This is a genomic window from Microcystis wesenbergii NRERC-220, assembly GCF_032027425.1.
GTDB classification, from domain to species: domain Bacteria; phylum Cyanobacteriota; class Cyanobacteriia; order Cyanobacteriales; family Microcystaceae; genus Microcystis; species Microcystis wesenbergii_A.
In genome coordinates this window covers 3,533,015-3,590,685 of record NZ_JAVSJA010000001.1, presented here as the reverse complement: position 1 = coordinate 3,590,685, position 57,671 = coordinate 3,533,015, and the positions used below count along the sequence as shown (strand labels likewise).

Below are 57,671 nucleotides of genomic sequence, written 5' to 3'. Positions count from 1 at the left end.
TTTCCTCGCGACTTTTCTGGGGGAAATCGCTTTAAGAGTTCCTGCTTAGAACAATGGAGAAGTAAAGGAGTAAATTCTTCCGGAGACAGTTGTAAAATCCGGCTGATAATAGCTTGCAGTGGTGGGTCTAACTCACCAAAACGGACTCGGAGCAGGTTTTCCACCACCAGACGTTCCCCCTCTTGCAGACCCCGTTCTAGACCCCGTTCTAGACCCCGTTCTAGACCCCGTTCTAGACCCCGTTCTTCTCCTTCGGCCAGTGCTTCTTGATAGACTCTCGTCTGTTTTAAATCACTTAGTCCAAACATAGCTTCAATTTCCTCGCGACTTTTCTGGGGGAAGTAGTAGGGTTAATTCATCAATCAACTCTCATAGTAGGGCTAATTCATCAATCAACTCTCATAGTAGGGTTAATTCATGAATTAACCCTACCCTTGATAAGGGGGGTGCCGATCCCCCCTTCCCCCCTTGATAAGGGGGGTGATAGCTTCAATTTCCTCGCGACTTTTCTGGGGGAAATCGCTTTAAGAGTTCCTGCTTAGAACAATGGAGAAGTAAAGGAGTAAATTCTTCCGGAGACAGTTGTAAAATCCGGCTGATAATAGCTTGCAGTGGTGGGTCTAACTCACCAAAACGGACTCGGAGCAGGTTTTCCACCACCAGACGTTCCCCCTCTTGCAGACCCCGTTCTTCTCCTTCGGCCAGCGCCTCTTGATAGACTCTCGTCTGTTTTAAATCACTTAGTCCAAACATAGCTTCAATTTCCTCGCGACTTTTCTGGGGGAATTTGTAAATGATGATACTTTCGATTAGGTCAATTAACTGCCGTTGACTGGACTGGTCGGTGATTTCTTCTCTGGTGCGCTCGATTAGGGTTTGAGCAGTCCTCACCGCTGCCGTTTCCGACTCTACTACTAATTTAATCACACCGATTCCTAAGGAGGGATGGGACACCTGGGGCAATTCATCGAGATAAATGCGTCTAACACTCGATAAATTGAGGATTTCGCCAAAATGTAGCGATTGTTCCCGTTCCACCCCACGATGGGGATAAATGACAACAATTTGCCAGGGGTGAGGTGGTTGATATTGTTTTAGAAATAGGAACAATTCCGCAAAAAGTCGATAGTAGAGGGTGTCGTCCGCTTGGAACTGCACTTCCACTAGGTAGAGGGGTTGCTGAATATCTTCTCTGAGTGGTATAAATAAGCCATCGAGACGGAAAGAGAGTTGTTTCACCTCTTGGGAGGTGAATTGATAGTTTGCTGCTCCCGGTTGCGGTTGTCCGATTAAGTCAAAGAAACTGTCCGGAAAACGCAGGAAGATTTGGTAAAAGAGACTGTCAGTTTTCACGAGAAATCTCGCTTCTAGGGTTTATTGGCAATTGCCGAATCATTTGGCTAAACGGTTAATACTCTAGTATTAATAGGCGTCGTAAGCAGCTAGACACAATTGATTATACATATCTAACTACCTCTTGCCTCTTGCCTCTTGCCTCTTGCCTTTTGCCTCACCTCAACAAGCAATTTAAAGGCGCGGGCAGCTTATCTGGCTCTTTTCCTGTATAATCAAGTCTTAATTTTATGACTTGTCATTATATTTGAGGAAAATCTATGAGTTGGACAGAAGGATATGTATTGGAAGTTAACTACACTAGCGGCTTTTACGGCGAGTTAAGTCCCCTAAAATTAGGTTTAGCGACTCTGATTAAATCGATTCAACCCCCCGATTCTAGCCAAGAATTTACCTATTGTGAATTGGCCTGTGGTCAGGGTTTTACCACGAATATTTTAGCGGCTACCTATCCCCACGCCCAATTTTATGCCAATGATTTTAATCCTAGCCATATCGCCACAGCTAGAGATTTAGCGGCCAAGGCGGGAATGAAGAATATTCTTTTCTTTGATGATAGTTTTGAGGAATTTTTAGAGAGAGATTTACCTCAATTTGACTTCATCAGCTTGCACGGAATTTATAGCTGGATTAGTGCCAAAAATCGCCAAGCAATAGTTAATTTTATGCGCCGCAATCTCAAGGTGGGGGGATTAGTTTATATCTCCTATAATGCCCTTCCGGGGTGGTCGGCGGCGATGCCGATGCAAGCTTTGATGTTGCGTCATGGTCAACACAGTTCCGAGTCAATTTTAACCCGCATTGAACAGGCACTTAATTTTACAGGAGAATTATTAGAAGCTAATGCTAGTTATTTTGTCCAAAACCCAATTTTAAAAAATCGTTACGAGCGCCTGAAGGAACAAAATCGTTATTATTTAGCTCACGAGTATTTCAATCAGGAATGGAATTCTTTTTACTTCGATGAAGTAGCGAAAGAATTAGAGGATGCGAAACTTAAATATGTGGGTTCTGCCCATATTAATGACCATATTGATGCGGTCAATCTCTCCCCAGCAGCTCAAGAGAAATTAGCCAAAATCAGCGACCCAATCTATCGGGAAGTGGTGCGAGATTTCTTTGTTAATAGCCAATTCCGTCGTGATATTTTTATTCGAGGCTCTTTAGGTTTAACTCCCCAAGAACAGCTTAAACAACTACAAGAAACCCGGTTTGCCCTGATTGTTAATCCCGCAAATATCAAGTTCGAGCAGCAGTTTCCCCTGGGAGAAGTCAAGTTACAGGAGGCAGTTTATCAGCCAATTTGTCAGGTTTTGGCGGAATCTCCCCAAACTTTACTTCAACTACAAAATCACCCCAAAACCTCAAATATTAACTTAAATGGTCTTTACCAAGCTCTCATGATTTTAACTGGTATTGGCTATATTCATCCTGCTGTGGATGAGCAAACTTGCCAAGAACGGAAACCATCTACTAATGCTTTTAATAATGCAGTGAAAACCAAAGCAATCTATAATGAGGAATTAAGCTTTTTAGCTTCTCCTTTGATTGGGACTGGAGTAGTGGTCAATCGTTTAGAACAATTATTCCTCTTGGCTAAATCCTCTAACCAAAATGCAGTACAATTTGTTTGGCAAATTTTGGCAAGTCAAGGCAAAAAAGTGGTTAAAGATGGGAAAACTTTGGAAACAGAGGAGGAGAATATCACTCATCTGAAAACAGTGTACGAGGAGTTTAGTCAAGAACGTTTACTAACATTGCAAAAACTAGGTATTGAGTAAATACTAAGTAAGTAATCTCATTGCAACCAGCTACTTAGTTGATGATAGGTGGTGCGTTACGACGGATTTTTACTTTCAAGTCAAAGCAGTAATTTTGGCTGTTACGTTTTACTACTTAGTGGTGCGTTACGACGGATTGTTACTTTCAAGTCAAAGCAGTAATTTTTGCCGTCTAACGCACCCTACGTTTTACTAGAAACTGGATATTTTTAGCCATGACAGTCATTAACTTACAATTTTTCGAGAAAAAAGTTTTCTCCCAAAATGGAGAAGATGGTGTGATTGAGCAGATTTTCGCTCTCATTGGTTTTACGAATTGCTTTTATGTAGAAATTGGGGTAGAAGATGGCAGAGAATGTAATACGCGTTATCTGCGAGAAATTTATGACTGTCATGGTATCCAGTTAGATAGGGATTATAGTAACCCAGAACTTCATCTCTATCAAGAGTTAATTACTGCCGAAAATATCAATCAAATTTTTATCAAGTATCAGGTTCCCCACGAGTTCGATTTGCTTTCTATTGATGTGGACGGTAATGATTTTTATCTCTGGTTTAGTTTAGAAAAAATCTATCAACCGCGAGTGGTAGTAGTGGAATACAATTCTTCCCACTCACCCAAAGAAGATAAGGTTGTCCCCTACTCTACTCAGCGTTGTTGGGATGGAACAAATTATTTTGGAGCTAGTATTTTAGCTTGGAAAAATTTAGCAGATAAGAAAGGTTATTCCCTTATTTATGCCGATAGTCAAGGGCAGAAACGTTGAATCCTGTAATAAAACTTTACATTGACAAGCATAATACCCCTATAACATCAAATTTTAAATTGAATAGACAATCCTCCGGAACCAGTGTACATAGCTAATATGTTGACACATGAAACTCTGTAAATAGCGCAGTTTGTCTAATAAGCTTTTCCCAAATCCTTCTTCAATATCTATTAGCTGTAGAATCAGATAAGCGATAATGCAACTATAGATCTGTAGGCGGATTCCGTTCTCGTTTTTAGTGATTAGATTATCCAACTTTAGATGCATTTTTAAAAATTTCCACAGCAGTTCTATTTGCCATCTTTGGATGTAAATTTCGGCAACTTCTTCATTACTAACTGCTCCTTCTCCTTCTAGAGGTAAATCTGTCGCCAGCCGAAATTCTGTTTGACTTTCTAGGTCGCAAAAAGCGACTACTCTTACTTCTATTTGTCTTTTATCTTTTCCGAGTTTACACTTGCCATTTTCGAGCATCTCTAGGCTAATATTATTTTTCACTCTCAAGACAAAATGCTTGTCACTACTCTCTAATAATTCGGTGATTCTTTGATTAGACGCAAATCCTCTATCCATTGCTCCAACTCCATTTACAGGAATTGCTTCTATCGTTTTTCCTCCTTCTTTTGAGTCATGACCTTGACCAAAATGGATGAGTATTCCGACCACCTCTGTTGTGATACTATTAAGACCAGAGAATAGTTTTACTTGATGCCATCCCTGGGACCATAGTAATTTACTGGTTAAGCTAATTATTGTTGAGTCAATAGGAAATAAAGCTCGCGCATTCTCTATTCCTTTTTTGGCAACTAAACGCTTATTTAATTCGACAATGACTTTCTCAAATGGACTTGTTTCTCTAATTTTGCTTGCCTTAGAAAATGTGGATAAATTTACATTAATTCCTTGAAGTACCATTCTACTGCATAAGTCCCTCATACTGACGATGCTTTTATCTAAAGCAAAACCAATCCAACAGGACAAAAATGTAAAAGTATCTAAAGCGGGGTAGTCATTTTTAGGCAGTGGTTTGAGAAGCTCTTTTATGAGTTTTGAAAAATTCGTCATCAGGGCAAACTCCCTATTGTGAGGGGAATAAGTTGTCTAGATTCTATCTATAATAGCATTTTTTTTCTGACTTTTCTCAACGTTCAACACTTCTGAGTCAAGGGATTAATTTATTTATGGTTAGAAATGATGTTTTAAGCGAAAAAAATCTCAATTTCTTAAACACAAATATCCCAGAGTTAATTTATGTGCCTCCTAATTATTATGGCTGCTTACCCTATAGAAATTTGGGAAAAGGTCATCCTCCCGATCCTTTGCAAAGAGAATATTTAAGTTCGCAAGAAATTTTACTAACAGGCAAATTTGCCGATATAATAGAGGGAAGTTATCAAATAGTTGCCCAGTTGAATGAGCGGGTAAGTTTTGCCGGTTATTTAGCTAATTTCCTTCATCCTCAATTATTCCGACAAGGGTTTTACTTACCCGAAGAAAATTTTACTTGGTTAAAAGGTGATTATGCTTTTTTTACTATCCAGCTTGACTGTCCTGTTCCCCTACTTATAGAATGGCAAATAGTGACAGTTTTTCTCTCGTCAGAAAACCCTACACTTAAGGTGGAGGTATGGGTAAATGAAAAATTAGTGGATATTTGGAACTTTGAATATAATCGTTTCCAAAATAATCTTCGTAAGTTTATTTACTGCTCTAAAAATATACTCAATGAAAACTCATCTCTAATAACTATTGAACTAAAAATAGAGGGTTCCACATCACCTAAAAATTTAGGACTAAGCGATGATGATAGAAACTTAAGCTTGGCTATTTCTCAGATAAATTTTCTTTCTAGTGATTATTAACTTAATCACCAAAAGTCTTTCACTCATAAAAATTGATGACTAATTATGTTTATTCAACCAGAAACTTTTATCGAATTTTGTTATGAAACTTTTTTGCAGAGAGCTGCGGATATAGAAGGGAAAAGATATTATCTGGAACAGATCAAATTAGGACGGTCTTTTCAGGAAGTTATCCAGTCTTTTTTACAGTCTTCTGAATTTCAGCAGAATCAACAAAATAGCCAAAATAATAATGAGCAGCAACGAAAATTTATTACTAACTTATACAAGTATTTACTAAAAAGAAATCCCGATAACTCAGAATTAGAATATTGGCTGAATACCTCCCATACTTTACCAGAAATATTACATATTTTCGGAGAATCAGCAGAGTATAAACAGGTCAATAATTTTAGTCTCAAAAAGCCGCCCAAATCCCTGTATGGAATTATGATCAAAAGTGATGAAATTGACGGTTATTTACTCTATCCCACTTTTGATAAAGTCCAACTTCAGGAAGCTTTAGAGGGAAAACCATTTCAGCTAAATGATTTTTTAGCCTGTATGACATTTCTGGAAAATCATAGTCTATTCCACCCCGATAAGTCTTGTTTTCTTGATTTGGGTGCTAATATTGGCTCCACATCCATTTATGCTTTAAAAGGTAATTACTTCCAATCCGCTATCTCTATCGAAGCTTCGGGTTTAAATTATCAATTTCTAACTTTTAATACTCAGATTAACCAGTTAACTGAGCGATTACAAGCACTGAACTACGGATTAGCTAATTTTACCGGTACAGGAGAATTAGTTTGTAACCCTGATAATTGTGGCGACTTCCGTATTCAACCAGTCAATGTCACAGATAATTTATTTAATGAAGACAACTATAGGCGAGAATTAGCCGAGTTTATTACTCTAGATGAGTTAAAGAATCGAGGAATCTTAAATCCTCGAAAAATTGGTTTTGTTTGGATAGATTGTCAGGGTAGTGAAGGACTAATATTTCAAGGAGGACAAGAATTTTTTCGAGAAATATCTGTTCCTTTATATGTGGAATTTTGGCCCTACGGAATTAATCGACTAGCTGGAAAGAAAAGTTATTTAAGCTTTATCGAAACTTTTGCCTCTAGAGTAGGGAGATTGCGAGGGGGAAAATTTGTTGAAACAAGTTTAGATTTTCTCGATACATTTTATCAAGATAATTTAAACACTGGGGAATATATTGATATTTTAGTTATTCCCAATTAAGCTTACTATAGCGTTTCCTAAGCTAGTGAGGTACACCTATTTTTCTTCCCTTTTGCCTTCTGCCTCTTGCCTTTTGCCTAAAACCCATCACTTTTGTACCTCAGCAGACTGAAAAACGCTATAAACTAATAGTTATTTTTTATAAAGTAAGCAAGTTTAGATTTTTTGATGACAATCTTAAGCAGTCTTTTAATAGCTGACTTAGCTGTAGATAAACTTTTAATTTTCTCTTGCTGGCTTTCAATATTTTCTAATAATTGCGTATTCTGATTCTTGAACTTTTCCAGAGAATATTCCATTTCTTTAAGACTCCTAGATGTAATTAGCTGCTGGAGAGATTGATTTTGTTTTTCTTCTTGTAATTTTCTTAATTCTACCCAAACCTGACCCGAAGGATTTTCTTTAACTTCGGTAATAGTTCTGAGGATAATTTGAGAAATTTTTTCGGAATTTTGCCGCCAGGAAAATTGTTGATATCTCTCTAATCCTTTGTCTATTAGTTGCTGACGAATTTCAGGAATTTGTATTTTTTTGATAGCTTGTATCATCTCATCAATACTGGTGCTGTCAATGTATAAAACTGCATCACCTCCTACCTCTGGAATCGCCGAGTTAAAGCAAGTAATCACGGGACAACCACAGGCCATTGCTTCAATAATTGGCAGTCCAAATCCTTCATAAAGAGAAGGATAAACTAAGGCAATTGCACCCGAATAAGCGGTTTTTAAATCCTGATCATCTAATTTTAAGACATAGGTGGTAATATTTGTGGCTAATTTCGATAATTCTGGCTCTAACTCTAAATCACCACCGACACAAACCACAGCTAAATTATTATTTTTAGGCAAATTATTCCAAGCTTCAAAGAATAATTTGACATTTTTATAACCCTTGAGACTAATCCGGGAACCAACGATGAGAAAATAGGGTTTTAAAATCTGGTATTTTTGCTTAAAACCATCAATTTCTTGAGCTATACTTCGAGAAAATTCTTGGCTGACTCCATTATAAACAACATCAATTTTATCCTGGGTAATGTGGGGATAAAACTCAACTAAATCTCGAGCAGTATTAGCTGATATAGTAATATACCTAGAAGCGTACAAAATTGCATAGCGCTTTTCCTGCCATTCTGGTTGATTTAAATCCGCTTCTAGGACTTCAGGTATCATATCATGAACCATTAGAGCCGAAGGAGTGCTTAGGGGAGTGGTATAGTAAGTAGAAATAAAGAGAGCTGCCTGAAGCCGATCGCAGATTGCTTGAATTTTTCTAGTATCCTCTCCGCTATGATTATAATCGTAGGCTTCTAATAACCAATATTTTAAGTTTTTTAGTCTCGGTGCGGTTTTATTTCTATCTAAAATAATAATATGTTGACCAAATTCTGAGTTACTCCATTCTTGTAGAATTGAATACCAAACTCTCGCTATTCCTCCTTGGTTAATTTGAAAAATAACGCCATCAATCACAACAATAGGTTTTCTCTGCTCGGACATAGATTGAATTACTTGTAAGTTTTCTCGCTCATCTTCAGTTAAGGGTACACCTAGATCATGATTAACTTCTAAATCACTAATTTCCCCACGCTGTACTTGATAGTTTTTACACACTTGATTTTGTTCTCGTAAAGATTGATTATTCTTTTGCTGTTCTAATTTATCAGTTCTTTTATCAATAATATAGAGATATTTTTGTTGAAACTCTTGAACAATTTCTTGCTCTTTTTCTGAAGAAGCACTATCGATCACAGTAATTTATAATTCTCCCTTTTGATAGAAAATTTGTATTAATAAATCCTCTAGTATCCCCGAATAAGCTCGGCTGAATTATCAGCAAAAACAGGGGCGAGAACTTTGATTTTATTAACGAATACGCTAGGTTTTACAATAGAATTTACCTGGCTATTTTTAGGAAGTTAAAAACCTTTTTCTGCAAATTTAGACTTTCAGGCAGCCCCATGGGGTGGGAATAAACTAATTTTTGATCGTGACTGCTAACTCTGGCATAACCGATAGTGGATGATTTACCTTCCTCTGGACTGAAAAGGTCATTAACACAGTAACATTTACTAGCTGCCTTTCCTTCACTAGCGGGGAATATTTGCCCCGATAATTGCCACTTTCTGGGGTATCGGGGGAAGTACCCAGAATCTGAGCTGCTTCCCCTATCTTGACTAATCTTTTGGCCTTGACAAAACCCAGTTAAAAACCCCCACCCTAGCTAGGTTGGACGAGATTATTTAAGCCATAAACCACTTTAACGGTGATAATCTTATCCTTATCGGTAAGTTCTTCTAACACCTCTTTTCCCTGGACTAAATAGCCAAAAACCGAATAACGACCATCCATGAGATTAAACCCCGGAGGAGTTAATTCATTATCGAATTTAAAGAAAAAGAATTGCGAGGAACCCCCATTAGGATTAGTATCCGGACGCGCCAGGGCCACTGCACCAAAAGCGTTAAAAGGCAAGGCGAGACTGGGTAAGTAAATCCCTAATTCTTCGAGAGTATTGCCATAAACTGGTTCTTCTTCCCCTTTAATCAAAATTTCTAAGGGAATAGAGCGATATTGCTTAGTTTTCGGGTCAAGAAAGCCCTCTTCTGCACCGACGGGATCCCCAGTTTGCACAACGAAATTATCTTCGCTGCGAATGAAGGGTAAACCGTCATAAAAACCCCGTTGGACTAAATCCACAAAGTTACCCCCATTAATCGGGGCGCTGTAACCATCGACAACGATAGTTAAATCTCCTTTGGTGGTCTGCATCTCTACGGTGGCGCGTCCTCGCAATTGCGGCAAGTTAGCGTATTCTGGGGGAACGTTAAAGGGAAAACCCACCACCATTAATTCTTCTAAAGCGGTGATATTATTGAGCAATTCCCGTCTGGTTGACCAAACTGCCTCTTTATCCTTCGCTTCTACGGCCGTATCCAGGGCTGTCACTCCCGTTTTGAGTTTTTCGATTAATTCCTCCCCTTGGCTTTTACTTGCTTCGGGAACACTATCTAAGATGGCGTTGCTTTTGGTAGAAAGGGCATAATTGGCATCCTTGACATCTTTTTTAATCGGACTCCAACGTTTGGCCCGCAGATGTTTGGCAATATCTTCGATCGATTGTTGCACTTGACGAATTGGTTTATTATCTATGGGTAAGGCATTGCGTAGAATAGCAGTGGGATCCGTTACCGCATCACCCTGAGCAAGCACAGCTAAAGCAGGGGCAGTCCCCTTAACCGTGAACAGACTTAAGATTAAAAATAGTGCTAGGGCGATACTAGCACCGCTTTTTAAGAAAAATTTGCCCCATTCCCGTAATCTTGTCGTTATTTTCATATTTTGGTCGGTTCCTCAATGGCCATACCTATCCAAAATACTTGTAGGCTTTTAGGGGAACCCTTGTCAATAGCTGAGAAAACCGAGTCGGGGGAAGATAAATGTGGTAACTGATGCTAGAGATACTGACCTGAAGATTTTCTCTCAGCCAAATAAGGCTATTTTCTGGGCATTACTGCCAATTACCCGCAAAAAGTGGCTAAAGGGTTGGCAACAGAATTAGTTTTTGGTTGTCCATAAAATTCCCTCTTCCCCCCAAAGATATAAGCTCGATTAATTCCGTATTTTACCCCATTTTCATCAAGTCACTGTTGGGTTTTTGCCAGCAGGGTTTGTCTTTCTGGTTCTCGTTGAATATCTCTTTCTTTGAGGATTTTATCGAGTTTCGGGGTAGGAAAAGCGCTGATGGGCTATTTTACCATTTAGTTTATACAGGAACATTCTAACGGCAATTAGCGGCAATTTGATAAACTTTCACGGTTTCTTATAAAAGCTGATGGGCAAAGTACGGCAGTTTTTTATGTTATGGATGACTATTGGTGAAATATTTTTTTATTCCTTGCCATCTCCCTATTGCATTTGAAGTATCAAAAATCATCAGAATAGTAATTTTAAACAATACTACATAAAACATATAAATCAAAAAGCTTAATTTACTACCATACAACTCCAGAAAAACAAGACGACTAAAAGTAAAGTTTTTAAACATATTTTTTTTATCTTTGCCAATAATAGCCGATACAACATGAGTGACTAGAATATGGTTTGTAACAGCTATCTGATAATTTTCTTTGTAGTATTTTTCACAAAAATCTACATCCTCATGGTATAAAAAATATCTGGTGTTAAAACTAGGGCAATGATCAAACTTGGCCAAGTTAATAATCATACTACATCCTGATACCCAACGGCTTGAAGTGATGCCATTTTGTGAATTAATAGTATTTGATAGTTTTGCTTCATGTTTAATTGTTCCCCAAAAAGGATCAAATAAACCTTGACCAAACCAGAGATTTCCTTTTATGTCTCTAATTTTTGTCCCTAAGATAGCAAGATTTGGTTCTGTGTCGAAACATTTTTTTAGATAAATGTCTGCTTCTTTGTCTATAGTTGTATCGGGATTAATTAACCAAATTAATGCTTTATTATTGACAGAATAAATATATTTAATTCCCAAATTACAACCAGCACCAAATCCCAAATTTTGAGGAGATTGAATGATGTAAATCATCTCTGATGGGAAGAAATCATCGTTAGATAATTCTTCTTGAGGAGAGTTGTTTACGATTGTTATTTGATATGCCGATTTTAGGCTATTATTAATGGATAGCACTAATTTTTTAATAAGTTCTTTAGAATAATAATTGACTGTTAAAAAGTGGATCATAGAGATTTCTAGGAAATGATTCGTAGTTTTGAAGCTATTTTTAATAGAAATTGCCAAACTTGAGGAAATTTGTATTTTATTTTGTAAATAATGGCAAATCTAGAAAGAAAAAATTTACGAAGATTAGCTGATTGATCCTGTGGTAAATATTCTGGAATTAACTGATGTTTTAATTTTTCTATTTTCAGGGATGTTTCTTGCCATATTCTCGCTTTATGGCTGTAGTTAATTCCTAGTAGTTGGTTCACATAATAGTTGGAATTACTAGCATCGGTAAAAAATCGATATTCACAGCTAACAATCGGGATATATTGAGGATGATATTGGGAAGCAATTTTTAATAAAAAGGCGTAATCTTCCATTACCGAGAAAGATTCATCGAATTCCAATAATTTTTGGTCAATTTTTTTGCGATCTAATAAATAGCTATGAATTGGTATGAAATTATCTTTAAAGAGAGATTGTAAAGAAAAGTGTTCTTTTTTAAAGGGCATACCCCTCGAAATCACTTCAATTTTTTCTGAATTAATGAGTTGACAAATGAGCAAGGCTGTATCACTATAAGACCAAGAATTATCGTGGTTATGTAAAGCATTAGTAAGCAAAGATAAATGATTAGGATAAATAATATCATCATCATCTAAAAATCCTAAGTATCTTCCAGTAGATTTCTTGATACCTAAGTTTAAGTTTTTAGTTCTTTCATCCTGAGAAGTTGGATTAACAACCACATAAATATCTACTTGATTTTCTCTAAAATTCTCACAGATTGAATTGATTTTCTCTATAAAAATGTTTTGCTCTGACTGAGCAACTACTATAATTTCTAGAGGACGATAATCATTAGCTATAACACTTGCTATAGCATTTTTCAATAAGGGAATTCGTTTTTCTTGAGTTGTTCTAATTATAATGGAAGCAGTCCGATTATTAAATGTCATTATTTACAGTCCTATAAGTATTTAATAATTGGTTTGTGAAATCACTATCTTTCTTTTTATTTCTGATAATTTGTATCTAAATTTAAGAGGAAATAGTCTTAACAAAGTGATTAAACTAACTGGAATTAGGAAGCGAATGGTGTAGTATACTAAAAAACTTAGCGATCCTAAAAATCTACCGTATTCTTCTAAATTGAGAGCCAGCCAAACTCGCCAACTTAACAACGATTGCCGACAAAATAAAAGCCTGATTATGTCTTCTGTTTTCCCCTCTTGGATTAACCAACGGTGCGGGGCTGTTTTTGATTCTCCTAATATATTATAAATTTGATTTCTATTATCAACAAAAATTCTAAATCCCGATTTTCTCGCTTTGATAAGATATAGTGAATCACCCCCATAATGAGGTACAAGCGAAGTGTTAGGATAGCCTATGATAGAAACCAATTCTTGAGAAAAACAAACCAAATTACCACTTAATAATTCACATTCTCTTACTTGTCCTTGAGGACAGCTAATTAATTCGTAATCACTTAACCATTTTTTACTTTTACCACCAAAGCTAATTTTATTTAAATCATACTTCTCTCTTCCTTGACAACCAATAATCGCCTGAGAATTAATTTGACAAAAAGAAGTTAAATTTTGAATAGTGTTACGACTTACCAGACAATCATCATTTAACCAAATAAAATATTCTGCACCTTGCTGATAAGCGTACTCCATACCCATTTTAATTGCCCCAGTCCACCATAAATTCCCGTCACCTTGTAGGATGATGACATCGGGGTACTGGGATTGAATTGCGGAGGATGTGCCATCGGAGGAACCGTCATCCACGACAATTACATGGTATTGATCCAAATCACCGTTATTCTCTAGGGTTTCTAGACATTTTAGGGTGATGGCTTTGCGGTTGTGAACGGGTATGATGATATAGACTGGTTCTTTCGTCATAAGCTTGCGGTTGCCGATAGTATCTAGATTAAATATACCCAGAGAGCCAGGGAAATATCACCTTTGAGGGAAAATCTTTTTAATTAACTATCATCAAGAGTTTCTATCATTTCTTGAACCGCCGTTTTAAGGGGAGGTAAATCATGCTCGATTACCCCCCAAACTCGCCAGCAAAAGGCGAGTTTGCCGCTAACGGTTTCGTGGGGGCCGGTAGGTTCCAAATCGATTATTTCTCCCTCAGCAAGTTCGTAGCGGGGATTATTCCAGTAAGTACCTAAGCAAAATTAATTACACATCCAAACCGTCAGCAGTTACTCCGTCAGCTTTTTGCTGTGATCAGTAAACAGTGAACTAAAAACTCAAATCTGATCCCGTCTCCCGTCTCCCGTCTCCTGTCTCCTGTCTCCTGTCTCCTGTCTCCTGTCTCGACTGGGAAATTAATTTTGCACGACTACTTATTGACCGAGAAAATCTTCTAGGGTTAGAGTCTGGAAAAGGCTAGGAGAAAGCATAGTTTTAGGGAATATTTTTATCTTTGTTCATTTAACCAACTTAGCAATTCCTCACTGCTGGCCAAGTCTAAAATTCTATCTCCTAAGGTTTCTAATTGCGGGATAGATAGAGATTTAATTTTTTCAGTCATAGCTAAATCTAAACTGCCAAAACGTCGGGTTAAAAGTCGGATAATCAGTTCTGCTTCTCCCTCTTGTCGTCCCTCTTGTCGTCCCTCTTGTCGTCCCTCTTGTCGTCCCTCTTGTCGTCCCTCTTGTCGTCCTAATTGAATACCTCTCTGTTCTCCTAGCTGCAATCCTTCTCTGAGGATTTCTTGATACCAGGGCGATTCTCTTAATACGGTCATATCCCACCTCATAATTTCTTGAACTATTGGTATTTCTAAGACAAATGATGCAAAAAAGGAAAGTAAGGGTTCTAAGTCCTGTAGGCTTTCATTTGCCCTTAATTCTCGCAGGGCTGTGCGAACTACGGTTTCTTCTCCCCCTCCTTTTAGTATAGGAACGAAAGGCAAAAGTGTCGATATTTTTTCTCGAAATACTATTTCTGCCGATACTTCCCAAAGGTTAATTACTCGATATTCTTGATAGGCACGGATTCCCATAAATTCTGAGCTATAACGGCTGGGAATCCTTGAGTTAGTTTGACGGGGTAAAATGTTAACTAAGACGGGATAAACGGGCAAATTGTAGCGTTCTGTGGCTAATCCTGCGTAAGCTCGGATTCTTTGGGGCATTTGCTTTGTGTAACGCAACTGGATTTCGTTAAGGAGCAGAAATTCTCCCTCTTGGGGGCTATAAATTTTCAGGAGAACATCGTTGGCACGACTCACCCATTGAAATTCTGAGCTAAGAAATTCCTGCACTTGTACGTCGGGCTGTTGGGTTAACCATCTTGCCCAATTATCAGGGGCTAAACTGATTAGTCTTTTACTACCTATATCGGCTTTTTTGGTCATAGATTACGGTTATTTTTGGGTATTTGTCATAAAAAGTCAATGACAATAAACTAGATTTCAAAGAAGGATATTAAAACCCTCTTGACTAAAGGGTTTATCGTGGGTAAGAACTTCGCTTATATCTCGATTTTTCATGGCCATCATTGAGATACAATCGACCATGCTATAACCTTTATCTAGTCTTTGTTCGTCTAGGTTTAATCCCGATAAAAACAGCGATGAATTTATTTGCAGCACCTCTAGATCGGGATCATCAAGAATATCATGGGTAATTCCTGCTACAGTTTGACGCATGAAAGAACCAAAGGAAGAAAAATAGTTGAGAAATTCAATTAAAACTGCTTCTGTGGTGATTAAGCGGCGATTGGATACAGTTTTTTGTAACTCAATTGCTCTTTCGTGCCATTGATCCCTTGAGTTAGCTAAGGCTACCCAGTACAAAGTATCGACAAAAATTAATTTCACTTTTTGGGCGCTCCGTATAGATAATGATCGAGGTTTTCTGAGGAATCAGTGGGGAGTTGCTCGATAACTTCGGGGGGTAGTTGAGCGACTCGTTCGGCAATTTTGTCCCAAATAGTCTTTTTAGGTTGTTTTTTGTACTGGAGAAATTCGACAAAGTTGAGGACTTCCTGCTGCTGGGAGGGGGAAAGTTGGCCGATTTTTTCGATGAGAATATCGCCGAGAGGATTTTCTGCTTGGGTTTGGGGGGAGGTGGTAGCAACCATAGTTTTAAGCAAGGGAATATGTGTTATTATATTCTACTCGATCGCTTTCTAGAATGGCCTAGATATTCTGGTTAATTTATGATTTATTGCTCTGATTATTATTAGTCAATTGACTGAAAGTATATTTTCTTTTGGAAACGAAATTTAATAATTCTTTTCCAAGACCAACCCTTTAGGTAGTCAATACAAGGAATAGATAAATTATTGGATTTTAAAACATTCAGGTTCTCGTTGAGATATTGAGTATAAATTTTGTATAACTCTAATCCTTGCTGTCCGATCAAGTAGTTAACACATAATAATAATTTCTTGGGCTTCAAAATTCTTAAGCTATGAAAATGGTAAAAAACAGGCTTAATATCTTTACCTAAAATATTTTCAAAAAACCTGATATTCCAAGGTGCTAAAGTTCTTTCTTTTTGTTGAACTATCCAAAGATCTTCAGGGAAAAGTATCGGCCAAACATCTAAATACTTTTGATCACCAAATTTACCATTTTCTAAGCGATTAAAACACCAATCTAAACACTTATGTTGCCACCATTGTATCACATTTAATCCCCGACAATTATTTTTAGCTGTGAGAAACTGTACACAAAACCTACCGCTGCTTAAAGTTTGATCATATTGCGGATCATAGGCGTGTTCGGTAATCAAAATAGATCGTTTATTTTCGTCTAATTCTTGCAGCAGGCATCGAGGATTATCAAAGAAGAATAAATCGGCATCCAGATAAGTAACTTGTTCTATGCCTGGTTGACGAGTAAAAACGGCTGTAAAAGTAAATGGGGTAATTGTCCAGCAGTATTCCCCTTTACTTCTTGAATCTTTAATTGCCAATAATTCGGGTGTTTCTACCTCTTGCAGTGGGATGAGAGTTACGGAGGATAAATTAATAAGTTTTAGCTGGTCTTCTACCTTTTTATCCATACAAATAATCCAGAGGTGGAAAGGTTGAGCCTGCAGCATCAGGGAGGAGTGCAAAGTCATTCCTATAGGCAGAAAACTACTATCAAACAAAGTACAAAAATGTTCTATTTTGGTATTATTTATAGTCATTAATCACCTCGATAATATAATTAATATCTCGATCATTCATTTGGTGATGGCAAGGAATAGATAGACAGTGTTCGGCATAATATTCAGTATTTTTTAAGCCCTGCGGATCGGTTTTCAACTCTCGACAAGGTGGTTGATAATGGACAGGAATAGGATAATGAATAAGAGTATTAATGTCATATTCTTGAAGATATCGCATTAAAGTTTCTCGCTCCTGGGTGAGGATAACAAATAAGTGATAAACATGGGATTCTAGGGCTTTTGGTGGGGCTAATAGTTTAATCTTGGCATTATCAATACCTTGAAAATAAGCTTGAGCTATTTGCTGTCGTCTTTGAGTAAAAGATTCCAACCATTGTAAGCGCACGGAAAGTAAGGCTGCTTGTAGTTCATCGAGGCGACTATTTAAACCTAATTCAGGATGATGATAACGCTGACTTTGACCATAGTTTCGTAATATTTTAGCTCGATTAGCAATTGTTTCTGAATTGGTTACTAAAGCACCTGCATCACCGATCGCTCCTAAATTTTTGGTAGGATAAAAACTATAGGCCCCCCAGATGCCAAAACTGCCTGCTGTCTTTCCCTGCCAACGGGCAAGATGAGCTTGGGCGCAGTCTTCTAATAAAATAATATTACGATTATCGCTTAATTCTAGCCAGCGATCAATTTGAGCAATTTGTCCATATAAATGAACTAATAAAATTGCTTTAGTCCGATTAGATAAACAGCGTTCTACACTATCAGTATCCAATAATCCAGTCTGGGGGTCGATATCAGCTAAAACTGGTACTAAACCTGCTCTTATAATTGCTAATACTGTAGCAAAAGCGGTCAGAGGAGTAGTGATAACTTCATCCCCTGATTGTAAGTTTAAACAACGCAAACCGATTTCTATGGCATCCATACCGTTGGCAACTCCAACAGCGTGGGAAACCTGACATCGTTGAGCCCAAATCTTCTCAAAGTTACTAACTTCTTTTCCTAAAATATACCATCCTGACCTAATAACTTTTTCCACAGCGTTTATCTGTGCTTGTATCAGTTCTTCGGGTTCTGCTGCAAAATCATTCATTAAAATCATAGCTTTATGGTTGCCAATAATGGCGAGAGTTTTGACGATAATAGTTCAAGGTTTTGCTTAATCCTTCTTTTAGAGAAACTTGTGGACTCCAGTGGATAACCTGATTAATTTTGGTGTAATCACTATAGTAATCACCAATATCAATTATCTTTCTTTCTGGGGGAAAAGGAATTAGTTCATAGGTTCCATCTTGATAAAGTTCTACCAAGAGAGCGGCTAAATCTTTTAGGTTTATATATTCGGAACTACCCAAATTAAATACCTCTCCATTAGCTTTGTCATTACCGGCGACCATTAACAAAGCATCTACCACATCATCCACATAATTAAAGTCTCTTAATTGAGTTCCTTCTCCGAAAACTTGTATCGGTTTTCCCTCAATTAATTTCCGAATCCAAATTCCTAAAAAAGTTTGCCGCGCATCCTTAACTCTCATTCCAGGCCCGTAGGTATTAGTTAACCGCAAAGCACAAGCACGAATCTTATGAACATTATTATAAAGAAGATGATACCATTCTCCTGCTAGTTTATTAATGCCATTAACGTCAACGGGTCGAATTGGATGATTTTCGTCCACGGGAAGATATTCCGGTTTGCCGTATAATTGACGGGTACTAGCAAAAATTATGGTAATATTTTGGTTATGTTTACGACAAGCTTCTAGAATAGATAATTGAGCAGATGCGTTAATATCTAGGTCAGTTTGTGGGTCATTCATCGAGTCAAGATGACTGGTTTGACCTGCTAGATTAAACAGAAAATCTTGACCCTGTATAAGGTAAGCCATGGCAAATGGATCGCGCACATCGGTAATATTTAAGGTAACTTGATTTTTAATATCGTAAATATTGAATAAATTACCTCCGTACTCGGGAATTAAGCTATCAACAAGGGTGACATTTGCTCCCAAGTTTACTAGCTTTCTAGCAAGGTTGGAACCGATGAATCCCACTCCCCCAGTAATCAAAATATTTTTGTTAGTAAATTGTTTAAAGTTATTCATGATGGTTTAGTTTTGCTGGCAAGAATAATATTGTCTAGGTAAAGGTCATCATTTTTAGGTGATATTTTTGAAAGAATTTCTCCCAAGATATTAAAGGGGGAGATTAAAAACAAGCTAACGAGCAAATTTGATAACCTGCTTTTAGGAGAGATGATTTTGTATAAATAGACATTAATTAACTGAAATATAGCTCTAATGTCATTCATACTCTTTCGGTGTTCTCTAATTTTAAAACCGTGTTTTTCTAATAAAAACTTTATACCGAAAGATGAATAACGAGCGTAATCATAGGGCTGTTCGTGTTCATCCCAAACAAAAGGAACAGTCATGATAAATATTCCATCTTGTTTTAAAACTCGATGAATTTCAGATAGAAAAACTTCGGGATTAAATATATGCTCAAAAACTTCGTTAGTGATGACAGAATCAAAAGAATTATCAGAAAAAGGGAACAAATCCCCCTGATAAAAGTAATCGGCTTTTTTTCCTGCCCTATTTTCTGGAGTATCAATCTCTAAACCAATATACTCAGATACTTGAAACAATCTTTCATAGGGTTTACTACCACAACCTATATCGAGAGTTTTTCCCCTGATATTGTAGCTGAGATCTCGGATATTTTCTAGGAGTCCTTTTCTGGCAAAATAGAAAGGGTTAACAAATAATCCTAGCCAAGTAGGATAAAATTGCTGCTGTTCAATAATAGATATTACTTCGCTTCTGTTTAGCATCTTATTTACTTTGAAAAATAAATACTTTATAATCAGATTCTAGATTAACTTTGTCCACACCATCACCCTCACTGATGAGATGATATTTTTCTTGAAAGTAACCCAAGAATTTCTTCCTATTTAAAAACCAAGCAGGATAACTAGCAGGGTAAATACTGGGGGGAACTTTTTGTAGGGTTAAAATTTCCTCTTGATTGTCTTTCACAAATGCAGTTCTATCAAAAACAATATATTTAAAGTCTTTCTCTAAAATCTGCTCCAACATCTCATAGGGTTTTTCTAAACATTGAATTACTCCCGATAAAAGAATTAACTGAGGCTTTCTCTCCCATAAACAACTGTCAATATCATAGTAAAATTTTAATTCATTGTTGGCAAAAAATTCTTGACCGCATTCAACGAACTTTGCTTGTTCGACAATACTCCACTGAAGTTCTGTCACATCTGCTAAAAAATTTCGATATTGAAAATAATGACTCCCCAAAGAACCACCGAAATCAAGAACACTGAGTTTACCCTGATTCTCTAGGGCAACTTTCAACAGCATAGTTAAAACGGGGAAAGAATACTCTATTTTGTCGAATAGTACCGAGTCCCGTTCATAAACTGCTTTGCCTTCTTTCACCTCTAGGAGTGAATTTTTCACGGTTTCGAGGATAATATCCTTATCATACCCCTCTGCGTCTTTCATGGCGGCTTCCCAGTTAGGATAGTTGCCAAAAAATCCGTATTCTGATCGATTATTTTTGTAAACTTTCCAGAAGATAGGGGGAATGAATTCTTTGATGAAGGATTTTATGTTCATAGGGTTGATCAGTAGTTAATGGGGTAAGTAATTTTATTTTAAAGAATTCAGCGTTAAAATTTCTAGGTTTTCTGATTACAGTATCTGACCTTACTACCTGATTTTTGAGCAAGTTTAACCATTCCATGAATCTCGCTCCTCATTGATATACATTTGAGCGTCAATTCCTTGCCAAATTTCTTGCCCTAATCCATCTAACTCCAAAATACTGCGTCGTCCAGATTCCTGCGAGATGGTACTAACTAGATTTTGATTTTCAGAATCTAGTTCTGGTAATTGTTGCAATAGATGGGAGATAGCGGCAGATAAAGAAAGCTGATGATTTTTTGCCCATGCTTCTGCTTTTTGCAGTAGGGAAGGGTCGATTTCAATGTTAACAGTAGTTAACATAGGTTTTTGAGTTAGGGTTGTTTTCTGTCGTCTATACACCTTACATATACGCTCTAATTATCTCATCTAGTTGCATGGCTCTTTGAGTAAATGTGTGCTCTTTAAGGGTTCTTTTTTGACCAGCAAAAGCGATCGCTTGTATTTCTTGTGGATTCTCTAATAAGTATTTTACCTTTTCTATACACTCCTCGACTGAGTTATAAGTTACTACTTCTCTATCTAGTTCAAAAATGTCTTGAAGATTTTCTTTCCAATCAGTGATTAAACAAGTGCCGACCCCAGTGGACTCAAAAAGACGCATATTTGAAGCAGATTTTCCAGATATATTGATATGATTATTAAAAGTTATTTGTGATTCGTATAGTTTTTGAAACATTGCCAAACCATACAAAGGATGATGAGCTTTTAATATAATAGATTGATCGACATAATCTGTCAGTTCGGGACGTTTTTCCATTTTGACGTAGTGACGAATTTTTGGAGTTGAAGAAAGGATTTTGTTAGACCAATCAAATTTAGCACTTAGTTGAACAGCATCATAAATCAATTGTTTAACTTTTAGCCTATTGATTTCTAAGCTTTGGGAGGCAACATCAGACCAAATTTCTAGAGGGAGCTGCTCGATAAGTTTCTTAATCAAGCTTTCTCTTTCATTATGTCCAGAAGCACCTTTATAAATAGAACCAAAAAAGGAAAATTCTATAGCTTTATCTTGGGTGAGATTGATTCTTTCTAAAATACGCGGATCAAAAGCGTGTTTAATATATTTTGAGTGATGTCCTTGACGGGTAAACTCTTGAATTAATTCAGGAATATTAGATAATACTACGTCGTAACTATCGAAAACTGATTTATCGTTGTAGGGTGCGCCACACCAACCTAATACTAATTTAATAGAAGGGCATTCATGGCGAATATGTAGGATCGTATCACGAGTAAACGTTACATGATCATCAACAAATAGAATATCTGGCTGAAATTGTTTGACTTGAGCAGTTATAATCTCTATTAACCAGTTTTGCGACTTATATTTAAGTCCATTTTCTTCTGCCCATTTTTTCTGTAATATTTCAGCATTAGCGACCAATTCCCAAACGTCGTAATTGAAAGGTCTAAGTGCCTGAGTCCAAAAGTCAGCCCAACCAAAACAGTCATATACAAGGTTTTGATATTGAGTTTTATAATCTTGATTTTTAAGCTGAGGGTGTCGGCTGTAAAATTGTTTTAGATAAGTTGGGTAGTTGGTTGTTATCCGAATCAGTCGCATAATATCTTAATTCGCTTTTTTCGTGAGTTTAGTCAAAAAAACCAATAGTTCTATATCAAATAATATATCTTTATTGACGTTATTAATATCTATATTTTAGGAACAATATCGAAGACAATATGTGTTAAATAGGGGCGACTAAAGATTAAAAATGCCCCTGTCTTTTTTAGCACAAATAAAAATTTATGTCTTTTTAAGTCAGAAAATACGATGACAGAGACGAACTCAAAGATTATGATAATTATATAATTACTGTTAATATAAACATCGTTGTCTCAAAATTTATCAGTAATTTATGATTATTTAACCATATTTTGCTTACCCTCTTCTTAACAAGATTTTTTCTTTAATTGCTTACTGAAAAATCATAATTTGAGCCAGTTATTAATCATATTTTAAATGCTTTCTCTATAAAAATTAACGTATGAAATAACTTAGAATAAGGTATGTACTCTCTGTCAATTAAAAAAGAAGCTATTCTTGAGGAATTTATTGACAGTAAATCTACTTTTTCAATTTCTTCAACTAAAATTATGCTAGGACGATATTTATCCCAATCGTTTGATTCGAGAATTTGATAATCTAGTCCTTCTACATCGATACTCATAACATCAATATGTTTATTCTCAGGAAGGTATTTATTTAGTATTTCCGATAATGGAAAAGTATCAATTTCTTTAATATCTATAATCTCATAATTTTCTAACTTATCTCTTTCCAAAGATAGGGGCTTATTAAATCCATTTAATGCTGTCTCATTAAAGATATAATAGTTAAGAGTTTTTTTTGTAGACGATATACCTAATTCTAAATTAGTATCTCTTTTTCTTAGTTGATTAAATTTTTGCATACTATTTGGCATCGGGTCAATATTTATGCCAGACCAACCCTTAAGATATAAATTATATGTGTTAGAAAATCTCTGAGGATGATGGGAACCTATATCAACATAAAATCCTTTGGTTTTGTTCTCAAAAATTCGCTCTAATAAGATATCCTCTCCTTCTTGGGAGAAGCAGAGTTTATGATAATTAAAATCCTTTTTAGGATAGATAAAGAACTTGTATGGTTTTATAACAAAATCGAAATATTTTTTTAGTTTAGTCAGTAAATTATTCATAATCACCTTCAACTGTATGTAAATCCCATTTTCCTTTTACTAAAAAAGGTGTTTTGCCTTCAAATCCTATACTACCAGAACCATAAAAATCACCTCTTTCAACGTCCAAATAGCCAATTCCATCATTAGGCCAATCAGCTTCTTCACCTGCTACTGTAACTCTTGCTCCTACCTTGTATCGTCCCTCAGAAAGAGGAAAGTCATTGACAACACATTTGAACAAACCTTGCAATGGTAGTTTTTCAAACGTTTTACCTAAATAAGAGCTATATAAAACAAAAAGAGTTTGATCGTTATCTGAGTGAAGAGAAAAGCCCACATCAACATGGTTTAATGCACTATCACTAAATAATTGATACTCAAATACAAAAACTACATTCATTCCACTCATTATAGAATTTAAGGTATTGCCTTGATTATCTTCTATATAGAAATTAATCAATCTAATTTTTCCATTTCCTGAACGATCTTTTCTATCTTTTAATGTTTTTTTTAAAATTACGTTAGGAAGAATACTTTTTAAATAAAAACTAATTACATTTTCAGCTTTTCCTTGATCAATAATTTGACCAGAATTTAGGAGAATAACTTTTTGGCATAAATTTTCAATTGTTGCCATTTGATGACTAACAAATAAAACCGTTCTCCCCTCCTTGCTGGCCACATCACCCATCTTGCCTAAACACTTTTTTTGAAAAGCCGCATCACCCACCGCTAAGACTTCATCTACTACTAAAATCTCCGGTTCTAGGTGTGCCGCCACCGCAAAAGCCAAACGGACATACATCCCCGAAGAATAGCGCTTAACCGGAGTATCGAGGAACTTTTCCACCTCGGCAAACGCCACTATCTCATCGAACTTGCGATCGATTTCTTGCCGCATCATCCCCAACACCGCACCATTGAGATAGATATTTTCCCTTCCCGTCAACTCCGGGTGAAAACCCGTCCCCACCTCCAATAAACTCGCTACCCGTCCCTTTAAGCGGACTCGTCCGGTGGTTGGTTCCGTAATCCGGCTGAGAATCTTTAAAAGAGTCGATTTTCCCGCACCATTGCGGCCAATAATTCCCACCACTTCGCCGCGCTTGACTTGAAAAGAGACATCCTTCAGCGCCCAAAATTCCTCCTTAGTCTCGGTTTTTTTGCCTCCGAAACCCTTTAACGCCGATTTTACCCCCTGGGCAATCACATCGCGCAAAGCAGTGTACTTCTCTCGTTGCCGTTGATGGTCGAGAACATAGCGCTTACCTAAATTTTCCACCTCGATGATTGTGTCCGTCATGATCGCAGGGAAAATACTACCATGTTATTACTCTACACCCCTAAGATACCCAAGCGCTCGGCAAAACTATCACCTCTGGCAGAAAAGATTTATTTTTAAGTGTTTTCACCGAAAATTATTAGATGAGAATATACTGAGAAGATATGAAGGCTCAAACAATTTAACAACAATCATGGAAACTCTGACGCGTATCACTTTTAATCCGGAAGTCATGGGAGGTAAACCCTGTATTCGTGGTTTGCGAGTCACTGTGGGAACCCTAGTGGGATTAATCGCTGCTGGTTACTCCAAAGAGGAGATTATTAACGCTTATCCCTATCTAGAATTAGCTGATATTGATGAAGCGCTTACCTATGCTGCTTGGCGAGTAGAAGAAGTGGAAATTCCCCTATCTTTGCCATGAAAATTATCATTGATATGAATCTCACCCCTGAGTGGGTAACGGTGTTGGCAAAATACGATATTCAAGCAGTTCATTGGTCAATGGTAGGCGATCCTTGCGCTCCAGATCATGACATAATGGAATGGGCAAAAATCAACGATTATATTGTTTTTACTAGCGAGTCACCGTGAGAACCTAACTAAAAAACTTTATGAACACACCAGAATTAGCCATTGCTACCGTTGGTTTAACCAAACAATTTGACCGCCATGGGGCCGTTAATCAAGTGGATTTACAGATTGCAGCGGGGGAAGTTTACGGGTTAATCGGTCCAAATGGAGCGGGAAAAACCACTTTAATTAGGATGTTAGCGGCAGCGGAAGAACCGACAACCGGAGAAATATATCTGCACGGAGAACGTCTTTTAAGAGATGAGAGTAATCCCCGTCTGAAAAGAAATTTAGGTTATCTACCTGATAATTTTCCCCTCTACGATGACCTAAATGTCTGGAATTATCTGGATTATTTTGCCCGTCTTTATCATATCCCTCGCTCCCAACGTCATCGCCGCATTTATGAGGTTCTAGAACTGGTACAATTAACCAGTAAAAGCCATAATTCGATCGCTACTTTGTCCCGGGGTATGAAACAACGTTTAAGTTTAGCCCGCACGATTATCCATGAACCTTTAATTTTACTTCTCGATGAACCGGTTTCCGGATTAGACCCGATCGCTCGCCTACAATTTCGTGAGATTATTAAAGTATTACAATCGGCAGGTATGACTATTTTAATTTCCTCCCATGTCCTTAGTGATTTAGCCGAACTTTGTAGTTCTGTGGGCATCATGGAATTAGGTTATCTAGTGGAAAGTACCTCTTTAGAGGAATTAAATCAACGTCTAGCCGGCCAATACTTGCAGATTACGACTCTAGGCAATTTAGAAGCCTTAGAAACCGCTCTTAAACAATGTGTTTTTGTGGAAAGTTGGCAAAGAATTATTAATACTAATACTCTCCGGGTTAAATTTACGGGAACCCTAGAAGATAGTGCCGAATTGTTGAAATTTTTAGTGGTTTCTGGTCTGACCTTAAGCGAGTTTTATACTTGCCGCGAAGATTTAGAAACTATTTTCCTAAAACTGGGACATCGACAGGCATCCTAAGGGGAAATATTAACTTTCAAATCTAGGATAGTAACTTTTCGACTAATTTAATTTGCTCCTGACTAAAACCCGCTTCCTTCAGGTGTGCCAGAAACCATTTTTCTCGATAACGACCGTCTAAATCCCTAGCCTTTCTATAGGTATCCCGCGCTTTTTTACTATCACCTTGATCTAAATAAATCATTGCCAAAGCCACAAGAGGATGGGGATTATTTGGCTCTAATTTAACTGCTTTTTCAGCGTTATTAATAGCTGAATTAAAATCTTTTAAGCGATGATAGGCGAGGGATAAATTATAGTAGGCGATTTCATTATCTGGTTTTAAATTAGCGGCTTTAGTATGAGTGAATACGGCTTTTTCAAGATGACCACCGACAAGATAAACGATTCCCAAAGCATTATAAGCATCCACATGATCGGGGGCAATTTTAATCGTTTCCTCTAGGGTTGTTTGTGCCGCTAAAGGTTGTTTAGCTAGGTGTTGTGTCCATCCTAAAATTACTCTCCCGTCCAGATGATTGGGGTTTAACTGTACCGATTTTTTTAAAGCTTCAATACTTTTGATAAAATCTCCCTGTTGACGATACTGTAATCCCAATTGACGATAACGATTAGCGGCCTTAATGTCTGATGCGGAAATAATCGGACTGGGAGAAGGAGAAGCGATCATCTCGGCCGTAGGTTCTTTTTTAATAGGAGAGGGAGGACTACAGCCCCAAAAAACCGGGGAACTAAAGATGATCGAGATAGTCAGGAGTCGATAACTATTCATGGGACAATTAATATCAGTCCAATTGTTAAGGGTGTCATCAAATTATGAATTATTCCCCTGAATCCGTGCAACGGCTGCTCGATTCCGATGATTATGGCGATCGCTTATCGGGAGTTAATCAACTGCGTTATTTGGCCCCAGAAATCGCCTTCGAGATGTTACAGCCTTTAATTAACGATAGTAACGCTAGGGTGCGTTATTCGGCGGTAAGTCAGTTAGATATCCTCGGTCGTCAGAATCCTGATCTGACCTTAACTATTCTACGCGATCGCTTGTTGCACGATCCCGAAGCAGACGTGAAAGCAGCCGCGGCCGATGCGATCGGGGGGTTAAAATTAACGGCAGCCTACGATGATCTGGTGGCCGTCTATCAACAATCCTCCGACTGGTTAATTCAATTTAGCATTGTGGCCGCTTTGGGCGAATTGGGGGAACCCCGGGGCTTTGAACTGCTCGAAATCGCCCTTAACTCCGATAATGAATTGATAAAAACGGCCGCCGTTAGTGCTTTTGGGGAACTAGGCGACCCTCGCGCCGTCTCTTTACTCGTTCCCTTGGCTAATGATGATGACTGGCAACTGCGCTATCGTCTCGCTCAAGCTTTAGGTCGCTTAGGGGGGCAAGATGCGATCGCTGTTTTGACCCAGTTAACCGGCGACAAAAGCGCCCAAGTCGCCCAAGAGGCCCGCAATAATCTCGTACAAGGGTGATGCAGAATAGTTGATTTTTGTCAATACCATTTACAATAAATTTTAATTAAGAATCGTTAACAAAGATGAAACAATTTACCCGTTTAATCTTGCTCGTCGGTCTTCTCGCGGGGGGCTGTTTCTCCCCCTCAATTGCGATCGCTGATAATCCAGCGGGGGCAATCGTGAGCAAGGATTCACAGGTTAACGAACTACTGCGTCAAGCGCGGCAATTGGTCAAAAATGGCAATTATGGGGAAGCTATAGCCGTTTACGAGCGGGCTGCCGCCCTTGATGGCAATAATGCCAAAATTTTCTCTGGGATTGGCTTTTTACAAACGCGGCAAGGGGATTATAGCGCCGCCGCCCAAGCATACCAAAAAGCTTTAAGTCTCGATCCGAGTAATCCCGACTTTTTCCATGCCCTCGGTTATAGTTTGGCTAATATCGGCGATTATGACAATGCAGCCACCGCTTACTACTACGCTATCCAAATAGAACCGAAAAACGTCCAACACTACCTCGGTTTAGGGGTGGTATTATTGCGGCAAAAAAACTATGCAAAAGCGGGCGAAGTTTACCAATGGGTTTTAGCTCTCGACCCCAATAATCAGCAAGCCCACGAAATCATGGGTAAAGCCTTGATCGAACAGAATAAAAGCAGCGAAGCCCTCGATTTTCTCCAAAAATCCCTGCAAAGATTCCCTAACAATAGTGAATTAAGATTGCAACTAGCCAGCCTTTTGCTTAAACAGGGCGATTTAAATGGTGGAACCCAAATTTTAAAAGAAATAGAGCGACAAAGTGCAGGAAATTTTTTAATTCAGCTAAAAATAGGGATTTTACTCGAAAAACAAGAGCGTTTTGACGAGGCTCTCCCCTTTTATCGTCGGGCTGTTTTCCTGCAGCCCCAATCTTTGGAAGCACAAGCGGGAATCGGTCGCATCCATCTGGCCAGAAAAGATTATCTTGCAGCAATTATCGCCTATCAAGATTTGGCCAAAATTGCCCCCAATAACGCCGATGTCTATCTTAATCTCGGTCGGGCCTACGCGGGTCGGGGACGAAAAAGAGAGGCGGAGGAAGCTTTTAAGCAAGCGCGAGCGGTTTATGTCCTGAAAAATAATCAATCCGGCCTGGAGGAAGTGGATGCCCTGCTGAAGAAATTGCTTGAGTGAGCCCAGATCAGTGATCAGTTATCAGTGATCAGTTATCAGTGATAACTGATCACTGATGCGATCACGGCAAGAGGCTCCTTTCTCCCAACTCCAGTGCAGTCTTCAGGAGTGATAAGCTGTACTGAATTTAAACTGCATATTGGAAATTTTAGTACAAATGCTCAAACTTCCCCTCCCTGCTCGCTGCTCCCAACTCCGGTGCAGTCTCAACGAGTAATTTAGATAGTCAACAGCTTACTAAATCCAGTTATTAAAGACTGATTATCTATTGCCCCTTTTGCCTCTTGCATGAGTGCATGAGTGCCTGTCCTCATAAATAGAGCTTGCTGAATAAATCTAAAAACCTTGTTGGGTAAGACTTTTAGACTTTTTGTCAATCAAAAAGTACCAAATATGGGAGTGACCGGGGGGAAAATTCAGGGACTTTTTCCCTGAAAATTAGGTAATTGACCAGATGAAAATCGGTAAAACCCCACACCCGTTCGGACCTCGGCGTGAGCTTTTGTCGAACGCAAAAGCTCACGGCCGAAGCCCACACCCAACCCCCCCGATGTCGGGGGGGTTGGGGGGGCCACACCCTACCCCCACGAAAAACTTTTTCAGCAAGCCCTAAATAGCCCATACTCAACGGATTTAGTATGATTTAGACAGTCAACAGTTTATTACCACTCGATCGGCAGCCAGGATCTTCTCGACTTTGTGTGAGAATTTTTGCTTATGGAATCCTGAAGTGCTTATGGGGCAAGACTTTTAGGACTATTTCACTTATGGTGAGCAGCAGAAGTTATTCAAAGAGGGCGAAGGCAAGGAAGTGGTCACTGATAACCGAAAAGACTGAGGACTGACGTTCAAAAAGATCGCACTTAATTACAGTACGACCGCTTTTAATTATCGATTTTTAAGTAGCGAATTTCTGAGTCAGATTGCTACTTTAATAATTTGCGTTGCAAAACTGAACCTGCACCCAAAGCACTAATGGCGATCAAACCCATTACAGACGTGGGTTCGGGAACCGTAGTTGTGGGAGCTAGGGTAATTTTAATGTCATCGAAGACAATTTGATTGACAGCACCACCAAAGTCAACGGATTTAGCAATTCCATTAAATGCCAACCCTATAGGGACAAAAGGACAAAAATTACTACTGTTACAGCCGGGCACCGACGCACCATTAGGAGTCAAGGGTAGATTAATTGAACCCAGCAGGTTTCCTGTAGCATTCAGTCCATCATATATTCTCACAACACCGGGTTGGAAGGGGGCAGAGTAGAAAAAAGAGAACCCGGTACTAAACCCATTCGCAACATTCATGGTACTTGCGGAGCCACTCAGGAAAAAGGCACCCGTCACTGGGGTAGGTAAACCTCCAATATTACTACCAGGAGCGCCTTGAACAATTGCTAAAGAATTAGGACTGAAGCTGACACCGTAGTTAATACCGGAAGAACCCTGGCTACCCGTACCACCGTTGTAAAAGTTAAGAATTTGCTCTGTATCTTTCAGCCCCTCAAAATCAAGAAGGATTGTCTGGGCATTAGCTCTATCAACGGCTAAAACACAGGTGGAAAGAGCCACTCCAGAAGCGATTAGTGACAATTTCTTTATTGGGCTTGAATTCTTCATAACTTACCAAGTTCAAATTCAATTTATTTCAACGGTTAAAGAAAAATATTTGAGGACTTGTTCTGCCCTACAAAATAATTCTTGACCTAACCCTAAGTCTAGACACTGCAATTTTAAAAGTCAAGCCGTTTTATGTGTTTTTTTGTTGAAGGTTAAATCTTTTTTTGGGGAGATTTGATCAAAAAAAATCGCTGAAAATCGCTGAAAATCGCTGAAAATTGAGAATTTTAGCACAAGTACTCAAACTGCCTCTCCCTGATTTGGCACTCATAGACAATCTTAAGAAATAATTTAGATAGTCAACAGAATATCTTCTCAATCTTGTCGTCAAGGAAACGCAGAAAATCACCCCTTTTTTGTTAAGATTAGTTCCAAACAACATTTCGCACATCTTCATATACTTTTATATATTTTTACATTCCCCAAGATGTTTTGACGAAAACTTTCATTGTATAAACTACTATTAAGAACATTTTCAATAATTGATTTTTTCTAAAAAAAAGTTTACAATTCTTCACCTTGATAAAAATCCATCATTGTCGCTATAGTCCTTACTGGCAATGGGTTGTCAGCAATATATTAGTAAAAATTATCAATTGAATGTTAAGAAGTGCGGAAAGTGGGTTACAAAACTTTAAGTAGTCGTGCAAAATTAATTTCCTAGTCGAGACAGGAGACAGGCTTCGGCCGTGAGCTTTTGCGTTCGACAAAAGCTCACGCCGAGGTCCGAACGGAGACAGGAGACGGTCGTCAGGAGACGGGAGACGGGAGACGGGAGACGGGAGACGGGAGACAGCTATTAGGGATCGGATTTGAGTTTTCAGTTCACTGTTTCCTCACACCAGAAGTCTGACGGAGTAGTGGCTTAGATGTGTAATTAATTTTGCTTAGGTACTTAGCAATAACTGAACTTCCCCCACACAGAAATACTAAAAAATTGACAAAATCCTTACTGCCTGGAGCTTCTCAGAAAAAATTGACAAGCCGCCACTGGGGACATTTTCCCCTTGAAAATGGCTGTACCGTTGACTGTATCTAGAGTAGAGCGATTCCGTAGAGTTGGCTGTATAGTGATCGCTAACCTGATGATCACAGATGATGTCATTAATCTCTAGAGTAAGCGATTCCCTCTGTAGCCATGTTTTTGATGGTTTTCTGCCCCGAAACAAGCTATAATGGTCAAAGGGTTAAATTGGAAAAATTTGGCTTCAAACCCTATCTGCGTAAAGATTTCAGGAGTTTGTACTCAGTAGTTCATTAGCATTACATGGCTTTAACTCAGGCTTTGTAAGACTTTTAGCCATAGCTAGTATATTCATACGGGGGAAGTTCAGTAGAGTTCTTGCATAATTAATTTTTGAGAGGGCAAAAATGAGAAAAATAGACATAAAATTGCATAAAATCCCTAAATAGAGCATTTAATTGATTAATGCTCATTCTTAATTCTCCTGACGACCGGCTACTGCCTCGGAGACTCCTCACCTAAAGGAAGATTTTTGATTTTTGCAAGAGGTCTAGTAATAAACCCAAAAAAAAAGAGAGCGCAAGCTCTCCTTCTTGGTTATTTGCTAATTTTACTAACTAGCGACAATATATTCCTTGACGTTAGCCCGGCGACGGCGTAAATGGGCCAGGGCCTGGTGTTCTAATTGTCGCACTCGTTCCCGACTGATGTTCATTCTCTGACCGATTTTGGCTAGGGATAACTCCTTGCCATCGGTTAAACCGAAACGGAGGGAAATCACTTCCCGTTGTTGGGGGGTTAATTCGGCCAGGAGATTGGCTAAGTCTTGCCGTAATAACTCTTGGGTGATGAAGGTATCGGGAGAAACTCCGCTATCTTCTAATAATTCCGACAATTCCGTATCTTGGTTATCGCCGACGCGCACATCAAGGGAGATGGGTTGACGAGCCATACTGAGATATTCGCGGATTTGAGCGGGTTCAAGCTCTAATTCCAGGGCAATCTCGGCAGGAGTGGCACTTCTCCCCAGTTTTTGGGCGAGTTCGCGCTGGGTTCTTTTAATTTTATTCAGTTTTTCGGTGATATGGATGGGTAAACGAATGGTGCGGGCCTGTTGAGCGATCGCACGGGTAATCGCTTGTCGAATCCACCAGTAGGCATAGGTAGAAAATTTATAACCTTTGGTGGGATCAAATTTCTCTACACCTCTTTCTAATCCCAGACTACCCTCTTGAATTAGATCTAGGAATTCCATGTTCCGCTTTTGATATTTTTTTGCGATCGCAACTACCAAGCGGAGGTTAGCTTCAATCATTTTCCGTTTAGCTCGATCGCCAGTCTTCAAGGCGCGATCCAGTTCATTTTCGCTTAAATTCACCGAATCCGCCCACTCCAAGCGATCTGGTTCCCGTCCTAATTGCTTCGATAGTGCTTCTTTCGCTTCTAACAGGCTCATCATCCGTTGGACTTGTTTGCCGTAAATAATTTCTTGTTCGTGAGTTAGGAGGGGAACTCGCCCAATTTCGTGCAGATAGGTACGCACCATATCGGCATTGAGGGTGGGCTGTGGTTGAGTTTGGTTGGTTTTTGCAGTGGGCATTGGTTTGGTGGTGACTCCTTGACACAGAAAAAGTCTGTTACTATTCCGACTCGCGGGTGAGTCTGGCTTATCTGAAGTCGGTATGAGTTTGATTCGGAATTTCTTTGATTGTATCCTGCGCTTTTAGACGCGGGCAATCCCCTAAAGGTTCAAAGCTAATTCATTCTTTGGTATGATGTTAAGTTTATCCTCTTTTTTCAACATCTAGAACAAAACTACTATACCCAAGGGCTATCAACTACAATCGCTTGTTTTTGGGTCGCCTTTTCCTGAATCCTCGGCAGTGCCGCTGATACTGTTAGGTAAGATTACAAGACAAAAAGGTGATTTTCCCGATTAGCCGTCAACAATCTAGCTGACTTCCGACCCTTTCGCCCTCAGCCTTGAGAGGAAGACTAACAGCCGAGAACCGACTTCTATATATATAATGACCGATCAACACCAGCAAAGAGAGATGTAATCATGGCGGATTTCCGAACTATTTTCTGTAGTATTTGCTACAAAATTTTAAATTTTTTCCGATTGAGAATCGGGAAAAATTGTTATAAAAATTAGGATTGCTAGGAGGGTAATAACTATCATAGAAACAGCAGGGCGGAGATCGGGATAAATTATCGTTGAAACCAAGCTCGATCGCAGTCTCCACAATGCCGTTCTGTGGAACTCCTGAACAATGAGGACTTACTATGACTAAAACCGTCGTTATCGATCCCGTCACCCGGATCGAGGGCCATGCCAAGATCTCGATTTTCCTTGACGATGGGGGGGAAGTGGATGACGTGCGTTTTCATGTGGTCGAGTATCGCGGTTTCGAGAAATTCTGCGAGGGACGGCCGATGTGGGAGATGGCGGGAATTACTGCCCGAATTTGCGGGATTTGTCCCGTTAGTCACCTACTTTGTGCCGCCAAAACCGGCGATAAAATTCTAGCGGTGCAAATCCCCCCCGCGGGTGAAAAACTGCGGCGCTTGATGAATTTGGGACAATTAACCCAATCCCATGCTTTAAGCTTTTTCCATCTTAGCAGTCCCGATTTTCTGCTTGGTTGGGAAAGTGACCCCGCCAAACGGAATATTTTCGGTTTAATCGCCGCCGATCCCGACCTAGCGCGAGCAGGCATCCGTTTACGTCAATTTGGACAGAAAGTTATTGAACTTTTGGGGGCGAAAAAAATTCACCCCGCTTGGTCTGTCCCGGGAGGTGTGCGTTCTCCCTTAGGCGAAGAAGGGCGACAATGGATTAAAGAACGACTGCCGGAGTCTAAAGCGACTCTTTACACGGCCTTAAACCTGTTTAAAGGACTTCTAGACAATTTAACCACAGAAATCGCCGCTTTTGGTAATTTCCCTTCCCTGTTTATGGGATTGGTCGGTAAACGGGACGAGTGGGAACACTACGGCGGTCATATTCGTTTTACCGATAGTCAAGGCAATATCGTGGCCGATAACCTCAGCGAAGACAATTATCGCGATTATATCGGTGAATCAGTGGAAAAATGGTCTTATTTGAAGTTTCCCTACTATAAACCCCTCGGTTATCCCAACGGTATCTATCGAGTAGGTCCGTTGGCGCGCTTAAATGTTTGTTCCCATTTTGGCACGGAGGGAGCGGATATCGAGTTACGCGAATATCGCCATCGAGTCGGTGGTGTAGCAACCTCTTCTTTTTACTATCATTATGCCCGTTTAGTGGAGATTTTAGGCTGTTTAGAGCGTATCGAACTTTTAATCGACGATCCCGATATAGTTTCTCAACGCTGTCGCGCCGAAGCAGGAATTAATAATCTGCAAGGGGTGGGAGTTAGTGAAGCGCCCCGGGGTACTTTATTCCATGATTATAAAGTGGATGAAAATGGTTTGATTGAAACGGTGAATTTAATTATTGCCACGGGTAATAATAATTTGGCCATGAATCAAACGGTGAAACAAATCGCCCAACATTATATTCATGGTAACGAAATTCCTGAAGCGATGTTAAACCGAGTGGAAGCGGGTATTCGTTGCTATGATCCCTGTTTAAGTTGTTCCACTCACGCTATGGGACAAATGCCGCTACAGCTAGAGTTAGTTAATGCAGCCGGTGAGGTGATCAATACTCGACAACGGGGTTAATTATCTAAGTTGTTGGGGGGTTAGGAAATAGGGCAAATTTCTCCTAATACCCGACCCCATTTTACTATTTTTACGGCCAAGATTCTAGCTAAGAATTTCTAGGTTTTGATAAAGAATTTCTATCGGACAAGAAAAGTTAATACAGTTAATAGTGATTAAATCTCCCGCTTGATAAATATGGGGAATCCAGAGGTTATTAGATTGACGTTGATATTGTTCGATTAGGACTTGTTTTTGCTCGATCAATAGATATTCCTGTAATTCGGGGATAGTTTAATAATCGGCAAATTTATCGCCTCTATCAAAGGCTGCCGTGGAGTCGGATAAAACTTCGATAATCACTCGCGGATGCAGAATAAAATCTTCCTCGGAAACTCGATCCCGTTGGTCACAAGTAATGGCAAAATCGGGATAATAGAAGATATTTAAGCTAGGGAGACGCACTTTCATATCGGTAGCGTAGGCAAGACAACCACTACCCCGTAAATGATTAATTAATTGGGCTGAAAGATTACCTGTGATGATAACATGGGCTTTACTGGCCCCCGCCATCGCCAAGATTTGCCCTTGTATATATTCATGTTTAATGGGACTAATTTTCTCTATTTCTAGATAGTCTTTTGGGGTAAAATAAGCGTGACTTTTACCGGCTGTCATGGTGTTTACCTCGATCATTGATTGATCGAATAAAAAGAAATTATACCAACTTTAAAAACCCACTGCCCCCTTTCCTAAACCTTTAAAAATTCCACATTTCTAACACTTTTCCCGTAATTGTTTGATTTAACCAGAAAGTATTATGACTGAGAGAGTGAAGATTATTTGCCGTTACTTTCCAGCTTGCTTGGGGATGGAAAAGAATTGCTTCCGCAGGATTGCCGGGGTTGAGAGATGCCGGTTTTTGTTGTAAACAATGACAGGGATTGAGACTAAGCGCTTGCCATAATTGTAAAGCTGATAATTGCCCGGTTATTACTAATTTTTCCCAGAGTAGCGGTAAAGCTAATTCTAACCCGATCGCGCCGGGGGGTGCTTCTGCAAAAGAGACGGTTTTTTCTTCGTAGGTATAGGGACGATGATCGATCGCGATTGCATCGATAATTCCCTCCTTAATTGCCGCAATTAACGCCTTGCGATCGCTTTCGTTGCCCAAGGGGGGAGCGAGGTGTAAACTGGGATGATAGCTGGCGATCGATCCTGTATTTAAGAGGAGATGCAACCACGTCACACTAGCGGTTATCGGCAATCCCCGCATTTTTGCCTCGCGAATTAATTCCACTCCTCGACGGGTAGAAATTCGCATTAGGTGAACAGGTGTATTAATTTCGCCGACGATTTCTAAAATTGTGGCTAAAGCAGTGGTTTCGGAAATAGCAGGATCTCCGGGTAAACCTAAGCGAATCGAGGTTTCTCCCTCACGCATGACTCCATTACCCTTTAATTGCTGATTTACCGGGGAAAGGGCGATATTTTTACCGAAGGGTTTTAGGTATTCCAATAAGCGCCGCAACAGTCCCAAATCTTCCAGGCTGCGATTATCGGTAAAACCCACCGCTACAGGCATTAAATCGGCTAATTCCGTCATTTTTTGCCCTTGTCTTCCTAGGGTGAGACTTGCCCAAAAATGCAGACGAGTCGATTTTGAGTCAAAAAACCCTTGACTTTTTTGCTGTAATGTGCTAATAAGTGCGGGGTGATCGAGGGGGGGGAGAGTATTGGGGAGAATTGCCAACCGGGTGCAGCCTCCGGCCGTGGCCGCTTTGAGCAAAGATGCGAGGGTTTCTCGGTCCTCGTGGCCGGGTTCCCCGGAATGACTGTAGAGATCGACTAATCCTGGAGCAAAAATACAGTTTTGACCGGAAATATAGTTACTATTTTCTCTTGGGGGAAGCTGAGATTCGATCGCTTTAATTACCCCCTCCTCAATCCAGACATCGGCAATGCGATCGGTTTGTGTCAGGGGGTCAAGGACTCTAACCTGTTCTATAATTGTCGAGGATTGGCTATTCACGCAGACTATTTAAAACGTCATTTTTTCCTCTGGCAGTATATCACGTTAAGTAAAAAGTAAAAAGTAAAAAGTAAAAAAGTTGAGTTCTCGGTTAGGTTAAGGGACGATAAGTTAGAATATTGATCGACTACGGTTTTAATCTTTATTTTAATTGGCTGGCCTACCCTAGGGAGAATTGATAGCCGAATCATGCAGTTAGAACTTTTCGATTTTAATAATTTAGAAGGATTTAATCGGGGAACCCCACGATTAGTTTCTTTTCGAGATTTAGTACCAGAAATCAACAGCACCAGTTATCTAACCCACGGCATCTATTATTATCCTGCCAAATTTATTCCCCAAGTGGTGAGATTTTGTCTTGATAACTACAGTAAAAAGGATGATTGGATTATCGATCCTTTTGCTGGTTCGGGTACGGTGGGTTTAGAGGCTAAACTTTGTCAAAGAAATGCGGTTTTAACTGACCTGAATTATCTTTTAAACCATATTATACCGATTAAGATTACAGAACACCAAGAACCATTGAGTTACTCAGAGTTAGATAAAAAAATCTTAGAAGTTTTTGCCAGCAAGGATAAATTTATCCCTCAGTGGTCAAATTTAAACTATTGGTATCCAGAGGATATTTTAGCAGTTTTACAGAAACTTTGGGCAGGTCAAAAAAGTCTAGAACCTGATTTGTATTCCCAGATCATTCAAGCGGTTTTAGTGAAAGTTAGTAAACAGTTTTCCTATGCAGAACATACCAAACCTAAATTATTTCAATCGAAATACAAAAAATCAGATATACAAGAACTATTACAAAGAGATTGGCAAGAGGAATTAAAACGAACGATTAAAGAGATGAGTTTGGAAACTTTAACCAGCGTTAATCAATATATTGCCGTCACTTGGCATAATTATAATCAGGTGCTTTTTTATGGAGGAGTAGATAGTGCCACTTTTGAGATCGATCAAAATCTAGAGTTAGATTGTTTAATTAGTTCCCCCCCCTATCTGCAAGCACAAGAATATATCAGAACAGCAAAACTAGATTTATATTGGTTAGGATATACAGAAAAAGAAGTGCAAAAAATCTCTAAGCTAGAAATTCCCTACCGACAGGCTACCAGATTAATCGAAACTGAAACCTTAAATCAGGTGAGAGCGAGTTTAGAGAAAGAGAATTTACATAAAATACTCGATTCCTACTTTTGTCACACCATCAACGCTTTAGAAAATGCCACCAGAAAATTAAAACAAGCTGGGAAAGCTTGCATTTTTGTCGGTAATCCAAAAGTGGATGGAGTGGAAGTAGAAACTTGGCGAATATTAAAGGAATATTTTCAGGAAAATGGCTTTGTTTTTGATACCGTCTTTGAGGATAGAATTAAAACCAGACAGTTATTCAAATCTCGCAAGAATAAAAATCCTGATGGCATGAAATCCGAATATTTACTAATCTTAGAGAAAAGGTAGGTCTAGTTTAATCAAATCGAATACAAAAAATATCAACAACTTCCCAAAGATAGCACTAATCCGCAAGGTTAAAACATCGATAAATCTACAGTGAAATAGCTAAGGGCTGAGGACTGATTGCTAACTGCTGTAACAAATTTAGTTTATAATTAATTATCAACCTATCTCTGTTGGATAAACCATGACTATCGCTCAAAGCTTACCCCTAGTCGAGTCTCATGTAAACCCTGAGATAATCTTCCCAGAAGGCGAATTTTGGAGTGATGAACCACCCTTGGAAAGCAACCTACATCTACAACAAATTATTTTATTAATTCAGTGTTTAGAATGGTGGTGGCGCGAGCGAGAAGATTATTTTACCGCCGGCAATTTAACCATTTATTACAGTCCTAACCAGAAAAAGTCAGAATTCTGCCGTGGTCCCGATTTTTTCGTGGTTTTGGGGACAAATCCCAATCCTAACCGCAGAAGTTGGGTAATTTGGCGAGAAGAGGGCAAATATCCCAATTTAATTGTGGAAATTCTCTCCGATAGTACCGCCAAAGTTGACCGAGAGGAGAAAAAACAAATTTATCAAGATATATTTCGCACTCCCGATTATTTTTGGTTTGACCCAGAAAGCCTAGAATTTGAAGGATTTACCCTAATTAGCGGTCAATATCAACCGATTACCCCCAATGCTCAGGGACGGCTCTGGAGTCAACAATTAGGCTTATATTTGGGTTTATCTGCCAATAAATTGCGCTATTTTACCCCCGAAGGTGAATTAGTACCCACTCCCGCAGAAGCGGCACAACAGGCAGAAAATCGGGCTGTAGAAGCAGAAAATCAAGTCCAACAGGAAAAGCAGAAATCCGCAAAATTAGCGGCTAAACTGCGGGAATTGGGCATAAATCCCCAAGAAAATTTCTAATTAGGGTTTGCTTAATAAATCTAAAAACCTTGTTGGATAATATCTTTAGGCTTTTTTGAAATCAAAAAGTGCCAGATATGGGAGGGATCGGGGGGGAGAATTAGGCACTTTTTCCCTGAAACTTAGGTAATTGACCACCTGAAAATGGGTAAAACCCCACACCCCACACCCAACCCCCCCGATGTCGGGGGGGTTGGGGGGGCCACACCCTACCCCCACGAAAAACTTTTTCAGCAAACCCTAATTATCCGATGATTGCTGGATTTAATCCCATGTATAGACGAGAATTACTGCAATTTATAGGCTCTCAGGCTCTTTTTGGGGCTATTAATCCAGAATTTGCTTGGAATTACCAAAATATTGACCATTGGGGCGAATTATCAAGGAATTATCGCCTCTGCACCACGGGAAAGCAACAAACACCGATCGATCTGAGTATAGTGACTGAAAAAGAGCTATACCACCCCACCTTTAATTATCGTCCTGTACCCCTAAAAATTCGCCATAACGGTCGTACAATCTTAGTTCAGACCGAAAAAGGTGGAACCATGAGTTTTCACGGCGAAAACTGGGATTTATTGCAGTTCCATTTTCATCACCCCAGCGAACATCGGATTAAAGGTCAGTCTTTCCCTCTGGAAATTCATTTAGTGCATCGAAATGGGAGGGGAAATTTAGCAGTTGTGGGCATCTTAGCCGAAATTGGTGCTTTTAATCCCTATTTACAAACCATTTGGGATTATTTGCCCCGAGAACCTTCTCCTGAAATGATTATCCCCGATACTTGGGTCAATGCCGGGCTTTTACTGCCAGAAAATAGCGATTTTTATGAATATCGGGGGTCTTTGTCCACTCCCCCCTGTAGCGAGGATGTTCTCTGGTTAGTCTGGCAAAATGCGATCAAAATTTCTCCCCAACAACTGCAACAATTGGCCGCAATTTTTCCCCGTAATGCGAGGAATATTCAACCCTTAAACGGGCGCTCGATCCTGCATTCCTAGTGGACGGTGAGCCTGTCGAACCGCAGAAATTGTCTGCATTTCAGCTAATTTAGATAATTTTATTAACTTTTAGACCAACAATGGTAAATAACTCAGGAATGCGCTCAATAACTAAAGCTTCTGCGGCTGTCCAGTCACTTTCCTTCGTGGCTAAAACCCCGAGAACACTCAGGGGAACCTGTAGAAATAGGTGACTTAAGAGGAGAGCGATCCCAGCGATTGCTAAACCTAAAAGCCGCCATTGGGGGAGATAGGCGGCCACGGCAGCCGCTAGAGGGGCAAAATTGTAGATTGGCCAAGCGATGAGAATTAAGAGGACGACTCCCAAAAGAGTAAGAAGACGATGGCGAGGACGTTGAAAAAGAGAGAGAATTTTTAACTGTTCGGGGGTGAGTTGACTCGGTTTCAGAGCAACCAACAAAAGACTAAAGATATCAAAAGGTTTTGTCCACTGCATCCAAAAAACGGGGACGATGGCGATCGCTCCCAGAAATAGCCATTCTAGCCAAAGAAAAGGCAAGGGATCGCCCACAGCTAAACCAATCCAAGCGATTTGTAAAAAGATTGGCAAAGCCGCTAACCCTGCCAGATGAATCCACAAAAAAGGTTCTGATTTCATAGAGGCAAATGATAATTATAAATTATGAATTATGAATTATGAATTATGAAGTGGGGAGATGGGGGAGTGGGGGAGTGGGGGAATTATGACTGATAACTGATAACTGATAACTGATTTAAGGCTGACTCCCGACTCCCGACGGTTCAAGTGTAATTAACTGGATAAAGTGCGACGTTTCATGACCATTTCGTAGGCTTCGATAATGTCGCCTTCTTTCCAGTCATTGAATTTAGAAACACCGACACCGCACTCGAAACCGGTGGCCACTTCCCGGGCATCTTCCTTCATCCGTTTGAGGGAATCGAGAACTCCCTGATAAACAATTTCCTTGCCGCGACGCACGCGCAGGAAGCGATTCCGCACCAGTTTACCTGATTGGACATAACAGCCCGCCACGGCCCCACGGCCGACGGTGAAGACGGCACGCACTTCGGCAAAACCGAGGTGTTCTTCCACTTCTTCGGGGTCAAGAAGACCTTCCATCGCCCCTTGAATATCATCCAGAAGCTTGTAGATGATATTGTAATCGCGGATATCGACCCCTTCCCGATCGGCGGATGCGCGCGCACCACTGGCCAGGGTGGTATTAAAGCCCACCACCACCGCACCACTAGCGGCGGCCAGATCCACATCGGTTTCGGTGATTTCCCCCGGAGAGGCGAGGAGAACGCGAATCTGCACTTCGTTTTGGGGTAACTGTTTGAGCGCACCGAGGATGGCCTCGACGGAACCTTGCACATCTGCCTTGAGGATGAGATTAAGTTCCTTGAGTTGTCCTTCTTGAGCTTGGATAGAGAGGGTGCTAAGGCTAACGCGACGAGAAGAGAGGGCCTGTTGTAAACGGGTGTTGCGTCGTTCGATCGCCCGTTGATCAGCGATCGATCGGGCTTCTTTCTCACTTTCATAGACATCGAATTCATCGCCGGCGGCTGGCACATCACTAAGACCGAGGATTTCCACGGCGAAGGAGGGGGTAGCCGCTTCGACTTTTTGACCGCGATCATCGATCATCGCCCGAATTTTGCCGAAAACGGAACCGGCGACGATGCTATCGCCCACCCGGAGAGTACCATTCTGGACGAGCAGGGTAGCCACGGGACCTTTGGTGCGATCGAGGTTAGCTTCGATGACGGTTCCCTTAGCCAAGCGATCGGGGTTAGCGACCAATTCCTCTACTTCTGCCACCAAGAGAATCATTTCCAGCAGATTATCGAGATTTTCACCCCGCAGGGCGCTCACGGGAACCATGATCGTCTCACCGCCCCAATCTTCGGCCACCAGTCCCTGTTCGGTCAATTCCTGTTTAATCCGGTCGGGGTTAGCTGAAGGTTTATCGACTTTGTTAATCGCCACAACGATGGGGACTTCGGCGGCCCTGGCGTGACTGATTGCCTCTTTCGTTTGGGGTTGTACGCCATCATCGGCGGCTACCACCAGCACCGCTATATCGGTGACTCTCGCCCCGCGGGCGCGCATGGCGGTAAAAGCTTCGTGGCCGGGGGTATCCAAAAAGACAATCTGTTCCGGTTTGCCGTTATGTTCCACATCGACGTGGTAAGCACCGATGTGCTGGGTGATGCCGCCGGCTTCCCCTTGGGCGACTTTGGTTTTGCGGATCGAGTCGAGGAGGGTGGTTTTGCCGTGGTCAACGTGACCCATAATGGTGACGACGGGGGGACGACGCTGGAGACTTTCCAAGTCGGAGACATCGATCATTTCCGTGGTTTTGATCGCCGCCGACTGGGTGCTGGGGGTTTCCACGGTCATCTCGAAGTCCCTGGCGATCATTTCGATCGTGTCCACGTCGAGAGTTTGGGTGATATTAACCGCCATCCCTTTAAAAAATAGGGTTCTGATGATCTCGGTTTCGGGGACTTTCATCAATTCCGAGAGGTCGCGCACGGTGAGACTGCCGGTGATGACGATGCTTTCCGGGCGTTTTTCCTCTTGGGGTTCTTGGCGCTCGCTTTTCGGGCCGCCGGTGTGGGCGGTTGGTTTACTAGGCCGCTTAACTTTGACTGCTGTTGGAGTGCTAGGGGTGGCAGCTTTAGCGGTGGGCGGTTTGGGGGGACGAGCGGTGGAGAGGGTAAAACTGGGGCTATTGATTAACCCGGATAGTTCCGATTCTAGATCATCATCATCTTCAAAGAGGGCTTGGGTGCGGCGTTTGTTTTTGCCGGCAGTTTTGGCGGTTTTGGCCGCTTTTTTCTCTTCTTCTTCTTCTTCTTCCCAGGTAGATTTTTTGGCCATGCGAGGGGGCATGGTCGGTCGTTTGAGTTTTTTCAGCCCGTCTGCTCCGAGCAATCCGGTATCTGTATCGATTTCTGTGCCATCAACGCCAGTTTTCTTGGTGGTGTCGGTTTCTTCCTCGCCAGTAGCCGAGATTTTAGCGGGCATACCGGGGCGAACCGGGCGCTTCAATTCCACCGTCTCCCGCACTTCTCTAGCTGGTTCCGCCAGTTTCGGGCTTTTTCCGTCGGGTTTGCGGTTGAGGGTCGGTTTTTCTGGTTTAGCCAAGCTAACCCTGCGCTCAGGACTAGGGGCGTTTTCGCTCTCGCCGCGCTCGCGTTTTTCTCCCCCCCTTCGACTTGGCTCAGGGCAAGGGGGCTTGTCGTTACTGCCAGGGGCATTTTTAGGTCGGGGTTCTGGCCGGCCCGAGGCGCTGCCCGGGCGTGGTTTCGGGGTGAGGGAGGGTCGATTAGGTGGGGCGATTAAGGTGGGGGCTGCTTCTGGCACTAGCGGGGTTTCGGTCGGGGTTTCTTTAACACTGGCGGCCTGAGATAGCATCTCCGCAGCGGTGGGGGGAGTTTTTTCGGCCGCACCGTCGCGCCCCGGGGGAGCGACAAGGGGTTTAACCGGGGGACGAGGGGGACTGATTAAAGTCGGTTTGGCCGAGGAACCGGCCTGACCGGGATAGCTTTGACCCTCTTCGCCGGTTTCGGGGCGGTTGTGTTTATGCAGGGCCAAAATCTTTTGTTTTTTTTCTTCGGCAGGACTAACCGATTCTCGCTGACCCGTGCTATTTTTACTGGTACTCGAAACAACTCCCTTCGCAGCGATTGCTTTGATGCGTTGGGCATCCTCTTCGCTGATCGTGCTACTGTGGCTCTTGTACTCGATGTTCAACTGGTCACAGATGTCCAAAATGTCTTTGTTGTCTAGATTCAATTCTTTTGATAAATCGTAAATTCTGACTTTCGCGTTACTCATCCATTATCCCCCGGCTAAAGTGTTAGTGATCCTATAAGTTGGCTGATTTTTTTATCCTGTCAAGACTGCCCCCTTTCCATGCTAACGATTTTGTGGCTATGATCGTCAATTTTAATCCTGATTTGGACGACCTTGCTTGGCAGTACCGAGGCGCTCTTGCAAGGATTCATAGAGCGTTTCGGGAATATTGGCTTTTAGGGCCCGTCCGAGACGATTTTTTTGCCGGGCCAGTTGCAGGCAATTAGGTTGCGGACAGATATAGGCAGCCCTTCCCATGCCTTGATCTAATTGTATCTGTCCGGACGGGTGTAGTCGGACAATTCGCCAAAAGGATTCTTTCGGGGCGAAGAGACGGCAGCTAATACAGCGTCGATAATTGACGAAGGGGTTCATTCTCGGTCTAAATCCTGCGCTTCTGGGTCGTTTTCATCGGTTTTTACCTCTTGTTCACCTTTATAGAGGGCTATATCCTTAATATCGATTTTCCAGCCCGTCAGACGGGCGGCTAGACGCACGTTCTGCCCTTCTTTGCCAATCGCTAAACTCAATTGATCCTGTGCCACCAGTACCAATGCTTGTCTTTCTTCGGCATTAGTGAACAAAACTTGGTCGATACGGGCGGGACTAAGGGCATTGGCGATGTAGGTGGCGGGATCTGGAGACCAGCGAATCACGTCGATTTTTTCGCCCCGCAATTCGTTCACCACGGCTTGAATCCGCGAACCTCTGGCCCCAATACAGGCCCCAACCGGATCCACGTCTCTCTCTAAGGTATCGACGGCGATTTTTGTCCGCGAACCAACGTGACGGGAGGGGGGATTGGCTTCTCGAGCGACGGCGACAATACGCACGATTTCCTCCTCGATTTCGGGAACTTCGTTAGCGAACAGATATACTACCAAACCCGCCGCCGCTCTGGAAACGATTAATTGCGGGCCGCGGTGAGAACCTTCTAGGACTTTTTTGAGCAGCACTTTAAAGGTGGCGTTGGCGCGATAGTTATCGTTGGGCAGTTGTTCCCGTTTGGGTAGTTCTGCTTCCACTTCCGGTTGACCGTAGGTACTTTGTACCATAACAATAGCGGCCTGTCTTTCAAAACGGACGACTCGGGCCTGTAAAACCGTTCCTTCCAGATCTTGGAACTCCTCTTGAATCAGTTTGCGTTGGTTATCCCGCAGTTTTTGCAGTAAAACCTGTTTAGTTTGAATCGCCGCCATACGACCAAATTCTTTTTGGTCGGGGGTGACATCAAGAACTACTTCATCCCCTAATTGGGCCTCATCGGCCACTTCTTGCACTTCTTTGAGGCCGATGTGATGGTCGGGATTGGTCACTTCTTCGACAATAGTTTTAGTAGAAAGGATGCGAAAGCCTTCTTCTTCTACGTCTAATTCTACATCAAAGTTATTGAAATAATCTTCATGGAATTGAGCGGCTTTTTCTAAACTTTGGGCGCGTCGATAGCGTTCATACCCCTTGATAAGTGCCTCACGCAAGGCTTCCTGTACGGCATTTTTTGGCAAATTATGTCGTTGGCTAATTTCTTCGAGCATTATTTTTAAACCAGGCAAATTAACAGTGGCCATAATTATTTTTTTCTCCTTACTTTTGAGTCATTAGTTTTTTAGCTATTAGCCTTGTATCAATGAGCAGTTATCAGTGATCAGTTATCAGATGTAAGTTTTAAGTTATCAGATGTAAGTTTTAAGTTAATCAGTTAGTTAGTTATTTATTTATCTTCATCCTTATCCCTGATTACTGATTACTGATTACTGTTTACTGATTACTGATTACTGATTACTGATTACTGTTTACTGTTTACTGATTACTGATTACTGTTTACTGATTACTGATTACTGATTACTGTTTACTGATTACTGATTACTGTTTACTGATTACTGTTTACTGTTTACTGATTACTGATTACTGTTTACTGATCACTGATTATTGCGCTGCTCATCCAAACGGACGCTGATGACAGTGGTGCGATCGATGCTCAGGGAGCGACCTTTTTGGTTAAGATAAATAGATTGCTCATCTCTACCTTGCAGTTTTCCGCGCCATTCTTGCGGTTTTCCTTGGCTATCCTGGCCAGTAACGATGACGGGAAAGCCTTTAAAAGAGTGAAATTCGCGCTCACTGCTCAGTTGTCGAGAAATGCCGGGGCTAGATATTTCTAAAACGTAGGCCCCTGGTAAGATTTCTTGACTGTCGAGGGCGGTTTCCAAAGCCCGACTCATCTGCTCACAGTCCTCTAAACCAGTATCTCCCGCAAGATTGCGAATATCGACGCGCAGGACGGGAGGCCTTTTATTGGTTTGGAAAACGATATCGACCACTTCTAGCCCCAAGTTTTCAGCGATAGGGGTGGCTAGGTGCAGCAGGTCGGGGATGAGCGGATGGGTCATGATTTAGACAATAAAAAAAGCGGGCGAAACCCACTTCCCTAAACTGTTAGTGATTGGGATAGGCAGTTGTTAGACCACCTAGCTGAATACAGTATAGCAAAAAACCGTCATCACTATTTGCCCCCGGGGTCGTGCCTGGGGGAAAACAGAACAGTGGTCACGATCAAGTCGATCTGTCACAATGAATACAGGGTAACTAGATATAGAGTCAATTATGGATCAAAAATCTCCGCTCACCGTAGTTAGAGCCAAGTCAGCCAAGAATCGTGGTAATCGGCCAGTATGGAAAGGGATTGTCACCACTTGGATGATTCTGCAAACCTTTGGCCATGTCACTGCTGCTTGGAGTCAAAAAAACCCAAATACCCTCACCTACGGTGAATTGTTAGAGAAAATCGAGCAAGGAAAGGTAAAAAAGGTCGAAATCAATCCTTCTTTGCAGCAGGCAGCAGTTACCCTCGTCGGTCAAACGGACAAGGATCCCCCGAAAGAAGTCAATTTATTTGACCAAAATCCCGAATTAATCAAGAAACTCGATGCTGAAAAAATTGAGTACGGTATTCTCCCTCGCACTGACAATTCGGCCCTGATCAATGTTCTCACTAACCTGTTAGTGATTATTATCGTCTTGGGATTATTGGTGTTTATTATCCGTCGTTCCGCTAATGCTTCCGGTCAAGCGATGAACTTCGGTAAATCAAGGGCGCGGTTTCAGATGGAGGCGAAAACTGGCATAGAATTCAATGATGTGGCGGGTGTGGATGAGGCCAAGGAAGATTTACAGGAAGTGGTGACATTCCTCAAACAACCGGAAAAATTTACGGCTATTGGCGCAAAAATCCCCAAAGGAGTCCTGTTAATCGGTCCCCCGGGGACGGGGAAAACTTTACTGGCTAAAGCGATCGCGGGAGAGGCGGGAGTGCCTTTTTTCAGCATCTCCGGGTCGGAATTCGTGGAGATGTTTGTCGGGGTTGGTGCGTCGCGAGTGCGAGATCTGTTCCGAAAAGCCCAGGAAAATGCCCCTTGTTTGGTTTTTATCGATGAAATTGATGCCGTTGGTCGTCAACGAGGGATCGGTTATGGGGGAGGTAATGATGAACGGGAACAAACCCTGAACCAATTATTGACGGAAATGGACGGTTTTGAAGGAAATACTGGCATTATTGTCATTGCCGCCACCAACCGCCCTGATGTTTTGGATTCGGCCCTCTTGCGTCCGGGTCGTTTTGATCGGCAGGTAGTGGTGGATTATCCAGATTTTAAGGGACGTTTGGGCATTTTAGAGGTCCATTCTCGCGATAAAAAGGTGGCTGCTGATGTGGTTCTGGAGGCGATCGCCAGGCGCACACCGGGTTTTACTGGGGCAGATTTGGCTAATATGCTCAACGAAGCGGCGATTTTTACCGCTAGAAGGCGGAAAGAGGCCATTACCATGGCGGAAGTCAACGATGCCATCGATCGGATTGTGGCCGGTATGGAAGGGCGCGCTTTAGTTGATAGTAAAGCCAAGCGTTTGATCGCCTATCATGAGGTCGGCCATGCGATTGTCGGTACTCTCTGTCCCGGTCACGATCAAGTGGAAAAAGTCACCCTGATTCCCCGGGGGCAAGCGCAGGGGTTAACTTGGTTCACTCCTGATGAAGAACAGGGTTTAACCAGTCGTTCCCAGTTATTAGCCCGAATTGCGGGATTATTAGGGGGACGGGTGGCGGAGGAATGTGTCTTCGGTGAGGATGAAGTGACTACCGGGGCCGGTAATGATATTGAAAAAATCACCTATCTGGCCCGACAGATGGTAACGCGTCTGGGAATGTCGGAATTGGGATTGATTGCCCTAGAGGAGGAGGGCAATTCCTATCTCGGTGGTGCTGGTGCTGGTTATCATGCCGACCATTCTTTCGCGATGATGGCGAAAATTGATGCACAAGTACGGGAACTTGTCAAGCAATGCCACGATTTAGCAACAAAACTTATCCTTGACAATCGTGTGGCGATCGATCGCTTGGTGGATATACTGATTGAACAGGAAACCATTGACGGCGAAGAATTCCGGCGTTTATTGACGGAATTTCAGCGACAAGCGGACCGGTCAATGGTGACTATGGTTTAACTTGCCCTTCGTCTCCTCGCTTCGATTCAGTGGTTAGGAGACGATTTCAGCAAAAAATCTGCTAATCAGTCGGAGAAAGCCAGAATTAACGACTAACATTGTGATAAGCTGCCCGCGCATTTAAATTGCTTGTTGAGACGAGGCAAGAGGCACTCTTGCAAGAGGCAACAGTAAAGGGATTGGGGGAGATTCGGCTAATCTTAAGAATAAGCGCTTTAAATGCGTCTTAGCTTACTAAATCCGTTGAGTATAGGCTAGTTATGAGGAGAGGCACTCATGCAAGAGGCAACCCCCCCAACCCCCCACCCCCCTGCCCCCCCGACATCGGGGGGGCAGGGGGGGCAAGGGGGGGTAAGAGGGAATAGATAATCAGTCTTTAATAACCGGATTTAGTGTGAGCAGGAATTTTATTAATGGAATGGCCATTATGATTGCCTTTGGTGGGGGCAATAATATTAGCTTCTAAAGCTGAAGTCATCTCGGCCAACATTTCTAGATTGAAACGATAGCCGACGTTGCGGACAGTTTGAATTAAATTAGGTTGCCTGGGATCGGTTTCGATTTTTTTTCGCAGAGAGAGAACATGAGTATCAATTGTCCGGGGATTATCGATTTCCTCGGGCCAAGCGCGACGCAGCAAATCGGCTCTTGATAGGGGTGTTCCCTCCGCTTGGGCTAAAACGTAGAGTAAACTAAATTCTTGGGGCGTTAATTCGATATACTCCCCGTGAAATTGTACCCGTCGTTGGGCTAAATCTATTTTTAATTCCCCATAATCCAAGTGTAGGGGAGCGGCCACACCGCGTAAACGACGGGTTAACACTTCTACCCTAGCCATAAATTCTTGCATTCCAAAGGGCTTTTTCAGGTAGTCGTCGGCCCCTGCTTTTAAACCATTGACCACATCTTTTTCGCCATTACGGGCCGAGAGAATCAGTATTAAAGACTGTTTTTGTTGATAAAGCCAACGGCAGAGTTCGATCCCATCCCCATCTGGCAAGTCGGAATCGATAATTGCTAAGGTTGGTTGACGATGAAGGAAAGCTTGACGCGCACTTTGCAGGGTTGCCGATTGATTAACCAAATAACCGGCCTGTTGCAGATGCCAAGCTAATAGCGATCGCAAGTGCGGGTTGCCCTCAACAATAGAAATATGGATCGATACCACTTGAATTTCTGCCCCATTACTGCACAGATTGACACATTGTCAGGATATCAGAATTAATGTCAAGATGTTGTAACAATCGTAACATTCGTCGGTCGTCAGCTTTGAATCAGTTGTCAGTGATCAGTTATCAGTTATCAGATGTGAGTTTTCAGTTCACTGATTACTGTTTACTGATCACTGTTCACTGAAAAAAAGCTCCCCTCTCCTCTTATGCTCAAAAAAAACTCGTTTACTTTTCCGTAAACGAGTTGACTTTCCATGATACGATTAATAGTCCTTTGAGTTATTTGGCAACTGCTACCGGTGCTTTGACGGGCTGGGGCTGGGGCTGCAGGTCGCGCAAACTTGGGAAGAGGAAGTGGTTTTCCTCCACATATTGCGCTCCAAACAGTCCTTTTTCAGCCCAGAAATAGCGATCGGTTGTATGCTCGTTACGCTTAACAATCAATAAAGCTGGTGGGCTAATGCCTATAGCTTGAATATACTTACGCGCCGCAGTTACGGGTTTATCTTCGCCACTTTCAATACTATACTGGGGTACAAGTTCAAGTATCTTACGTCCTTCTTGACGACGGCGACTTTTACGTTTCCGTTTTCTGGCCAACCCAATTACCTCCTGTTTTGGCTAATCGTTGTAATGATAGTTACAAAAGCCGTAGCGATTATATCCCTTCTAGACCAAGAAATCAAGTGTCTCTCACCAACCCAATTACAAACAAATTTGACTGGAAGCTAGACTGAGACTATGTTTAAGTTTTTGTTATAAAAACACACCCCCAAATCCCGATACAAAACTTATTATTCTTAAACTTTTTTTAATACATACCGTGATCCACCCCGAAAATAGTGAGCAAACCCTTGTCCTAATTAATTGCTTTTTACTGGCTGCCCTCGACCCAAGAGGATCGCCCTTCTCTCCTGTGTAAACTGGGAAACAAAACTCGCAACCCTAGCTGTATCTAGGTTTTCTGACTTTTTACTTTTTACTTTCTTGGTATGGCCTTCTCCTCCCCCTCCCGGACTCCCCTTAGTGATGATTTTATTGCCCTCTGTCAGGCACAGATGGAACTTTTGCGGGAGCAAATGGAAGCGGACAGAAGTGCGGTTTATTTAACTGAACCTTTATCGAGTAATTTAATCCCAGTCGTTGTTTATCCTCCTTTTAATCCCCCTTATCCCCAAAAAAAGCGGCTTTCCTTACAACCAGGGCAACCAGAGGCAGACTTGTTAACTGCGGTTAAGCTAGAAGATTTATCCCACCTCTGGAGTAATCAGGAGACCGTCAGCAGTCATCGCTTGTTTTTACCCTTAATGTATGAAGAGGGCATGATCGGATTATTGGTGACAACCAGAGAAAAACGACCTTGGCAAAGTTGGGAATTAACCCAGATGGAAAAAATCACCCAAACCCTCGCTTTAGCCTGTGTACTCGATCGCCAATTAGGAGAAGAACGTTATTATCGACAATGGCAAAGTCAGCGCCTCGATACCTTTCTCCATCAAATCCGCAATCCCCTCACCGCTTTAAAAACCTTTGGTAAACTTCTGCTCAAAAGACTTTTAGCCGAAGAAGGTAACGATCCCGCCATTACCGGTATATTGAGGGAAAGCGATCGAGTTCGGGACTTAATTGCCGAATTTGAGGCACAAATTCAGCAAGAAAGCGAAAATTACCCCACTGTCGATATTCCTCTCCTGCAAGGGCAATCTTCCCCCACCGCCTTTCTCTTGCCTGCTGGCAGCGGCCCACTAACTCCGATCGATCTCCATGATCTTCTCGATCCGCTGCTCCTTTCCGCCCAAGCGGTAGCCAAAGAGAGAAATCTCAGTCTAGAAACGATTCACGGGGAAGACATACCACTTATTCGCGCCAATATCCCCAGTTTGCGGGAAGTATTCAGCAATTTAATCGATAATGCCCTCAAATATACTCCCGCCGGCGGAAAAGTCACCGTCGAGGTAAAAAATGTTAAGAATAGTGTAGAAATTGTTTTTAAAGACACGGGTTATGGTATTCCGAGGAGCGATCAAGAAAGAATTTTTCAACGTCACTACCGGGGAGTGCAAGCGGGGGGAGATATACCTGGTACGGGATTAGGTTTAGCGATCGCCAAAGAATTAATTACCAGCATGGGGGGGACGATTGAATTTATCAGTCCCAATCCCGAGCCAACAAGTTCCCTCTACCCCGGCACAGTTTTTCGGGTTAGTATGCCAGTTATGCCCGACGATAACCTCAGTATAGGAAAATGATCGGGCCTGTAAATTCTGCCTATTTTCTCGATAGTGAGATTCCCTGAGTGATCGGTTAAAATATATCGAAAATATCAGTGTCACTGGTAAATTGGCTGTGAAGCAAAGAATTAACTAATTATGGCGACTATCGAACAATTGGAACCCGCTAATAAGGCCGATGTGCTAGTATATATGCCCTACTATGCCAAGGACAAACATAGTATCCTGCCCTATGCGATCACTTTGTATCAAGGAGGATCTTTAGAAGGTCGTCGTCGCATAGAAAACAGTGAAGGGATTCCCTTTGTGGCCTCTTGGTATGTATCAAAATTGCCCTCGGAATTGACCCGTTGTCGTTTACAATTTGAAGGACAGGCCGACCTAAGCTATGAGATGACGATTATTAACTCCCAGTTGATCGAATATCTCATCGATGCGATTAAAACCTTTAAGCAGCTAGGTTCGGCCGACTTTTCGCAGGGATTTTATCGGAAACTCCTGCGATTTGAAGAATAAAAGTCGGGATTTTACGGGTTAAAAGGAGCAAATCGTGGCCAAATCAGCCAAATCTATACTTATCTCTTCCCTAGAACCCCTTAGTGGTAAATCGGGAACTGTCGTCGGTTTAGCGCATCTCTTGCGACAAAAAGGACTAGAGATAAGTTACGGCAAACCAATGGGCAATTGTCCGGGCTACGTCGATGGGCAACTGGTCGATGAGGATGTAGAATTTATTCGGCAATTACTAGAATTATCCCCCGAGCAGCTGCGTTTACCGGTGATTTACACAGATGTGGATTCCGTTGCTAAACGTTTACAAGGTACAGATAAACAGGACTACGGCAATATTCTTGCCGGCTATCTTGATCGGGTTAACAGTGATATTACCCTTCTCGAAGGACCGGGGACCCTCTGGGAAGGCAGTATTTTTCAGTTATCGATGGGGGAGATGGCCAAAATTCTCCAGACTCCGATCCTATTGGTGGCCCGCTATAGTTCTCCCCTGATTGCCGAGAGTCTGCTGAAAGCGCAACGGGAATTAAATAATCAGCTGCTGGGGGTAGTAATTAGCGATATTCCCACGGATGATTGGGATGAAGTACAATCCCTCCTGAAACCCTATCTCGCTGGCCAAGGCGTGGAAGTTTTGGGACTGTTACCCGCTAGTAAACTGCTGCGTAGTATTAGTGTTCGGGAAATTGTCCATCTTTTAGGAGCAAAAGTGCTATGTCGGCCCGATCGTTTGGATTGGATGGTGGAAAGTTTAGCGATCGGGGCCATGAATGTCAACGCCGCTTTAGAATATTTTCGCAAGGGGGAAAATATGGCCGTGATTACGGGCGGCGATCGCACAGATCTACAGTTAGCTGCCCTAGAAACTTCCACCACCTGTTTAATCTTAACCGGTTCCATCTCTCCGGATCCCCTGATTCTAGGCCGGGCCGAGGATTTAGAAGTACCGATTCTCTCGGTAAATTTAGATACTCTCACCACCGTGGAAATCGTCGATCAGGCCTTCGGGAAGATTCGCTTACAGGAACAGGTAAAAGTTGCTTGTATTCGAGAATTAATGGAGGAACATTTTCAGATTGATCGCCTGTTAGAAAAGTTAACAATAGGGGCGTAATTTCTCCCCAGCTGCCGAGAATATGGCTCCATCATCCCCCCCTGTGTCCCCTCCGATCAAAGAAAATGACTGGAGATTATTATTAAGACTACTTCCCTACGCAAAAAAGCAAAAAGCCCTGCTATTTTGGTCATTAATACTTCTTTTTCCCCTATCTCTCACGGGGGCAGTCCAACCCTTAATTATCGGTCAAGCGGTCTCCCTTTTGCAAAAGGAACAAACTTGGGATTTTTTGGCTCAAATGCCCTTAACAGCAGCCATCAATACCCTAATTATTATCCTGTCGGCTGCGATTATTTTACGACTGATTTTAGGGACAACACAAGGTTATCTAGTGCAGAAAGTCGGTCAGTCAATTACTGCTAATGTCCGGGAAGATTTATTTACCCATGTCACCTCCCTTTCCTCTAGTTTTTTTGATCGCTCTCCCGTGGGACGTTTAGTCACTCGTTTAACCAGCGATGTGGAAGCATTAGGAGAAGTTTTTGCTAGTGGGGCGATCGGAGTTGTCAGTGATCTGGTCAATATTTTAGTTATTATCATCACCATGTTTACCCTGCAATGGCAATTAGCTCTATTGTTGGTGTTGATGTTATTTCCCGTCACTGCTTTAATTATCTTTTTTCAAAAACAATACCGCATCGCTAACTATCAAGTACGCGAGGAATTATCAAAACTTAATGCCCAATTACAGGAAAATGTAGTCGGAGTTAATATTGTTCAATTATTTCGCCGCGAACGCTTTAACGCTGAAATGTTTCGCTCTATCAATACTCACTATCGTCAATCCCTAGATAAAACAATTTTTTACGATTCGGCTGTGTCGGCCACTTTGGAATGGATCGGATTAATTGCCGTGGGAGGAGTATTATGGTTAGGCGGGATTTTGATTCTCCAGAAAACCATTGATTTTGGGGTTTTATCGGCTTTTATTTTATTCTCCCAACGTCTCTTTAATCCCCTGCGTCAGTTTGCCGAAAAATTTACCATGTTTCAATCGGGTTTTACTGCTATCGAACGCATTGGGGAATTAATTAGTATTCCCATTGAAATCGCCGATACTAACAGTTCTAAAGAGCTTTATTTACCAGAAAAACGTCAAACTGGCGAGATTATTTTTGAGAATGTTTGGTTTGGTTATAAACCCGATGAATATATTATCAAAGGTCTCAATTTTACCATTCATCCCGGGGAAAAAGTCGCTTTAGTCGGTCCGACTGGTGCGGGAAAAAGTTCAATTATTCGTCTTCTTTGTCGTCTTTACGAACCAAGTAAGGGCAGAATTCTAGTGGATGGTATCGATATCCGTTATCTTCCCCAAGCGGAATTAAGACGTTATATCGGTGTCATTCTCCAAGAAACTTTTCTCTTTGCTGGAGATGTTACTCGCAATATTACTTTAGGGGAAAATTATGATTTTGAGCAGGTGAAGGCAGCAGCTAAATTAACCAATATCGATCACTTGATCGAGGAGTTACCCGATGGTTATAATACCCGTTTACGGGAACGGGGCGCAAATTTATCGGGAGGACAAAAACAATTACTCGCTTTTGCGAGAGTCGCTATTCGTAACCCCGAAATTTTAGTTTTAGATGAAGCTACCGCTAGTTTAGACGTGGGGACAGAAGTATTAATTCAAGAAGCTTTAGAACAGATTTTAGTCGATCGTACTGCTATTATTATCGCCCATCGTCTCTCTACTATTCGCGATGTCGATCGAATTCTTGTCCTTAAACGCGGGGAATTAGTCGAATCGGGAACCCATGAAGATTTATTAACTAAAGACGGCCTCTACGCTAGTTTATATAAACTGCAAATGTTAGGCACAGATAGTTAACAGTTATCAGTTATCAGTTATCAGTTATCAGTGATCAGATTAAAGTGATAAGTTTTAAGTTTTAAGTTTTAAATGATATTATTCACCGATCAATCTTCACTAATTACTGTTTACTGGTAACTGTTTACTGTTTACTGTTTACTGATAACTGACAAACCCCCCACACCCCAAAATGCCTTCACCAGAATCCGCTCCATTGGTATCACAACTGCAAAAAAAAGTCAATAGTTTGGATGTACCATTTTATGCGCCAGGGCATAAGCAGGGGGAAGGAATCGGGGAAGATTTAAGTAATTTACTGGGAAAAAGCGTCTTTAAAGCCGATTTACCCGAATTACCCGACCTTGATAATTTGTTTGCCCCGACGGGAGTGATTAAAGAAGCGCAAATTTTAGCAGCCGAGACATTTGGGGCAGATAAAAGCTGGTTTTTGGTCAATGGTTCCAGTTGTGGCATTATTGCGGCGATTTTAGCCACTTGCGGCGAGGGAGATAAAATTATTTTGGCGAGAAATATTCATAAATCGGCAATTTCGGGCTTAATTCTCTCCGGGGCGCGACCTATCTTTATCAATCCCGAATATAATCCCACTATCGATCTAAATTTAAATATAACCCCCCAATCCCTCGAAAATGCCCTGAAACTTCATCCCGACGCCAAAGCGGTGATGGTAGTCTCTCCCACCTATCAAGGGGTTTGCTGTGACTTAGAAACTATCGCCCAGATTACCAATCATTATTCTATCCCGCTGCTCGTCGATGAGGCTCACGGGGCGCATTTTGCCTTTCATCCCGATTTACCTCCGGCTGCCCTGTCTCTCGGCGCCGATATGGCTATTCAGTCCACCCATAAGGTTTTAGGGGCATTAACTCAAGCATCGATGTTACACTTAAAAAGCGATCGCATTAGTTCCGAAAAAGTCGATCGAGCCTTACAATTAGTTCAAACCACTAGCCCTAGTTATCTACTTCTCGCCTCCCTTGATAGTGCTAGAAAGCAAATGGCGATGCAAGGACTAGATTTACTGACCAAAACCCTCGATTTAGCCGCTACTGCCCGAAAAGAACTCAATAAAATCCCTAATATCTCTGTTTTAGACTTTCCCCATTCTATCCCGGGTTGTCACTGGTTCGATCGCACTCGTTTAACGGTAATCGTCAAAGATTTTGGCTTAACTGGTTACGAAATAGACGATATTTTGCGAGAAAAATACGCCGTCACCGCAGAATTACCGACTTTAAGCCAACTTACTTTTATTATCTCCATCGGCAATCATCGCGAACACATTAATCGCCTCATTACTGCTTTTCAATGCCTTAAATCCCCTTCCTCTACCAGTTTACCCCCCACTCCTGCCCCAGTCACGGGAAATTCGACTATTTCTCCTAGAAAGGCTTTTTTTGCCCCTACAGAGATAGTATCCCGGAAAAATGCCCTCGATCGTCTTAGTGCTGATGTTATCTGTCCCTATCCCCCCGGTATTCCCGTTTTGATGCCGGGTGAGTTAATTTCTCAGGAAGTCCTCGACTATCTGCAAACTATTTTAGACCTCGGTGGCACAATTACTGGCGGTAGTGATGATAATTTTGAAACTTTTAGGGTTTTAAAATAATCGCAAAATTATCTGATATATTAACCGGAAAAAGGCGGTAATAGCAATTGCCCCGATGGCTGCCATCACGGCAATGATAGCAATTTCAGGAAAACTTAGGCTGCCTTGCAGTTGCGGAATTAACAGGAAGGCGAGGGTAATTGCTGCTAGAATCGGTAAATCTCTCCCTTCAATTACTTTTTTAAATAATGCCAAAACTAAGCCACCTAAAATCATAAAGGCGATGACAATTCCTGCCGAGGGGACTAAACTATTTAAGGCAATTACTAATAATGTCCCCTCAAATCCTGTAAAGGCAGCATTAGCGAAAGTTTCCCCAAGAGAAAAGCGGAAAGTTTTTCTCATCACTGGGGAAGCTGGAGGAATTGGGGAAGGTGGAGGAGATGGGGAAGATGGAGGAATTGGAGAAGGTGGAGGA

52 protein-coding genes and 3 pseudogenes (2 of these 55 running past the window's edge) are annotated in these 57,671 nt (G+C 41.4%); 19 read left to right on the top strand and 36 right to left on the bottom strand.

Annotated elements, in window-relative coordinates; translation table 11 throughout:
- On the bottom strand, positions 1 to 308 hold the 5' portion of the coding sequence (locus RAM70_RS17475) for an RpnC/YadD family protein (RefSeq protein WP_012264746.1). The gene continues 4 nt to the left of window position 1, outside the view; the window shows 308 of its 312 coding nt (coding positions 1–308); the start codon lies at positions 306 to 308; the stop codon falls past the left edge of the window.
- 181 nt (positions 309 to 489) lie between these two features.
- Positions 490 to 1,353, bottom strand: coding sequence for an Rpn family recombination-promoting nuclease/putative transposase (locus RAM70_RS17470; protein WP_312674847.1), 864 nt, complete (start codon positions 1,351 to 1,353; stop codon positions 490 to 492).
- A gap of 260 nt (positions 1,354 to 1,613) precedes the next feature.
- Between RAM70_RS17470 and RAM70_RS17465 the strand changes: the two genes are divergently transcribed.
- Both RAM70_RS17465 and RAM70_RS17460 read left to right on the top strand, forming a co-directional pair.
- On the top strand, positions 1,614 to 3,134 hold the full coding sequence (locus RAM70_RS17465; protein ID WP_190380754.1) for a methyltransferase regulatory domain-containing protein: 1,521 nt from the start codon (positions 1,614 to 1,616) through the stop codon (positions 3,132 to 3,134).
- A gap of 215 nt (positions 3,135 to 3,349) precedes the next feature.
- A complete protein-coding gene (locus RAM70_RS17460) occupies positions 3,350 to 3,901 on the top strand; it encodes a hypothetical protein (protein ID WP_312674845.1) in 552 nt (183 codons plus the stop codon).
- Positions 3,902 to 3,955: 54 nt separating this feature from the next.
- On the opposite strand, the gene RAM70_RS17455 is transcribed toward RAM70_RS17460, so the two are convergent.
- Positions 3,956 to 4,972, bottom strand: a complete 1,017-nt coding sequence (locus RAM70_RS17455; RefSeq protein WP_288016859.1) for an IS4 family transposase — start codon at positions 4,970 to 4,972, stop codon at positions 3,956 to 3,958.
- Positions 4,973 to 5,085: 113 nt separating this feature from the next.
- Here RAM70_RS17455 and RAM70_RS17450 point away from each other — a divergent pair, with 113 nt between their 5' ends.
- The gene (locus tag RAM70_RS17450; RefSeq protein WP_312674844.1) at positions 5,086 to 5,766 is read left to right on the top strand and encodes a hypothetical protein; all 681 of its coding nucleotides are present in this window, start codon (positions 5,086 to 5,088) and stop codon (positions 5,764 to 5,766) included.
- Between the two features lie 45 nt (positions 5,767 to 5,811).
- Positions 5,812 to 6,996: an FkbM family methyltransferase gene (locus RAM70_RS17445; protein ID WP_190380756.1), complete on the top strand. Its 1,185-nt coding sequence runs from the start codon at positions 5,812 to 5,814 to the stop codon at positions 6,994 to 6,996.
- 125 nt (positions 6,997 to 7,121) lie between these two features.
- Here the strand turns inward: RAM70_RS17445 and RAM70_RS17440 are convergent, their stop codons facing one another.
- The 19 genes and pseudogenes from RAM70_RS17440 to RAM70_RS23095 all read right to left on the bottom strand — a co-directional run.
- On the bottom strand, positions 7,122 to 8,747 hold the full coding sequence (locus tag RAM70_RS17440; RefSeq protein WP_312674843.1) for a glycosyltransferase family 4 protein: 1,626 nt from the start codon (positions 8,745 to 8,747) through the stop codon (positions 7,122 to 7,124).
- A gap of 468 nt (positions 8,748 to 9,215) precedes the next feature.
- Complete coding sequence (locus RAM70_RS17435; protein ID WP_312674842.1) at positions 9,216 to 10,334, bottom strand: peptidylprolyl isomerase; 1,119 nt, start codon at positions 10,332 to 10,334, stop codon at positions 9,216 to 9,218.
- 523 nt (positions 10,335 to 10,857) lie between these two features.
- A complete protein-coding gene (locus RAM70_RS17430; RefSeq protein WP_312674841.1) occupies positions 10,858 to 11,721 on the bottom strand; it encodes a glycosyltransferase family protein in 864 nt (287 codons plus the stop codon).
- A gap of 8 nt (positions 11,722 to 11,729) precedes the next feature.
- Positions 11,730 to 12,662, bottom strand: coding sequence for a glycosyltransferase family A protein (locus tag RAM70_RS17425; RefSeq protein WP_312674839.1), 933 nt, complete (start codon positions 12,660 to 12,662; stop codon positions 11,730 to 11,732).
- 21 nt (positions 12,663 to 12,683) lie between these two features.
- Entirely contained in the window at positions 12,684 to 13,619 is a 936-nt protein-coding gene (locus RAM70_RS17420; protein ID WP_312674838.1) for a glycosyltransferase, read from the bottom strand.
- 83 nt (positions 13,620 to 13,702) lie between these two features.
- Entirely contained in the window at positions 13,703 to 13,840 is a 138-nt protein-coding gene (locus RAM70_RS17415) for a ribonuclease HepT family protein (RefSeq protein WP_238567764.1), read from the bottom strand.
- A 308-nt stretch (positions 13,841 to 14,148) separates the two neighbouring features.
- The gene (locus tag RAM70_RS17410; RefSeq protein WP_312674836.1) at positions 14,149 to 15,090 is read right to left on the bottom strand and encodes a DUF4351 domain-containing protein; all 942 of its coding nucleotides are present in this window, start codon (positions 15,088 to 15,090) and stop codon (positions 14,149 to 14,151) included.
- Between the two features lie 57 nt (positions 15,091 to 15,147).
- Complete coding sequence (locus RAM70_RS17405; RefSeq protein WP_312674834.1) at positions 15,148 to 15,555, bottom strand: type II toxin-antitoxin system VapC family toxin; 408 nt, start codon at positions 15,553 to 15,555, stop codon at positions 15,148 to 15,150.
- Positions 15,552 to 15,818, bottom strand: a complete 267-nt coding sequence (locus tag RAM70_RS17400; RefSeq protein ID WP_312674833.1) for a DUF2281 domain-containing protein — start codon at positions 15,816 to 15,818, stop codon at positions 15,552 to 15,554. Before RAM70_RS17400 ends, RAM70_RS17405 begins: the two co-directional genes overlap by 4 nt.
- 101 nt (positions 15,819 to 15,919) lie before the next feature.
- The gene (locus RAM70_RS17395; protein ID WP_312674832.1) at positions 15,920 to 16,876 is read right to left on the bottom strand and encodes a hypothetical protein; all 957 of its coding nucleotides are present in this window, start codon (positions 16,874 to 16,876) and stop codon (positions 15,920 to 15,922) included.
- Complete coding sequence (locus RAM70_RS17390; RefSeq protein WP_312674831.1) at positions 16,863 to 17,960, bottom strand: DegT/DnrJ/EryC1/StrS family aminotransferase; 1,098 nt, start codon at positions 17,958 to 17,960, stop codon at positions 16,863 to 16,865. The genes RAM70_RS17395 and RAM70_RS17390 overlap by 14 nt, the downstream gene beginning before the upstream one ends.
- 4 nt (positions 17,961 to 17,964) lie before the next feature.
- Positions 17,965 to 18,963: an NAD-dependent epimerase/dehydratase family protein gene (locus RAM70_RS17385; protein WP_312674829.1), complete on the bottom strand. Its 999-nt coding sequence runs from the start codon at positions 18,961 to 18,963 to the stop codon at positions 17,965 to 17,967.
- Positions 18,960 to 19,694: a class I SAM-dependent methyltransferase gene (locus RAM70_RS17380; RefSeq protein ID WP_312674827.1), complete on the bottom strand. Its 735-nt coding sequence runs from the start codon at positions 19,692 to 19,694 to the stop codon at positions 18,960 to 18,962. Before RAM70_RS17380 ends, RAM70_RS17385 begins: the two co-directional genes overlap by 4 nt.
- 1 nt (position 19,695) lies before the next feature.
- Positions 19,696 to 20,499 carry a methyltransferase, TIGR04325 family gene (locus tag RAM70_RS17375; protein WP_312674825.1) on the bottom strand — a complete coding sequence of 268 codons (804 nt, stop codon included), beginning with the start codon at positions 20,497 to 20,499 and terminating at the stop codon, positions 19,696 to 19,698.
- A gap of 114 nt (positions 20,500 to 20,613) precedes the next feature.
- The gene (locus RAM70_RS17370) at positions 20,614 to 20,889 is read right to left on the bottom strand and encodes a DUF6364 family protein (RefSeq protein ID WP_312674823.1); all 276 of its coding nucleotides are present in this window, start codon (positions 20,887 to 20,889) and stop codon (positions 20,614 to 20,616) included.
- Between the two features lie 40 nt (positions 20,890 to 20,929).
- Complete coding sequence (locus RAM70_RS17365) at positions 20,930 to 22,156, bottom strand: CgeB family protein (RefSeq protein ID WP_312674821.1); 1,227 nt, start codon at positions 22,154 to 22,156, stop codon at positions 20,930 to 20,932.
- 388 nt (positions 22,157 to 22,544) lie between these two features.
- Positions 22,545 to 23,276: an FkbM family methyltransferase gene (locus RAM70_RS17360; protein ID WP_312674819.1), complete on the bottom strand. Its 732-nt coding sequence runs from the start codon at positions 23,274 to 23,276 to the stop codon at positions 22,545 to 22,547.
- A pseudogene (locus RAM70_RS23100) lies at positions 23,269 to 23,736 on the bottom strand (Wzt carbohydrate-binding domain-containing protein); the annotation flags it as partial. The pseudogene RAM70_RS23100 and the gene RAM70_RS17360, both read right to left, overlap by 8 nt.
- A 152-nt stretch (positions 23,737 to 23,888) precedes the next feature.
- A pseudogene (locus tag RAM70_RS23095) lies at positions 23,889 to 24,561 on the bottom strand (ABC transporter ATP-binding protein); the annotation flags it as partial.
- A gap of 172 nt (positions 24,562 to 24,733) precedes the next feature.
- Between RAM70_RS23095 and RAM70_RS17350 the strand changes: the two are divergent.
- From RAM70_RS17350 to RAM70_RS17340, 3 genes are read left to right on the top strand one after another with little or no spacing between them, the layout of a single operon-like run.
- Positions 24,734 to 24,964: a DUF433 domain-containing protein gene (locus tag RAM70_RS17350; RefSeq protein ID WP_045358026.1), complete on the top strand. Its 231-nt coding sequence runs from the start codon at positions 24,734 to 24,736 to the stop codon at positions 24,962 to 24,964.
- Between the two features lie 14 nt (positions 24,965 to 24,978).
- Positions 24,979 to 25,134 carry a DUF5615 family PIN-like protein gene (locus RAM70_RS17345; RefSeq protein ID WP_265795356.1) on the top strand — a complete coding sequence of 52 codons (156 nt, stop codon included), beginning with the start codon at positions 24,979 to 24,981 and terminating at the stop codon, positions 25,132 to 25,134.
- A gap of 20 nt (positions 25,135 to 25,154) precedes the next feature.
- Positions 25,155 to 26,108 carry an ABC transporter ATP-binding protein gene (locus RAM70_RS17340; protein WP_312674816.1) on the top strand — a complete coding sequence of 318 codons (954 nt, stop codon included), beginning with the start codon at positions 25,155 to 25,157 and terminating at the stop codon, positions 26,106 to 26,108.
- Positions 26,109 to 26,130: 22 nt separating this feature from the next.
- On the opposite strand, the gene RAM70_RS17335 is transcribed toward RAM70_RS17340, so the two are convergent.
- The gene (locus RAM70_RS17335) at positions 26,131 to 26,880 is read right to left on the bottom strand and encodes a tetratricopeptide repeat protein (protein ID WP_312674815.1); all 750 of its coding nucleotides are present in this window, start codon (positions 26,878 to 26,880) and stop codon (positions 26,131 to 26,133) included.
- Positions 26,881 to 26,924: 44 nt separating this feature from the next.
- On the opposite strand from RAM70_RS17335, the gene nblB reads away from it, so the two are divergent.
- On the top strand, positions 26,925 to 27,590 hold the full coding sequence (gene nblB / locus RAM70_RS17330) for a phycobilisome degradation protein NblB (protein ID WP_190380536.1): 666 nt from the start codon (positions 26,925 to 26,927) through the stop codon (positions 27,588 to 27,590).
- A 65-nt stretch (positions 27,591 to 27,655) separates the two neighbouring features.
- Positions 27,656 to 28,747: a tetratricopeptide repeat protein gene (locus RAM70_RS17325; protein WP_190380537.1), complete on the top strand. Its 1,092-nt coding sequence runs from the start codon at positions 27,656 to 27,658 to the stop codon at positions 28,745 to 28,747.
- 926 nt (positions 28,748 to 29,673) lie between these two features.
- On the opposite strand, the gene RAM70_RS17320 is transcribed toward RAM70_RS17325, so the two are convergent.
- Together RAM70_RS17320 and RAM70_RS17315 are read right to left on the bottom strand one after the other, a co-directional pair.
- Positions 29,674 to 30,369, bottom strand: a complete 696-nt coding sequence (locus RAM70_RS17320) for a PEP-CTERM sorting domain-containing protein (protein WP_312674810.1) — start codon at positions 30,367 to 30,369, stop codon at positions 29,674 to 29,676.
- A gap of 1,577 nt (positions 30,370 to 31,946) precedes the next feature.
- Complete coding sequence (locus RAM70_RS17315; protein WP_045358019.1) at positions 31,947 to 32,933, bottom strand: RNA polymerase sigma factor, RpoD/SigA family; 987 nt, start codon at positions 32,931 to 32,933, stop codon at positions 31,947 to 31,949.
- A 686-nt stretch (positions 32,934 to 33,619) separates the two neighbouring features.
- On the opposite strand from RAM70_RS17315, the gene RAM70_RS17310 reads away from it, so the two are divergent.
- Entirely contained in the window at positions 33,620 to 35,044 is a 1,425-nt protein-coding gene (locus tag RAM70_RS17310; RefSeq protein ID WP_045358017.1) for a Ni/Fe hydrogenase subunit alpha, read from the top strand.
- A gap of 84 nt (positions 35,045 to 35,128) precedes the next feature.
- Here RAM70_RS17310 and RAM70_RS17305 read toward each other — a convergent pair.
- Together RAM70_RS17305 and RAM70_RS17300 are read right to left on the bottom strand one after the other, a co-directional pair.
- Positions 35,129 to 35,701 (bottom strand): annotated as a pseudogene (locus RAM70_RS17305) (Uma2 family endonuclease).
- Positions 35,702 to 35,783: 82 nt separating this feature from the next.
- Positions 35,784 to 37,055 (bottom strand): dihydroorotase, encoded by a 1,272-nt coding sequence (locus RAM70_RS17300; RefSeq protein ID WP_312674807.1) that lies wholly within the window; start codon positions 37,053 to 37,055, stop codon positions 35,784 to 35,786.
- A gap of 189 nt (positions 37,056 to 37,244) precedes the next feature.
- Between RAM70_RS17300 and RAM70_RS17295 the strand changes: the two genes are divergently transcribed.
- Complete coding sequence (locus RAM70_RS17295) at positions 37,245 to 38,513, top strand: DNA methyltransferase (RefSeq protein WP_288002029.1); 1,269 nt, start codon at positions 37,245 to 37,247, stop codon at positions 38,511 to 38,513.
- 181 nt (positions 38,514 to 38,694) lie between these two features.
- Positions 38,695 to 39,426 (top strand): Uma2 family endonuclease, encoded by a 732-nt coding sequence (locus RAM70_RS17290; protein WP_045358010.1) that lies wholly within the window; start codon positions 38,695 to 38,697, stop codon positions 39,424 to 39,426.
- A gap of 45 nt (positions 39,427 to 39,471) precedes the next feature.
- Here the strand turns inward: RAM70_RS17290 and RAM70_RS23015 are convergent, their stop codons facing one another.
- On the bottom strand, positions 39,472 to 39,663 hold the full coding sequence (locus RAM70_RS23015; protein ID WP_072024785.1) for a hypothetical protein: 192 nt from the start codon (positions 39,661 to 39,663) through the stop codon (positions 39,472 to 39,474).
- 35 nt (positions 39,664 to 39,698) lie between these two features.
- On the opposite strand from RAM70_RS23015, the gene RAM70_RS17285 reads away from it, so the two are divergent.
- Positions 39,699 to 40,427 carry a carbonic anhydrase gene (locus RAM70_RS17285; protein ID WP_312675947.1) on the top strand — a complete coding sequence of 243 codons (729 nt, stop codon included), beginning with the start codon at positions 39,699 to 39,701 and terminating at the stop codon, positions 40,425 to 40,427.
- 49 nt (positions 40,428 to 40,476) lie between these two features.
- Here the strand turns inward: RAM70_RS17285 and RAM70_RS17280 are convergent, their stop codons facing one another.
- The 5 genes from RAM70_RS17280 to rimP all read right to left on the bottom strand — a co-directional run bounded on the left by RAM70_RS17280 (position 40,477) and on the right by rimP (position 46,664).
- Entirely contained in the window at positions 40,477 to 41,046 is a 570-nt protein-coding gene (locus RAM70_RS17280; protein WP_190381615.1) for a low-complexity tail membrane protein, read from the bottom strand.
- A gap of 153 nt (positions 41,047 to 41,199) precedes the next feature.
- Complete coding sequence (gene infB, locus RAM70_RS17275) at positions 41,200 to 44,256, bottom strand: translation initiation factor IF-2 (protein WP_312674803.1); 3,057 nt, start codon at positions 44,254 to 44,256, stop codon at positions 41,200 to 41,202.
- Between the two features lie 111 nt (positions 44,257 to 44,367).
- On the bottom strand, positions 44,368 to 44,649 hold the full coding sequence (locus RAM70_RS17270) for a YlxR family protein (RefSeq protein WP_002738851.1): 282 nt from the start codon (positions 44,647 to 44,649) through the stop codon (positions 44,368 to 44,370).
- Positions 44,646 to 45,842, bottom strand: a complete 1,197-nt coding sequence (gene nusA, locus RAM70_RS17265) for a transcription termination factor NusA (protein ID WP_287999729.1) — start codon at positions 45,840 to 45,842, stop codon at positions 44,646 to 44,648. Before nusA ends, RAM70_RS17270 begins: the two co-directional genes overlap by 4 nt.
- A gap of 351 nt (positions 45,843 to 46,193) precedes the next feature.
- A complete protein-coding gene (gene rimP, locus RAM70_RS17260; protein ID WP_045358002.1) occupies positions 46,194 to 46,664 on the bottom strand; it encodes a ribosome maturation factor RimP in 471 nt (156 codons plus the stop codon).
- A 214-nt stretch (positions 46,665 to 46,878) separates the two neighbouring features.
- Between rimP and ftsH the strand changes: the two genes are divergently transcribed.
- Positions 46,879 to 48,774, top strand: a complete 1,896-nt coding sequence (gene ftsH / locus RAM70_RS17255; RefSeq protein WP_045358001.1) for an ATP-dependent zinc metalloprotease FtsH — start codon at positions 46,879 to 46,881, stop codon at positions 48,772 to 48,774.
- Positions 48,775 to 49,150: 376 nt separating this feature from the next.
- On the opposite strand, the gene RAM70_RS17250 is transcribed toward ftsH, so the two are convergent.
- Positions 49,151 to 49,942, bottom strand: coding sequence for a response regulator transcription factor (locus RAM70_RS17250; protein ID WP_045357956.1), 792 nt, complete (start codon positions 49,940 to 49,942; stop codon positions 49,151 to 49,153).
- 283 nt (positions 49,943 to 50,225) lie between these two features.
- The gene (locus RAM70_RS17245; protein ID WP_002768353.1) at positions 50,226 to 50,546 is read right to left on the bottom strand and encodes a DUF3155 domain-containing protein; all 321 of its coding nucleotides are present in this window, start codon (positions 50,544 to 50,546) and stop codon (positions 50,226 to 50,228) included.
- A gap of 392 nt (positions 50,547 to 50,938) precedes the next feature.
- On the opposite strand from RAM70_RS17245, the gene RAM70_RS17240 reads away from it, so the two are divergent.
- The 5 genes from RAM70_RS17240 (at position 50,939) to RAM70_RS17220 (ending at position 57,253) form a co-directional block, all read left to right on the top strand.
- Positions 50,939 to 52,195, top strand: coding sequence for a GAF domain-containing sensor histidine kinase (locus RAM70_RS17240; protein WP_045357954.1), 1,257 nt, complete (start codon positions 50,939 to 50,941; stop codon positions 52,193 to 52,195).
- A 120-nt stretch (positions 52,196 to 52,315) separates the two neighbouring features.
- The gene (ebsA, locus tag RAM70_RS17235) at positions 52,316 to 52,693 is read left to right on the top strand and encodes a type IV pilus biogenesis protein EbsA (RefSeq protein WP_045357952.1); all 378 of its coding nucleotides are present in this window, start codon (positions 52,316 to 52,318) and stop codon (positions 52,691 to 52,693) included.
- A gap of 34 nt (positions 52,694 to 52,727) precedes the next feature.
- Positions 52,728 to 53,804, top strand: a complete 1,077-nt coding sequence (locus RAM70_RS17230; RefSeq protein WP_045357951.1) for a phosphotransacetylase family protein — start codon at positions 52,728 to 52,730, stop codon at positions 53,802 to 53,804.
- Positions 53,805 to 53,826: 22 nt separating this feature from the next.
- Entirely contained in the window at positions 53,827 to 55,641 is a 1,815-nt protein-coding gene (locus RAM70_RS17225; protein ID WP_190380060.1) for an ABC transporter ATP-binding protein, read from the top strand.
- A 172-nt stretch (positions 55,642 to 55,813) separates the two neighbouring features.
- The gene (locus RAM70_RS17220; protein ID WP_045357949.1) at positions 55,814 to 57,253 is read left to right on the top strand and encodes an aminotransferase class I/II-fold pyridoxal phosphate-dependent enzyme; all 1,440 of its coding nucleotides are present in this window, start codon (positions 55,814 to 55,816) and stop codon (positions 57,251 to 57,253) included.
- On the opposite strand, the gene RAM70_RS17215 is transcribed toward RAM70_RS17220, so the two are convergent.
- Positions 57,245 to 57,671: the 3' portion of a serine/threonine-protein kinase gene (locus RAM70_RS17215; RefSeq protein ID WP_045357947.1), read on the bottom strand. It continues 965 nt past the right edge of the window; the window shows 427 of its 1,392 coding nt (coding positions 966–1,392); its start codon lies off the right edge, out of view; the stop codon is at positions 57,245 to 57,247. The genes RAM70_RS17220 and RAM70_RS17215 overlap by 9 nt on opposite strands.

Coding starts and splice junctions, on each gene's coding strand:
- RAM70_RS17465 (WP_190380754.1), top strand. CDS start 1,614: ATGAGTTGGACAGAAGGATATGTATTGGAAGTTAACTACACTAGCGGC.
- RAM70_RS17460 (WP_312674845.1), top strand. CDS start 3,350: ATGACAGTCATTAACTTACAATTTTTCGAGAAAAAAGTTTTCTCCCAA.
- RAM70_RS17450 (WP_312674844.1), top strand. CDS start 5,086: ATGGTTAGAAATGATGTTTTAAGCGAAAAAAATCTCAATTTCTTAAAC.
- RAM70_RS17445 (WP_190380756.1), top strand. CDS start 5,812: ATGTTTATTCAACCAGAAACTTTTATCGAATTTTGTTATGAAACTTTT.
- RAM70_RS17435 (WP_312674842.1), bottom strand. CDS start 10,334: ATGAAAATAACGACAAGATTACGGGAATGGGGCAAATTTTTCTTAAAA.
- RAM70_RS17430 (WP_312674841.1), bottom strand. CDS start 11,721: ATGATCCACTTTTTAACAGTCAATTATTATTCTAAAGAACTTATTAAA.
- RAM70_RS17425 (WP_312674839.1), bottom strand. CDS start 12,662: ATGACATTTAATAATCGGACTGCTTCCATTATAATTAGAACAACTCAA.
- RAM70_RS17420 (WP_312674838.1), bottom strand. CDS start 13,619: ATGACGAAAGAACCAGTCTATATCATCATACCCGTTCACAACCGCAAA.
- RAM70_RS17410 (WP_312674836.1), bottom strand. CDS start 15,090: ATGACCAAAAAAGCCGATATAGGTAGTAAAAGACTAATCAGTTTAGCC.
- RAM70_RS17400 (WP_312674833.1), bottom strand. CDS start 15,818: ATGGTTGCTACCACCTCCCCCCAAACCCAAGCAGAAAATCCTCTCGGC.
- RAM70_RS17395 (WP_312674832.1), bottom strand. CDS start 16,876: ATGACTATAAATAATACCAAAATAGAACATTTTTGTACTTTGTTTGAT.
- RAM70_RS17390 (WP_312674831.1), bottom strand. CDS start 17,960: ATGATTTTAATGAATGATTTTGCAGCAGAACCCGAAGAACTGATACAA.
- RAM70_RS17385 (WP_312674829.1), bottom strand. CDS start 18,963: ATGAATAACTTTAAACAATTTACTAACAAAAATATTTTGATTACTGGG.
- RAM70_RS17380 (WP_312674827.1), bottom strand. CDS start 19,694: ATGCTAAACAGAAGCGAAGTAATATCTATTATTGAACAGCAGCAATTT.
- RAM70_RS17375 (WP_312674825.1), bottom strand. CDS start 20,499: ATGAACATAAAATCCTTCATCAAAGAATTCATTCCCCCTATCTTCTGG.
- RAM70_RS17370 (WP_312674823.1), bottom strand. CDS start 20,889: ATGTTAACTACTGTTAACATTGAAATCGACCCTTCCCTACTGCAAAAA.
- RAM70_RS17365 (WP_312674821.1), bottom strand. CDS start 22,156: ATGCGACTGATTCGGATAACAACCAACTACCCAACTTATCTAAAACAA.
- RAM70_RS17360 (WP_312674819.1), bottom strand. CDS start 23,276: ATGAATAATTTACTGACTAAACTAAAAAAATATTTCGATTTTGTTATA.
- RAM70_RS17350 (WP_045358026.1), top strand. CDS start 24,734: ATGGAAACTCTGACGCGTATCACTTTTAATCCGGAAGTCATGGGAGGT.
- RAM70_RS17345 (WP_265795356.1), top strand. CDS start 24,979: ATGAATCTCACCCCTGAGTGGGTAACGGTGTTGGCAAAATACGATATT.
- RAM70_RS17340 (WP_312674816.1), top strand. CDS start 25,155: ATGAACACACCAGAATTAGCCATTGCTACCGTTGGTTTAACCAAACAA.
- RAM70_RS17335 (WP_312674815.1), bottom strand. CDS start 26,880: ATGAATAGTTATCGACTCCTGACTATCTCGATCATCTTTAGTTCCCCG.
- nblB (WP_190380536.1), top strand. CDS start 26,925: ATGAATTATTCCCCTGAATCCGTGCAACGGCTGCTCGATTCCGATGAT.
- RAM70_RS17325 (WP_190380537.1), top strand. CDS start 27,656: ATGAAACAATTTACCCGTTTAATCTTGCTCGTCGGTCTTCTCGCGGGG.
- RAM70_RS17320 (WP_312674810.1), bottom strand. CDS start 30,369: ATGAAGAATTCAAGCCCAATAAAGAAATTGTCACTAATCGCTTCTGGA.
- RAM70_RS17315 (WP_045358019.1), bottom strand. CDS start 32,933: ATGCCCACTGCAAAAACCAACCAAACTCAACCACAGCCCACCCTCAAT.
- RAM70_RS17310 (WP_045358017.1), top strand. CDS start 33,620: ATGACTAAAACCGTCGTTATCGATCCCGTCACCCGGATCGAGGGCCAT.
- RAM70_RS17295 (WP_288002029.1), top strand. CDS start 37,245: ATGCAGTTAGAACTTTTCGATTTTAATAATTTAGAAGGATTTAATCGG.
- RAM70_RS17290 (WP_045358010.1), top strand. CDS start 38,695: ATGACTATCGCTCAAAGCTTACCCCTAGTCGAGTCTCATGTAAACCCT.
- RAM70_RS17285 (WP_312675947.1), top strand. CDS start 39,699: ATGTATAGACGAGAATTACTGCAATTTATAGGCTCTCAGGCTCTTTTT.
- RAM70_RS17280 (WP_190381615.1), bottom strand. CDS start 41,046: ATGAAATCAGAACCTTTTTTGTGGATTCATCTGGCAGGGTTAGCGGCT.
- infB (WP_312674803.1), bottom strand. CDS start 44,256: ATGAGTAACGCGAAAGTCAGAATTTACGATTTATCAAAAGAATTGAAT.
- RAM70_RS17270 (WP_002738851.1), bottom strand. CDS start 44,649: ATGAACCCCTTCGTCAATTATCGACGCTGTATTAGCTGCCGTCTCTTC.
- nusA (WP_287999729.1), bottom strand. CDS start 45,842: ATGGCCACTGTTAATTTGCCTGGTTTAAAAATAATGCTCGAAGAAATT.
- rimP (WP_045358002.1), bottom strand. CDS start 46,664: ATGACCCATCCGCTCATCCCCGACCTGCTGCACCTAGCCACCCCTATC.
- ftsH (WP_045358001.1), top strand. CDS start 46,879: ATGGATCAAAAATCTCCGCTCACCGTAGTTAGAGCCAAGTCAGCCAAG.
- RAM70_RS17240 (WP_045357954.1), top strand. CDS start 50,939: ATGGCCTTCTCCTCCCCCTCCCGGACTCCCCTTAGTGATGATTTTATT.
- ebsA (WP_045357952.1), top strand. CDS start 52,316: ATGGCGACTATCGAACAATTGGAACCCGCTAATAAGGCCGATGTGCTA.
- RAM70_RS17225 (WP_190380060.1), top strand. CDS start 53,827: ATGGCTCCATCATCCCCCCCTGTGTCCCCTCCGATCAAAGAAAATGAC.
- RAM70_RS17220 (WP_045357949.1), top strand. CDS start 55,814: ATGCCTTCACCAGAATCCGCTCCATTGGTATCACAACTGCAAAAAAAA.